Annotated in this window: 42 protein-coding genes and 1 pseudogene; 19 read left to right on the top strand and 24 right to left on the bottom strand. The window is 73.1% G+C overall.

Going from position 1 to position 43,090, the window contains the following annotated elements:
- The 5 genes and pseudogenes from EAD89_RS23660 to nadA all read right to left on the bottom strand — a co-directional run.
- Positions 1-1,690 (bottom strand): annotated as a pseudogene (locus tag EAD89_RS23660) (hypothetical protein); the annotation flags it as partial.
- 360 nt (positions 1,691-2,050) lie between these two features.
- On the bottom strand, positions 2,051-2,611 hold the full coding sequence (locus EAD89_RS23665) for a helix-turn-helix domain-containing protein (RefSeq protein ID WP_121655056.1): 561 nt from the start codon (positions 2,609-2,611) through the stop codon (positions 2,051-2,053).
- Positions 2,612-2,789: 178 nt separating this feature from the next.
- Positions 2,790-3,383 (bottom strand): DUF3043 domain-containing protein, encoded by a 594-nt coding sequence (locus EAD89_RS23670; protein ID WP_121677259.1) that lies wholly within the window; start codon positions 3,381-3,383, stop codon positions 2,790-2,792.
- Between the two features lie 114 nt (positions 3,384-3,497).
- Positions 3,498-4,853, bottom strand: a complete 1,356-nt coding sequence (murA, locus tag EAD89_RS23675) for a UDP-N-acetylglucosamine 1-carboxyvinyltransferase (protein WP_030337972.1) — start codon at positions 4,851-4,853, stop codon at positions 3,498-3,500.
- A gap of 212 nt (positions 4,854-5,065) precedes the next feature.
- A complete protein-coding gene (gene nadA, locus EAD89_RS23680; protein WP_121655059.1) occupies positions 5,066-6,265 on the bottom strand; it encodes a quinolinate synthase NadA in 1,200 nt (399 codons plus the stop codon).
- 68 nt (positions 6,266-6,333) lie between these two features.
- On the opposite strand from nadA, the gene EAD89_RS23685 reads away from it, so the two are divergent.
- The 4 genes from EAD89_RS23685 to EAD89_RS23700 all read left to right on the top strand — a co-directional run bounded on the left by EAD89_RS23685 (position 6,334) and on the right by EAD89_RS23700 (position 10,021).
- Positions 6,334-7,473 (top strand): glycerate kinase, encoded by a 1,140-nt coding sequence (locus tag EAD89_RS23685; RefSeq protein WP_121655060.1) that lies wholly within the window; start codon positions 6,334-6,336, stop codon positions 7,471-7,473.
- A gap of 181 nt (positions 7,474-7,654) precedes the next feature.
- Positions 7,655-8,023 (top strand): iron-sulfur cluster insertion protein ErpA, encoded by a 369-nt coding sequence (gene erpA / locus EAD89_RS23690; protein WP_074313193.1) that lies wholly within the window; start codon positions 7,655-7,657, stop codon positions 8,021-8,023.
- Between the two features lie 202 nt (positions 8,024-8,225).
- Positions 8,226-9,203, top strand: a complete 978-nt coding sequence (locus EAD89_RS23695; RefSeq protein ID WP_121655054.1) for a carbohydrate kinase family protein — start codon at positions 8,226-8,228, stop codon at positions 9,201-9,203.
- Positions 9,200-10,021, top strand: coding sequence for an inositol monophosphatase (locus tag EAD89_RS23700; RefSeq protein ID WP_121677260.1), 822 nt, complete (start codon positions 9,200-9,202; stop codon positions 10,019-10,021). The genes EAD89_RS23695 and EAD89_RS23700 overlap by 4 nt, the downstream gene beginning before the upstream one ends.
- Before the next feature lie 118 nt (positions 10,022-10,139).
- Here the strand turns inward: EAD89_RS23700 and EAD89_RS23705 are convergent, their stop codons facing one another.
- Positions 10,140-10,373, bottom strand: coding sequence for a sulfurtransferase TusA family protein (locus tag EAD89_RS23705; RefSeq protein WP_109820182.1), 234 nt, complete (start codon positions 10,371-10,373; stop codon positions 10,140-10,142).
- Positions 10,370-11,521 carry a cysteine desulfurase family protein gene (locus EAD89_RS23710; protein WP_121677261.1) on the bottom strand — a complete coding sequence of 384 codons (1,152 nt, stop codon included), beginning with the start codon at positions 11,519-11,521 and terminating at the stop codon, positions 10,370-10,372. The genes EAD89_RS23705 and EAD89_RS23710 overlap by 4 nt, the downstream gene beginning before the upstream one ends.
- 290 nt (positions 11,522-11,811) lie before the next feature.
- On the opposite strand from EAD89_RS23710, the gene coxB reads away from it, so the two are divergent.
- Positions 11,812-12,783: a cytochrome c oxidase subunit II gene (gene coxB, locus EAD89_RS23715; RefSeq protein WP_121655051.1), complete on the top strand. Its 972-nt coding sequence runs from the start codon at positions 11,812-11,814 to the stop codon at positions 12,781-12,783.
- Between the two features lie 9 nt (positions 12,784-12,792).
- Positions 12,793-13,218, top strand: coding sequence for a cytochrome c oxidase subunit 4 (locus EAD89_RS23720; RefSeq protein ID WP_121655050.1), 426 nt, complete (start codon positions 12,793-12,795; stop codon positions 13,216-13,218).
- Positions 13,219-13,429: 211 nt separating this feature from the next.
- Here EAD89_RS23720 and EAD89_RS23725 read toward each other — a convergent pair whose 3' ends face one another.
- The 4 genes from EAD89_RS23725 to EAD89_RS23740 form a co-directional block, all read right to left on the bottom strand.
- Entirely contained in the window at positions 13,430-13,633 is a 204-nt protein-coding gene (locus EAD89_RS23725) for a hypothetical protein (RefSeq protein ID WP_121677262.1), read from the bottom strand.
- A 245-nt stretch (positions 13,634-13,878) separates the two neighbouring features.
- A complete protein-coding gene (gene trpD / locus EAD89_RS23730; protein ID WP_121677263.1) occupies positions 13,879-14,925 on the bottom strand; it encodes an anthranilate phosphoribosyltransferase in 1,047 nt (348 codons plus the stop codon).
- Positions 14,926-15,013: 88 nt separating this feature from the next.
- Complete coding sequence (locus EAD89_RS23735; protein ID WP_121677264.1) at positions 15,014-15,409, bottom strand: hypothetical protein; 396 nt, start codon at positions 15,407-15,409, stop codon at positions 15,014-15,016.
- A 106-nt stretch (positions 15,410-15,515) separates the two neighbouring features.
- Complete coding sequence (locus EAD89_RS23740) at positions 15,516-16,469, bottom strand: cytochrome c oxidase assembly protein (protein ID WP_121677265.1); 954 nt, start codon at positions 16,467-16,469, stop codon at positions 15,516-15,518.
- Between the two features lie 108 nt (positions 16,470-16,577).
- Between EAD89_RS23740 and EAD89_RS23745 the strand changes: the two genes are divergently transcribed.
- From EAD89_RS23745 to EAD89_RS23765, 5 genes are all read left to right on the top strand, one after another.
- Positions 16,578-17,177: a heme-copper oxidase subunit III gene (locus EAD89_RS23745; protein ID WP_121655045.1), complete on the top strand. Its 600-nt coding sequence runs from the start codon at positions 16,578-16,580 to the stop codon at positions 17,175-17,177.
- A 72-nt stretch (positions 17,178-17,249) separates the two neighbouring features.
- Positions 17,250-18,086, top strand: coding sequence for a cytochrome c (locus tag EAD89_RS23750; RefSeq protein WP_121655044.1), 837 nt, complete (start codon positions 17,250-17,252; stop codon positions 18,084-18,086).
- A gap of 64 nt (positions 18,087-18,150) precedes the next feature.
- A complete protein-coding gene (locus tag EAD89_RS23755) occupies positions 18,151-19,239 on the top strand; it encodes a ubiquinol-cytochrome c reductase iron-sulfur subunit (protein WP_121655043.1) in 1,089 nt (362 codons plus the stop codon).
- A complete protein-coding gene (locus EAD89_RS23760) occupies positions 19,236-20,867 on the top strand; it encodes a ubiquinol-cytochrome c reductase cytochrome b subunit (protein ID WP_121655042.1) in 1,632 nt (543 codons plus the stop codon). The genes EAD89_RS23755 and EAD89_RS23760 overlap by 4 nt, the downstream gene beginning before the upstream one ends.
- A gap of 193 nt (positions 20,868-21,060) precedes the next feature.
- Positions 21,061-21,750 (top strand): DUF4142 domain-containing protein, encoded by a 690-nt coding sequence (locus EAD89_RS23765; RefSeq protein ID WP_121655041.1) that lies wholly within the window; start codon positions 21,061-21,063, stop codon positions 21,748-21,750.
- A gap of 73 nt (positions 21,751-21,823) precedes the next feature.
- On the opposite strand, the gene EAD89_RS23770 is transcribed toward EAD89_RS23765, so the two are convergent.
- From EAD89_RS23770 to EAD89_RS23790, 5 genes are all read right to left on the bottom strand, one after another.
- Positions 21,824-22,111 carry an Lrp/AsnC family transcriptional regulator gene (locus EAD89_RS23770; protein ID WP_074313163.1) on the bottom strand — a complete coding sequence of 96 codons (288 nt, stop codon included), beginning with the start codon at positions 22,109-22,111 and terminating at the stop codon, positions 21,824-21,826.
- Positions 22,112-22,189: 78 nt separating this feature from the next.
- The gene (locus EAD89_RS23775; RefSeq protein ID WP_233579029.1) at positions 22,190-23,089 is read right to left on the bottom strand and encodes a sugar phosphate nucleotidyltransferase; all 900 of its coding nucleotides are present in this window, start codon (positions 23,087-23,089) and stop codon (positions 22,190-22,192) included.
- Positions 23,086-23,628: an NUDIX hydrolase gene (locus EAD89_RS23780; protein ID WP_121677266.1), complete on the bottom strand. Its 543-nt coding sequence runs from the start codon at positions 23,626-23,628 to the stop codon at positions 23,086-23,088. Before EAD89_RS23780 ends, EAD89_RS23775 begins: the two co-directional genes overlap by 4 nt.
- Before the next feature lie 53 nt (positions 23,629-23,681).
- Positions 23,682-25,475, bottom strand: coding sequence for a bifunctional (p)ppGpp synthetase/guanosine-3',5'-bis(diphosphate) 3'-pyrophosphohydrolase (locus EAD89_RS23785; protein ID WP_121677267.1), 1,794 nt, complete (start codon positions 25,473-25,475; stop codon positions 23,682-23,684).
- A gap of 129 nt (positions 25,476-25,604) precedes the next feature.
- Positions 25,605-27,359, bottom strand: a complete 1,755-nt coding sequence (locus EAD89_RS23790) for a DEDD exonuclease domain-containing protein (protein ID WP_121677268.1) — start codon at positions 27,357-27,359, stop codon at positions 25,605-25,607.
- Between the two features lie 127 nt (positions 27,360-27,486).
- Here EAD89_RS23790 and EAD89_RS23795 point away from each other — a divergent pair, with 127 nt between their 5' ends.
- Both EAD89_RS23795 and EAD89_RS23800 read left to right on the top strand, forming a co-directional pair.
- On the top strand, positions 27,487-28,938 hold the full coding sequence (locus tag EAD89_RS23795; protein WP_121677269.1) for an NYN domain-containing protein: 1,452 nt from the start codon (positions 27,487-27,489) through the stop codon (positions 28,936-28,938).
- Positions 28,939-29,007: 69 nt separating this feature from the next.
- On the top strand, positions 29,008-29,727 hold the full coding sequence (locus tag EAD89_RS23800; protein ID WP_121677270.1) for a DinB family protein: 720 nt from the start codon (positions 29,008-29,010) through the stop codon (positions 29,725-29,727).
- A 44-nt stretch (positions 29,728-29,771) separates the two neighbouring features.
- On the opposite strand, the gene EAD89_RS23805 is transcribed toward EAD89_RS23800, so the two are convergent.
- Entirely contained in the window at positions 29,772-30,272 is a 501-nt protein-coding gene (locus tag EAD89_RS23805) for a hypothetical protein (RefSeq protein WP_121677271.1), read from the bottom strand.
- Between the two features lie 252 nt (positions 30,273-30,524).
- Here EAD89_RS23805 and EAD89_RS23810 point away from each other — a divergent pair, with 252 nt between their 5' ends.
- The 4 genes from EAD89_RS23810 (at position 30,525) to EAD89_RS23820 (ending at position 33,361) form a co-directional block, all read left to right on the top strand.
- Positions 30,525-30,743: a hypothetical protein gene (locus EAD89_RS23810; protein ID WP_121655034.1), complete on the top strand. Its 219-nt coding sequence runs from the start codon at positions 30,525-30,527 to the stop codon at positions 30,741-30,743.
- 73 nt (positions 30,744-30,816) lie between these two features.
- Positions 30,817-30,984 (top strand): hypothetical protein, encoded by a 168-nt coding sequence (locus EAD89_RS30545; RefSeq protein ID WP_158610770.1) that lies wholly within the window; start codon positions 30,817-30,819, stop codon positions 30,982-30,984.
- A complete protein-coding gene (locus tag EAD89_RS23815) occupies positions 30,981-32,240 on the top strand; it encodes a M48 family metallopeptidase (protein ID WP_121655033.1) in 1,260 nt (419 codons plus the stop codon). The genes EAD89_RS30545 and EAD89_RS23815 overlap by 4 nt, the downstream gene beginning before the upstream one ends.
- On the top strand, positions 32,237-33,361 hold the full coding sequence (locus tag EAD89_RS23820) for a glycosyltransferase family 4 protein (RefSeq protein WP_121655032.1): 1,125 nt from the start codon (positions 32,237-32,239) through the stop codon (positions 33,359-33,361). The genes EAD89_RS23815 and EAD89_RS23820 overlap by 4 nt, the downstream gene beginning before the upstream one ends.
- Before the next feature lie 10 nt (positions 33,362-33,371).
- On the opposite strand, the gene EAD89_RS23825 is transcribed toward EAD89_RS23820, so the two are convergent.
- From EAD89_RS23825 to EAD89_RS23855, 7 genes are all read right to left on the bottom strand, one after another.
- On the bottom strand, positions 33,372-34,040 hold the full coding sequence (locus tag EAD89_RS23825) for a 1-acyl-sn-glycerol-3-phosphate acyltransferase (protein WP_121677272.1): 669 nt from the start codon (positions 34,038-34,040) through the stop codon (positions 33,372-33,374).
- Positions 34,041-34,066: 26 nt separating this feature from the next.
- Positions 34,067-34,648, bottom strand: coding sequence for a TetR/AcrR family transcriptional regulator (locus tag EAD89_RS23830; RefSeq protein ID WP_121677273.1), 582 nt, complete (start codon positions 34,646-34,648; stop codon positions 34,067-34,069).
- A gap of 282 nt (positions 34,649-34,930) precedes the next feature.
- On the bottom strand, positions 34,931-36,589 hold the full coding sequence (locus EAD89_RS23835; protein ID WP_199733610.1) for a bifunctional diguanylate cyclase/phosphodiesterase: 1,659 nt from the start codon (positions 36,587-36,589) through the stop codon (positions 34,931-34,933).
- A 79-nt stretch (positions 36,590-36,668) separates the two neighbouring features.
- Positions 36,669-37,478 (bottom strand): SAM-dependent methyltransferase, encoded by an 810-nt coding sequence (locus EAD89_RS23840; protein ID WP_121677276.1) that lies wholly within the window; start codon positions 37,476-37,478, stop codon positions 36,669-36,671.
- Between the two features lie 187 nt (positions 37,479-37,665).
- The gene (locus EAD89_RS23845; RefSeq protein ID WP_007072219.1) at positions 37,666-38,334 is read right to left on the bottom strand and encodes a response regulator transcription factor; all 669 of its coding nucleotides are present in this window, start codon (positions 38,332-38,334) and stop codon (positions 37,666-37,668) included.
- A 7-nt stretch (positions 38,335-38,341) separates the two neighbouring features.
- On the bottom strand, positions 38,342-40,033 hold the full coding sequence (locus EAD89_RS23850) for a GAF domain-containing sensor histidine kinase (protein ID WP_121655027.1): 1,692 nt from the start codon (positions 40,031-40,033) through the stop codon (positions 38,342-38,344).
- A gap of 14 nt (positions 40,034-40,047) precedes the next feature.
- The gene (locus EAD89_RS23855) at positions 40,048-41,847 is read right to left on the bottom strand and encodes a long-chain fatty acid--CoA ligase (protein ID WP_121677277.1); all 1,800 of its coding nucleotides are present in this window, start codon (positions 41,845-41,847) and stop codon (positions 40,048-40,050) included.
- 217 nt (positions 41,848-42,064) lie between these two features.
- Here EAD89_RS23855 and EAD89_RS23860 point away from each other — a divergent pair, with 217 nt between their 5' ends.
- Positions 42,065-42,520, top strand: coding sequence for an SRPBCC family protein (locus EAD89_RS23860; RefSeq protein WP_074313136.1), 456 nt, complete (start codon positions 42,065-42,067; stop codon positions 42,518-42,520).
- Between the two features lie 31 nt (positions 42,521-42,551).
- Positions 42,552-43,090 (top strand): hypothetical protein (locus EAD89_RS23865; protein ID WP_121677278.1); only part of this gene is annotated, 539 nt, incomplete at its 3' end.

Consider the following 43,090-nt stretch of genomic DNA (forward strand, 5'->3'; position numbering starts at 1 on the left):
AGGTCGGGGCGGCCGGGATCGGCCGTTCCCGGGCGGGCGTGGCGGGGGAGACGGATGTCGGTGACACCGGTCGTTCCGGAGCGACGGGTGGGACCGGCGCCGGGCGGCCGGCGTCCGGCGTGGCCGGGGAGACGGGTGCCGGCGGTACCGGGGTGGCCCGGCCGGAGGTGGCCGGGGCCTGCGGAGCCGTCGCGGCGGGACGTGCCGGTCGTTCGTCGTACCGGGACGGCGCGGCCGGTGGCCGTTCGGGCCGGGTGGCCGGCCGCGACGGAACGCCCGGCTCGGTGACGGGTCGGTGCGGGTCGGCGGTCCGGTGCGCCTCGCCCTGGCGGCCCGGCTCCCGCGTCCGGTCCGGACGCACCGGACCCGGCGGTGGCCAGGGCAGGCCGCCGTCCGGGCGTTGCCCGGGCTGCGGCCGAGTCTCGCGGTACGGCTCCTCGCGGTACGCCTCCGGCCGGGCCTCCTCGCGGGGCCGCCGGTCGGGGTACGTGTCGGCGCGGGCCGCAGCCTCGTGGGGCTGCTGCCAGTGCGGGTCGGTTGGCCGGCGTCGCTCGTCGTCCCGGTGGGGCTGTCCCGGCAGCTCCGGTTCGGGCCGCTGCCGTCGTCCACCGTCCGGTGTCCGCGGTGCGCCGACCGCCTCGTCCGGGCGGTACCGCCGCTCCGGGGGCGCGCCGCCGGCGTCGACACGGGCCCGTGCCGCCGGGCGCGCGTCGTCGACGACCCGCTCCGGGTGGCGGGCGTCGTCGGCCGACCGGTCGGGGCGGCGGGTGTCGGCAACCCGGTCCGGGTGCCGTGCGTCGGTCATCCGGTCGGGGCGACGGGTGTCGTCGGCGACCCGATCCGGGTACCCGTCGACCGGGTACCGCGAGCGGCCCTCCGCGGGTGCCCACTGGCCGGCCCCGCCGGCGGCCCGGTTGTCGGCCGGGCGGCCCTCGTGGCCCCTGCCGGGTCGCGCCGCGTACCCGTCGCCGGGGTGCCGGTCGTATCCGGCGGTTGGACGCTCCGGTGCGCTCCGCCGGCGCGGTGCCTCCTCCGGCTCCGGCACCCAGCCGTTGTCGGACCGGGGCGCGGGGGACACCGGTGGCGCGCTCGGGTGCCCCCGCTCCCGGTCGGCGGGATCGTGTCGGGGCCGGCGGGTGTCGTACCGCTCGGCGGGCTGGTCCCGGTGCCAGGCTGCCTCACGGGCCGGCGCCCGCTCGTCGCTCGGACGTCGGTCGGACCAGGCGGTCCGCCGGTCCGACTCCGGGGAACGGCGTTCTTCGCGCCGGGGCGGCTCGGGCAGCGGCCGGCGGTACGGCTCATGGTCGTACGGGCGGGCGTCGTCGTCGGGCCGGCCGTAGGCGGACGTCTCGAACGGGCGTTCGTCGCCCCGGGATCCGCCGTGGACCGGCGCCCCGGCCGGCTCCTCGTCGGCCCAGGACCGGCCGTAGGGGGCCGCCTCGGCGGGCTCCTCGTCGGCCCAGGACCGGCCGAGGTAGGTGCCGTCCGGGCGGGTGGGCGCGAGCGGCGGCACCTCGGTGCGGCCGACCACGGTTGCCCGGCCGCGCGGCGGCGGGGGCGGCTGGTGGGACATGCCGATGTCGCCGGGATAGCGCTGGCCGGGGAACTGGGGCTGCCACTCGCTGGTCGGTTCGACCACCCAGGACGGCTCGTTCGGGTCCCGCCACCGGTCGGTGTAGCGCCCGTTCATCCGCCGAGCCCGTCGCCGCACCCGGCCAGGTGGCCGATCAGCTCAAGAGGGTGGCGGTCCGCGTTCGCGCCCCGGTGACCGCCGGGCGTCCGGTCGCCGCCTGCCACGCTCCGGTGGCCGGCTCGCGTCCGCTCGCTCACGGCGTTGTCACCTCGTTGCAGATTGTCGCGCTGGGCCTCGCGTGCCGGTCGGGTCGCCCATTTCGGCAGGGCGTGGCTGCGGATGGAGGGTAACGGCGTGGGCTCGCTCACCGCCACTGTGGCACTGCCCACGGGCGCAAACGTTATCCTATGGTTTCGGACATTTGGGTCGATAACCGAATCTGGCTTCCGACGATACCCCACACTCCGGGCGTGCGGGTCAGGGGTGTTCCATGACGAGCACGGCGAAGGTGCCGGGGACCAGCGCCTCGTAGCGGTGCGGGGCGTCGCCGGGGAACGTCGCGTAGTCGCCGGGGCCGAGGTCGACCGGCCCGGACTCGGGCCCCACCCGCAGCCGGCCGGCGGCGACCACCACGTGCTCGACGCTGCGGGGGGTGTGCCCGTTCGCGGCCCGGATCGCGCCCGGCTCCAGCTCGATCAGGTAGATGTCCCGTCGCAGGTGGGCCGGTCCGGCGCTGAGCAGCGTCCCGGCGAAGTCGGCCTGCTCGGAGCGGACCTGTGGCCCCTCTCCGGCGCGGATCACCCGTACGCCGTCATCCGGGGGCTCCACCAGGCGGCTGAAGGGCACGCCGAGCGCCACGCCCAGCGCCCACAGCGTCTCCACGCTCGGGTTTCCGGTCCCCGACTCCAGTTGGGAGAGGGTGGACTTGGCGACGCCCGCCCGCCGGGCGAGTTCGGTCAGCGAGATGCCGACCCGCTCCCGCTCGCGGCGCAGGGCGGCGGCGATGGTGGCGAGCGGGGCGGCCGGCTCGGGAGACATGCGTTCGCTCCATCGGATCAACGTTCGTTGCGACGTACACCGATGCCGTGTTCAGCATGGTGAACCATGCGTACGGTACAACGAACAACCGACGCCCGGAGGCTTCGCGACGAGCTTGTTCCCGGTGCGGCGGGCGCGACGGCGGTGCTGCGCCTGCCCGGCGTGGTGAGAGCCGGGATCAGACCTTGTCGCCGAGCTTGACCTGGGGAGCCGGGGCGCGCATCCGCCGGAAGGTGATCGACCGCATGACCGCGTACAGGTAGAGCGAGCCCATCCGCTGGTCGGTCTTCGGGAAGCGCTGCCGGACCAGCTTGCCGATCTTGCGGCAGATCAGCACCGAGTCGACGACCACACCCAGCGCCAGCGCGCCCCAGAGCAGGTTGGAGATCAGCCGGACCACCGGCGGCATCGCCGCGTTCGACCCGATCAGCACGATCAGCGCGCCGCCGAAGAACCAGGTGCCGACCGTACGCCGGGAGTCGACAACGTTGCGGGCCAGCAGCCGCTCCGGGCCGCGGTCGCGGGGGCCACCCTCGCGGCGGAACTCCGACGCGGCCTCGGCGCGCAGCTGGCGGCGACGCTCCCGCTCCTCCACCTTCGTGAGGGGGCGGGTGGGGCCGGCCGGGCGGCGGCCGACGGTCGGCCGCTTGGGCGTCTCCCGACCCTTGGCCGGGGTGTAGCCCCGGGCCCGCTCGGCGGTCTCCTCGGGCGTCACGGAGGAGGCGGCCTCGTCGACGAGGTCGGTGGACTTGCGGCGAAAGAGCGACGGCACGCGGCAAGGGTAGCCAACGGCCCGCGCACGGTGCACATCGCGGTGCGCCGAACCGACGGCTCCAGGTCGCAGCGTGACCTGGAGCCGTGGTAGCGAACGAAGGGCTGACCGAGGTTACGGACGCTCGGCGTGCGCGCCCAGGTCGGCGAGCTTCGCCTCGAAGTCCTCGTAGCCCCGGTTGATCAGGTCGACGCCGTACACCCGGGAGGTGCCCTCGGCGGCGAGCGCCGCGATCAGGTGGCTGAAACCGGCCCGCAGGTCCGGGATGACCAGGTCGGCGGCGTGCAGCTTGCTCGGCCCGGCGATCACCGCCGAGTGCTTGAAGTTGCGCCGGCCGAAGCGGCACGGGGTGCCGCCGAGGCAGTCCCGGTAGACCTGGATGTTGGCGCCCATCGAGTTCAGCGCCTCGGTGTAGCCCAGCCGCTGCTCGTAGACCGTCTCGTGGACGATCGACAGCCCGCGGGCCTGGGTCAGAGCCACGACCAGCGGCTGCTGCCAGTCGGTCATGAAGCCCGGGTGCACGTCGGTCTCCAGCGCCACGGCGTTCAGCTCGCCGCCCGGGTGCCAGAACCGGATGCCACCCTCCTGGCCCGGGTCGCCCAGCTTCGGCGCGCGGGCGTCGGTGACCTCGTACTCGCCGCCGACCGAGCGGAAGATGTTCAGGAAGGTCATCATGTCGGCCTGCTGCGCGCCGAGCACCTCGACGTGGCCACGGGTGGCCAGCGCGGCGGCGGCCCAGCTCGCCGCCTCGATCCGGTCCGGGATCGGCCGGTGGGTGTAGCCGTGCAGCTTCGGCACGCCCTGGATCTCGATCACCCGGTCGGTGTGCACCTTGATGATCGCGCCCATCTTCTGCAGGATGCAGATCAGGTCGATGATCTCCGGCTCCACCGCGGCGTTGCGCAGCTCGGTGACACCCTCGGCCATCACCGCGGTCAGCAGCACCTGCTCGGTGGCGCCGACGCTCGGGTACGGCAGGGCGAACTTGGTCCCGTGCAGGCCGTTCGGCGCGGACAGGTGCAGACCCTCGGGGCGCTTGTCGACCGTGGCGCCGAACTCCCGCAGCGCCTGAAGGTGGAAGTCGATCGGGCGGGGGCCGATGTGGCAGCCGCCCAGGTCCGGGATGAACGCGTGCCCGAGCCGGTGCAGCAGCGGGCCGCAGAACAGGATCGGGATCCGGCTGGAGCCGGCGTGCACGTTGATCTGGTCGGTGCTGGCGCTCTCCACGTTGGCGGGGTCGAAGACGAGCTCGCCGTCCTCGGTGCCGTCGGTGACCTTGACGCCGTGCAGACCGAGCAGACCCCGGACCACCTCGACGTCGCGGATCTTCGGCACGTCGAACAGCCGGCTGGGGCTGTCGCCGAGCAGCGCGGCGACCATCGCCTTCGAAACCAGGTTCTTCGCGCCGCGCACTCGGATCCGCCCTTCAAGCGGAGTGCCTCCGTGCACGACCAGGACGTCGTCGGTCAACGCAACCTCCAGCGCGTCGGTGCTGCCGTGTTGATGGTGGGGAGCGTGAACCCCTTCGCTACCCCGGATGCGGCCATATCGAAACGGCCCGCTTGCGTCGTCGCTCCGGCAGCATAGCCCTCGGTGACGAAAAAGGACTCGGTCACATCGGCGTGTGTGGCATTAATCGGTGATCCGGCACTTTTGCGTACCAAGGGCGCTACAGATCGTGATCAGGCCGTGGCCGGCGGCGGGGTGTCCGCGCCGGGCAGGGCGAGCATCTGATCCAGCGCCACCCGGGCGTGGTGCGCGGTGTCGGCGTCCACCGTGATCTGGTTGACCACCCGGCCGGCGACCAGCTCTTCGAGCGCCCAGACCAGGTGCGGCAGATCGATCCGGTTCATCGTCGAGCAGTAGCAGACCGCCTTGTCCAGGAACATGACCTGCTTGTCCGGGTGCGCCAGCGCCAGCCGGCGGACCAGGTTCAGCTCGGTGCCGAGCGCCCACGCCGAGCCGGCCGGGGCCGCCTCGATGGTCTTGATGATGTACTCCGTCGAGCCCACGTAATCGGCGGCTGTGACCACCTCGTGCCGGCACTCCGGGTGGACCAGCACGTTGACCCCGGGCACCCGCTCGCGCACGTCGTTGACGCTGTCCAGGGTGAACCGGCCGTGCACCGAGCAGTGCCCGCGCCAGAGGATCATCTTGGCGTCCCGCAGCTGCTCCGGGGTGAGCCCGCCGCCCGGCTTGTGCGGGTCGTACAGCACACACTCGTCCAGCGACAGGCCCATCTCCAGCACCGCCGTGTTGCGGCCCAGGTGCTGGTCGGGCAGGAAGAGCACCTTCGACCCCTGCTCGAACGCCCAGTCCAGGGCGCGCCTGGCGTTGGAGGAGGTGCAGACCACGCCACCGTTGCGGCCGACGAAACCCTTGATGTCGGCCGAGGAGTTCATGTACGTCACCGGCACCGTCTCGCCGGCGATGCCCAGCTCGGTCAGCGTGTCCCAGGCGGCCTCGACCTGACCCAGCACGGCCATGTCGGCCATCGAGCACCCGGCCGCCAGGTCGGGCAGGATCACCCGCTGGGCGTCGGAGGTGAGGATGTCGGCGCTCTCGGCCATGAAGTGCACGCCGCAGAAGAGGATGTACTCCGCGTCCGGGCGGGCCGCGGCCTCCCGGGCGAGCTTGAACGAGTCGCCGGTCACGTCCGCGAACTGGATCACCTCGTCGCGCTGGTAGTGGTGCCCCAGCACGAAGACCTTGCTGCCCAGCTTGGCCTTCGCCGCCGCCGCGCGGGCCACCAGATCCGGATCGCTGGGCGCCGGAAGGTCGCCCGGACACTCGACGCCGCGCTCGGTGTCGGGGTCGCTGCCCCGGCCGAGCAGCAGCAGAGCCGTCGCCGTGTTGGAGGGTTCCACCCAGGTCGAAGTCACGTGACCCATGGTCCCACAGCGCGAGCGCGGCGCGGCTTCCGTCGGTGTGGGCTGCCACACTGCTGGGCATGCGAGTGCTGCTCTGCCCGGACAAGTTCGCCGGCACCCTGCCCGCACCGGAGGTGGCCGCCGCGGTGGCCGCCGGTTGGCGCACCGTCGCCGAGGGCGACGACCTGCTGATCCGGCCACTCGCCGACGGTGGGCCGGGCTTCGTGGAGGTGCTCGCCGAGGCCCTCGGCGGCCGGCGGGTGCCGGTGCGCACCGTCGACCCGCTGGGCCGGCCGGCGGCCGGTGAGATCCTGCTCACCGCCGACGGCGCGACGGCGTACCTGGAGAGCGCCCAGGCGTGCGGGCTGCACCTGCTCGCCACCGCCGAACGTGACCCGAAGACCACCACCTCGTACGGGCTGGGCCTGCTGGTGGCCGCCGCGGTGGAGAGCGGGGCCCGGACGGTGGTCATCGGGCTGGGTGGCTCGGGCACCAACGACGCGGGCGCCGGAATGCTGGCGGCGCTGGGTGTGACCCCGCTCGACGCCGCCGGCGCCGCGCTCGGGTACGGCGGGGCCGCGCTGGCCGCGGCCGTCGCGCTGGACGGCGTGCCCCGGTTGCGCGGGGTCCGGCTGGTCGCCGCCACCGACGTGGACAACCCGCTGCTCGGCCTGCACGGCGCGAGCAACGTGTTCGGCCCGCAGAAGGGCGCCGACCGGGCCGACGTGCTGCTGCTCGACGCCGCGCTGGAGCACTTCGCGGCGGTGCTGGAGCGGGATCTGCCCGGCTGCCCGGCGGGGCTCGGCACGCTGCCCGGCGGCGGGGCCGCCGGCGGCATCGGCGCGGCCATCCTCGCCCTGGGTGGCGGCTGCGAGTCGGGCATCGGCCTGGTCACCCGGGCCACCGGGCTGGACGCCGCGCTGGACAACGCCGACCTGGTGATCACTGGGGAGGGGTCCTTCGACCACCAGTCGCTGCGCGGCAAGGTGGTCGCCGGGGTGGCCGGGGCCGCGCGCGACCGCGGGGTCCCCTGCGTGGTGGTGGCCGGCCAGGTGAGCACCGGCCGGCGGGAGGCCGCCGCGGCGGGGGTGACCGACGCGTACAGCCTGGTCGAGCACTTCGGCGGGGAGGAGGGCGGCGGGCTCGCCGCCGCGCTCAGCCGACCGGCGGACGGGCTGCGCGAGCTGGGCGCCCGGCTGGCCCGGCAGTGGAGCCGCTGAGCGCTCGGCCGGTGGGCCTTCCGCGGCCACGACCGGGGCCGACCTGCGTCGGGGGTCACGCCACGCGGGTGAGCCCGGCCGCGGCGGCGTACGATCGGAAAAGGACCACACCGGGAATCACTGGACGGCGCGCGGCGTTGGCCAGTGCGTCCGGACCCATACCGCGCAGGGAGACTTCCACGTGACCACGCCAGCGCAGACCGAGTCGACCGAGGCCAAGGCCCCTACTTCCGTCGTCCTCACCGACGTCGCGGCGCAGAAGGTCAAGGCTCTGATCGAGCAGGAGGGCCGCGACGACCTGCGGCTCCGCGTCGCGGTGCAGCCGGGTGGCTGCTCCGGCCTGCGGTACCAGCTCTTCTTCGACGAGCGTTCGCTCGACGGTGACGTCGTCACCGATTTCGGTGGTGTCGAGGTCGTCGTCGACCGCATGAGCGCTCCGTACCTTTCCGGTGCGACGATCGACTTCGCTGACCGGATCGACGCCCAGGGCTTCACCATCGACAACCCCAACGCGGGCAACTCCTGCGCCTGCGGCGACTCGTTCAACTGAGTCGCAACTCGCACCACCACGCACCATCGCGACGGGGCCGTCCTGCGGGACGGCCCCGTCGTCGTGTGGGGTGAAAGTGGTCCGCGAGGCGGCCCTGACCGGCCAGGTTGCCGGCCGGTTGCCGTTGTCCGACCGACCGGACACCACCGGTTGGCCGGGCCGGTAGTCTGACCGCGCCCTGCTCCCGACCCCGAGGGTTGACATGAAGATCGCCGTGACCGGCTCGATCGCCACCGATCACCTGATGAGCTTCCCCGGTCGCTTCGCCGACCAGCTGATCGCCGATCAGCTGCACAAGGTTTCCCTCTCCTTCCTGGTGGACGACCTGGTGCTCCGCCGGGGCGGGGTGGCGGCGAACATCGCCTTCGGCATGGGCCAGCTCGGGCTGCGCCCGGTGCTGCTCGGCGCGGTGGGCGCCGACTTCGCCGACTACCGCTCGTGGCTGGAGCGGCACGGCGTGGACTGCGACTCGGTGCACACCAGCGAGGTGGCGCACACCGCCCGCTTCGTCTGCACCACCGACACCGACATGTGCCAGATCGCGTCCTTCTACGCCGGCGCGATGAGTGAGGCGCGCAACATCGAACTCTCCCCGGTCGCCGACCGGCTCGGCGGGCTCGATTTGGTGCTGGTCAGCGCCAACGACCCGGAGGCCATGCTGCGCCACTCCGCCGAGTGCCGCACCCGCGGGTACGCGTTCGCCGCCGACCCCTCCCAGCAGCTCGCCCGCATGCCCGGCGAGGACGTGGTGGCGCTGATCGAGGGCGCCGAGTACCTGATGACCAACGACTACGAGAAGTCGCTGCTGCAGAGCAAGGCGCAGCTGAGCGACGACCAGCTCCTGGAGCTGGTCAAGGTGCGGGTCACCACGCTGGGCAAGCACGGCGTGGAGATCGCCGGGCGCGGCATGGACCCGATCCACGTGCCGATCGCGCGGGAGATCCGGGCGGTTGACCCCACCGGCGTGGGCGACGGCTTCCGGGCCGGCTTCTTCACCGCGCTCTCCTGGGGGCTCGGTCTGGAGCGGGCCGCCCAGGTCGGCTCGCTGCTGGCCACGCTGGTCCTGGAGACCGTCGGCACCCAGGAGTACGACGTCCGCCGCGACCTGTTCGTCAAGCGCCTCGCCGAGTCCTACGGCGACACCGCCGCCGACGAGATCCGCCCGCACCTCCTCCCGTGAGTGACCTCCTGCTCGCTCGCCGCGCTGCGCTCGCCGGCGCTACGGTCGGCCTCCGCCACTTCGCGGCCCTCGCTGAGCTGCCCCGGGAGCTCAAGTCGGACGGCAGTGTCGTTACCGAGGCCGACCGTGCGGTTGAGGCCGCCATCCGGCAGGTGTTGGGCGACGCCCGACCAGACGACGCCGTTCTCGGCGAGGAAGCCGGACAGACCGGCGGAGGCAGCCGCCGCTGGATCGTCGACCCGATCGACGGCACCGCGCTCTTCGTCGACGGTGATGACCGGTGGTTGGTCCTCGTCGCGCTCGAGGAGGCGGGCGAGATCGTTGTCGGGGTGGCCGTCGTTCCCGCTCAGCGGAAGGTGTGGTGGGCGCAGCGAGGCTGCGGCGCCTTCGAGGCGGAGATTTCCGGCGCAGGCCTGACCGGCGGCCGGCGAATCTCCGCCTCCCGTCCGGATCGCAACGGCCTGGCGGGGAGCCGGCTCGGTGTCATTCCCACCGACGCGGAGCTCTCTCCGGCCGAACGTGACCTGATCGCACCGCTGAGTGCGGTGGCCGCGACCGCCCCGTGGAGCATCCACGCCGCGCTACTCGTCGCCCGTGGGGAACTGGATCTCACCGTTCAGGTGCGCGGGCAGGTCTGGGACTACGCGGCAACGTCACTGATCGTCGAGGAGGCTGGCGGCTGCTTCAGCGGCCTCGACGGCCAGCCGCGGCCCACGCCCGGCCCGGCGCTCTTCGCCCGTGACACGGACCTGCATGCCTCCGCACTGCAGATCCTCAAGGCCCCCACCACTCCGCCCCGCCTGCCCCGCGCTTCGTGATCGTTGGACGCTCAGCAGCACGACACGCCGTGACGAAGACCGCTGAGCCGCCAACGATCAAGAGCAGGGTGGAAGCGGCGCCACCGCGTGCTCGGCTTCGCCGGCACGGAGCACCACGTCAGTGGGCGCGGCGGATGTCGTAGGCGGGGCCGTCCGGGCCGGTTATGGCGGCCACGAACTCCTGGCCGCGCATTCGGCACCAGGCGGGGATGTCGACCGCCGCGGCCGGATCGTCGGCGAGGACCCGCACCACCGTGCCGACCGGCACCTCGGGCATCCGTCGGGCCGCCGCGATCACCGGCAGCGGGCAGCGCTGACCACGGCAGTCGAGCACCTCGTCCGGCATCGTCACAGCCCCACCACCCCGGCCTCGGCGCGCAGCCCGGCGACGATCCCGGGCAACTCGGCGAGGAACCGCTCGACGTCCGCCTCGGTCGTCTCCCGGTGCAGGCTGACGCGGACGTTGCCGTGTGAGAGCACCCCCATCGCCTCCAGCACGTGCGACGGGCGCAACGTGGACGAGGTGCAGGACGAGCCGGACGACACCGCGAAGCCGCGCCGGTCCAGCGCGTGCAGCAGCGCCTCGCCGTCGACGTACAGGCAGGAGAAGGTGACCAGGTGGGGAAGCCGGAGCACCGGATCGCCGACCACCTCCACGTCGGGCACCTCCGCCGCGACCCGCGCCCGGATCCGGTCCACCAGCGGCGCCAACCGGGTCTCCTCGGCCGCCGCGTCGGCGGCCGCCGCGCGCAGGCTCGCCGCCGCCGCCACCACCGCGGGCAGGTTCACCGAGCCGGGGGTACGCCCACCCTCCCGATCGTCGGCCGGCCACGGCGACTCCCAGCGGGTGCCCTTGCGGACCGCCAGCAGCCCCACCCCGGACGGGCCACCCCACTTGTGCGCGCTGGCCGTGAGCACCGACCAGCCCGCCGGCAGCGGCACCCGGCCGACCGACTGCGCCGCGTCGACGTACAGCGGCACCCCGGCGCCGGCGCAGGCGGCGGCCGCCTCGGCGACCGGTTGCACCGTGCCCACCTCGTGACTGGCGCTGATCAGCGCGGCCAGCGCGACCCCGGGAGCCCGGACCGCGTCCGACCAGGCGCTCAGGTCCAGCCGGCCCAGCCGGTCGACCGGCACCGGGTCGGCGACGCCGCCCGCCGCGACGTGCCGCTCGGCGGCGTGCAGCACCGCGGAATGCTCGATCGCCGAATGCACCAGCGTCGGCCCGACCCGGCGCCGTCCGGCCAGGCCACCGAGCACCGCGCCGTGCGCGGCCGTCGTACCGCTGGAGGTGAAGGACAGCTCGTCGGCGCGGACGCCGAGCGTCTGCGCGGTGGCCTCGCGGGCGGCGTCGAGCAGTTGCCGGGCCCGCCGGGCCTGGCCGTAGAGCTTGCCCGGGTCCGCCCAGCCGTCGTCGAGGGCCGCCAGCAGCGCCTGCCGGGCGACCGGATGCGTCGGCGCGGCGGTCGCCGCGTCCAGGTAGACCGGGGATGCGTTCACGGTGCCACCTTCTGTTCGCGACTGCGGGGCTCGCAACCCCGGCTCGCTCCTCGCGCTCACGGTGCCGCCTTTGTTCGCGACTGCGGGGCTCGCAACCCCGGCTCGCTCCTCGCGCTCACAGATCAATAGGCTATCGCGGCGGTATGCCTAGTATCCCCCCGATGGGGGGCGGACAGTGACCCCACCACGGTCGAGTCCGTCATGGTCGAGTAATCTGCGACCGTCGGTGACGCCTTTGCCGTCGGTGCTGAGGAAAGACGCACCGCGGCGCGCTAGGGAGGCAGGACCAGGTGGTCGCAAGGAGTTCGGAGGTACGGCCGTCGGCCGTACGGCACAGCGCTTCCCCAGGGATCGGCGGACGCCGGCGGCGCGGTGCTGGTCGGCTGGCCGGGCTCGGTCTCGGTGGCGTGGCGCTGCTGGTCCTGCTCACGGGCTGTGACGTAGGCCAGGCGTTCGACGGCTTCGGCTGGCCGCAGGGCGGTATCTCGGCCGAGTCCCGGCGGATGTACGACCTGTGGATCGCCTCCTGCATCGCCGCCCTCGCGGTCGGCGTTTTCGTGTGGGGTCTGATCTTCTGGTGCGTCGTGCGTTACCGCAAGCGTGGCAACGCCCTGCCGGTGCAGACCCGCTACAACCTGCCGATGGAGTTCCTGTACACCATCGCGCCGATTCTGATCGTCTCCGTGCTCTTCTACTACACGGCGATCGTGCAGACCGACGTGGACAAGCTGTCGAAGAACCCCGACGTCACGGTCGAGGTCGTCGCCTTCAAGTGGAACTGGCAGTTCAACTACCGCGACGGGCAGGGCGTCGACGCCCGCACCACCGCGTCGACGCTCGGCACCAGCGAGGTCATCCCGGTGCTCGTGCTGCCGACCAACCGGTCGATCCGGTTCGAGGAGACCAGCCGCGACGTCATCCACTCCTTCTGGGTGCCGGAGCTGCTGTTCAAGCGGGACGTCATGCCCGGCAAGATCCGCAACGTGTTCGAGGTCTCCAGCCTGGAGACCGAGGGTGCCTACGTCGGCCGCTGCGCCGAGCTGTGCGGCAGCTACCACGCGTTCATGAACTTCGAGCTGCGCGTGGTCTCGCCGGAGAAGTACGACCAGTTCCTGGCTGCCAAGCAGAGCGGCAAGTCCACCCAGGACGCGCTCACCGCCATCGGTGAGAAGCCGTACGCGGAGACCACGGTGCCGTTCGAGACCAGGCGGACGCAGAGCAACTTCAACCCGGACAACGCTCCGGCTGGCGCGGGAAGCTGAGGCGGCGGCATGAAGACCGAATGGCGTATCTTCCTGATCATCGCCACGTTCCTGCTCGGCGCCACGATCCTCTACGGCGCCTGGACGGCCGGTGAGTCCGGCGGCGTCGAGTGGGTGGGCACGGTGGCACTGCTGCTGTCCTTCCTGCTCTGCACGATGTGCGGCGGCTTCTTCTGGTTCGTCTCCCGCCGTATCGACCTGCGCCCCGAGGACCGGCCGGACGCCGAGATCGCCGACGGCGCCGGTGAGGTCGGCTTCTTCAGCCCCGGCAGCTACTGGCCGTTCGGGCTGGCACTGGCCGCCGCGATCGCCGGCATGGGCCTGGTGTTCTGGCAGCTCTGGCTGGTCGGCCTCGGTATGGTGGCGGTCGTCTTCGCCGCCTGCGGGCTGCTGTTCGAGTACTACAGCGGCACCCGGCGCACCGCCGAGCACTGACCCACCCCGGTCGCCGTCGCGGCCAGGTCATGGCAGCACGAAGGCCCGTTTCCCTTCAGGGGGAGCGGGCCTTCGTCGTGCCCGGGCCACTGACAGGTGATCGACCCACCTCGCCGGTGTGGGGGTGTCAGCGCGGCGGGATACCGCACCATCGGCGACACCGAGTTGATCGAGCGGCGGCGTGGCCCGGCGGGGTCGGGTGGCCGGGTCGTCAGGCGGCGTGGCGGGTGGGCTGGCGGTGTCGGCGGTCGGCCAGCCGGGTGACGGGGCTGGTGAAGGTGGCGATGACCACGGCGGCGCCACAGCCGGTGCAGATCAGCTCGGGACAGTCGGTGCCGTGGCCGTCGACACAGGGCGGCACCTCGAACGGCGCCACGCCCTCGCAGACGGCGCAGTAGAGCTCGCGGTCTGACACGGGGCGTCTCCTCTCACTCCGGGCGGCCCGCCCCCGACGCGACAGCAACGCACAACGGGAGCGGAGAACTACTCGCCTGTAGTTTCCCACCCGGGTCCGACAATTCCCCGCGCACCGTCGCTCCCGGGCACGCGCGAGCGGGCGGAGCGGGCGGGGCGCAGCGGGTGCAGGGCACAGCGGGTGCGGGGCGCTGCGGGTGCAGGGCGCTGCGGGTGCAGGGCGCAGCGGGTGCAGGGCGCAGCGGGTCAGGCGGTGGTGGCGGTCTCGATCCAGCGGTCGAGGGTGGCGGCCGCCGCGCCGGAGTCGATCGACTCGGCGGCGCGGTCCAGGCCGGCGCGCAGCGCCTCGGTCAGGTCGCCGTCCAGCGGACCCTGGGTGGCCAGTGCCGCCGCCGCGTTGACCAGCACCGCGTCCCGGACCGGGCCGGTCTCACCGGTCAGCAGGCGGCGGGCCACGCCGGCGTTGTACGCGGCGTCACCACCGCGCAGGTCCGCGAGGGTGGACCGGGGTACCCCGAGGTCCGTCGCGTCCAGCACGGCCTCGCGTACGGTGCCGCCCTGGGCCGCCCAGACCCGCGTCGGCGCGGCGGTGGTGAACTCGTCCAGCCCGTCCTCGCCGCGCATCACCAGCACCGAGTCGCCGCGGGCGGCGAACACGCCGGCCATCACCGGGGCCATGCGGGAGTCGAAGCAGCCGACGGCGCCGGCGCGCGGCCGGGCGGGGTTGGTCAGCGGGCCGAGGAAGTTGAAGACGGTGGGCACGCCCAGCTCCCGCCGGATCGGGCCGGTGTGCCGCATGCCCGGGTGGAACCGGGCGGCGAAGCAGAACCCGATGCCGGCCTCGGTGACACAGCGCACGATCGCGTCCGGGTCGAGGTCGAGCGGGACGCCGAGGAACTCCAGCAGGTCGGCCGTGCCGCAGGAGGACGACGCGGCCCGGTTGCCGTGCTTGACCACCCGGACACCGGCGCCGGCCACCACCAGCGCGGCCATGGTGGAGATGTTGACCGTGTGCGCGAGGTCACCCCCGGTGCCCACCACGTCCAGCGCCGTGGAGCGCAGCTCGTCGGGGAGCTCGACCGGGACGGCCCGACTGAGCATCGTCTCCACCAGCCCCGCCAGCTCGGCCGACGTCTCGCCCTTGGCCCGGAGCGCCACGGCGAAGCCGGCGACCTGCGCGGCGCCCGCCGAGCCGGCCATGATCTCGCCCATCGCCCAGGCGGTGTCGGCGGTGGAGAGCTCGTCGCCGCGCAGCAGCGCGTTGAGCAGGTGCGGCCAGGTCCGATCGCCCATGGCGGGCCTCCCGAGCGTGCGAAGTGCGGGTGGGCTGGAATCGGCGCCGGCCAGTCCGGCGCCGAGGCGGTGCCGGAGCGGGGGGACGTCAGGCGGGTGCGTGCGTCCGCAGCAGCTCGGCCACCGTGCTGCCGGTGGTCACCGGGTCGAGCGGGTGCACCAGCGTCGCGTCGACCTCGGCGTACGCGGCGAGCCATCGGTCGGCGGCGCGAGCGATCACCACACAGGTCGGGGGAGCGTCTTCCCGGTCGTCCTTGATCTGCCGGGCGATGCCGATGCCGCCGCCCGGGCTGGCCTCGCCGTCGAGCAGCAGCAGGTCGATCTCGTAGTCGTCGACCAGCCGGACGGTCTCGGCGTAGGTCGACGCGTCGACGAACTCGATCTGCAGCCCGGGCGCGGGCCGGGTGCCGACGGCCAGCCGCATCCGGTCACGGACCTGCGGGTCGTCGCTGTAGAGCAGGACGGTGCACTGACGATCGCTCATGGCTGGACTGGCTCCCACCTCGTAGCTGCCCGCCGATCGTACCGGTCCACGTGACGTAGTCGACATCCCGCCCGTCGCCGGCGGTCCGGCGTACCGTCCGCGCAGCTCAGGCCGGGGTGCCGGCGGCGCGTTCGCGGGCCTCCTGGCGGTCCAGCTCGCGGTCGACCCGGCGGGCCTCCCGCTCGGACTGCTTGATCCACTGCACCACCAGCACCGCGAGCATCGTCACGCTGACGAACTCGCCGCCGGCCCACAGGATGCCGCCGGCGACGACCTGGTCGTTCCACGGGTCGGACCAGCTCAGGTTGAGCGACGGGTACCAGTCGCCGCCGAAGAGCGTGCTGCTCTGCATGATGGTGAGCCCGAGCACGGTGTGGAACGGCACGGAGAGCAGCATCAGCAGCGCCCGCGCCGGGTACGGCCAGCGGCCCGGCAGCGGGTCGAGGCCGAGCAGTGGCCAGAAGAACACGCAGCCGGTCATGATGAAGTGCGCGTGCACCAGCTCGTGCGCCCAGGCGTGCTCCAGGGTGAAGCGGTACAGGTCACTGAAGTACAGCGCGAACGGGTTGACCACGAAGATGGCGAACGCCACCAGCGGGAAGCTGTAGACCCGGGCGACGCGGCTGTGCACGATCGCCAGCAGGCGCTTGCGCGCCCGGACCGGCAGGGTCCGCAGGGCCAGCGTCATGGGCGCGCCGAGCGCCAGGAAGATCGGCGCCACCATCGACAGCACCATGTGCTGGACCATGTGCACCGACAGGAGCGCGGTGTCGTACGCGTGCAGCCCGCTGACCGTGACCAGCGCGATGCCGCCCAGGCCGGGGCCCAGGAAGAAGACGGTACGGGAGATGGGCCAGCGGTCGCCGCGGATGCGCAGCCGGTGCACCCCGTAGAGGTAGAGGCCGGCGGCGAGCACCAGGCCGACGGCCAGCCAGCTGTCCAGCCGGGTCTCGGTCAGCACCGCGCCGACGGTGAACGGGGGCGGGGTCGCCGGAGTGGCCGCGAGCACCTCGGCCGGGACGGCCGAGGTGGCGGTGAAGATCGGATCGACGTGCAGCACGCTTTTCAGGCTAGGCCAGGCGAAGCGGACCCGGACGCTCGGGCCACGGAAGGCGCAGGTTTGCCACCCCGCTGATCGCCGGCCCCGGTCAGGGGCAATAATGACGGCGTGACTGCGGCCCCAGCCATTGACAAGAGCCGGATCCACTCTCTGACCCGACCGAACATGGTCAGCGTCGGGACGATCGTGTGGCTCTCCAGCGAACTCATGTTCTTCGCGGCGCTGTTCGCGATGTACTTCTCGATCCGCGCGGCTGCGCCGGAGCAGTGGGAGAAGCACACCGAGCACCTGAACATCCCGTACGCGACCACCTTCACCGTGATCCTGGTGCTCTCGTCGGTGACGTGCCAGCTCGGTGTCTTCGCGGCGGAGAAGGGTGACGTGCACGCGCTGCGGCGCTGGTTCACCATCACCTTCGTGATGGGCCTGATCTTCGTGCTCGGCCAGCTGAACGAGTACCGCACGCTGGTGCACGAAGGCGTCAAGATCAACGAAGACGGCTACGGCTCGATGTTCTACCTGACCACCGGCTTCCACGGCCTGCACGTGACCGGCGGTCTGGTCGCCTTCATCATCTTCATGGTCCGTACCACCATGGGCCGGTTCACCCCGGCGCAGGCGACCTCGGCGATCGTCGTGTCGTACTACTGGCACTTCGTCGACGTCGTGTGGATCGGGCTGTACGCCATGATCTACTGGCTTCAGTGATCTTGGCGCGTCACGAACCGCGCCGCTGCTCCGTCCCCTGAGACAAGGTCCAACCGGTTAAGGACACAGCTCATGACTTCTGACAACGACCGCCGACGCGGTCTGCTCGCGCGGTTGCGCGAGCGGCCGGCCGCGCGCAGCAGGGGCCGCCGCCGGCTGGGCGCCGCGGTCCGGCTGTTCGCCGCGCTGATGCTCGCCGGCGGCGCCTACACCGTCTTCGCCCCCGGCGCGCAGGCGCAGGACAACCCGCCGCTGACCGGCGCCGCCGCTGAGGGCAAGGCGCTGTTCGACGTGAGCTGTGTGACCTGCCACGGACGCAACGCCCAGGGCGTCGAGGGCCGCGGACCGAGCCTGATCGGTGTCGGAGCGGCCTCGGTCGAGTTCCAGGTCAGCAGCGGCCGCATGCCGCTGGCCCGCCAGGAGGCCCAGGCGCACCGCAAGCCCCCGCTCTTCAACGACGAGCAGACCCGCCAGCTGGCCCAGTACATCCAGGAGCTCGGCGGCGGCCCGATCGTTCCGGAGGGCGACAACCTCCGTGAGGACGGCAACATCGCCTCCGGCGGTGAGCTGTTCCGGATCAACTGCTCGCAGTGCCACGCCTTCGGCGGCGGTGGCGGCGCGCTCTCCTCGGGCAAGTTCGCCCCGAGCCTGCGCCCGGCGACCGACCGGCAGATCTACGCGGCGATGCTGAGCGGCCCGCAGAACATGCCGGTGTTCGGTGACAACCAGCTCCGGCCGGAGCAGAAGGCCGACATCATCGCGTACATCCAGGAGACCCTGAAGCACGACCAGGACCCGGGCGGGTTCAACCTCGGCCGGTACGGGCCGTCCACCGAGGGCCTGGCGATCTTCCTGGTTGGCATCGTGGCGCTCGTCTTCGCTAGCCTGTGGATTGCGGGTAAGTCGTGACCGAGCGGAGCATCCGATTCAGTGCCGTGGTGCCGCTCGGCGCCACCCGTAGCGAGGTGACGGCATGAGCACCCACACCGAGCACCAGGCCCAGCAGGGCCGGGAGCCGCTCGACGTGAACACCCCCGGGCTGACCCGGTTCGACATCGTGCGCGAAGGCGCACGCCGGGACGACATCGAGATCGTCCACTACGAGCCGCAGGTGCAGCCCGGCACCAAGGCCGAGCGCCGCCTGACCCGCGTGGTGGCCGGGTTCTTCCTGATCACCGGCCTGGCGGCGACCGCCTTCCTGGCCATCTACATCTGGTGGCCGTGGCAGTACGAGCCGGGCCGCGGCGGTGACAAGTTCTACACTCCGCTGCTCGGCGCCACCCTCGGCGTGGCCCTGCTCGCCGTCGGTTTCGGCATCCTGACCTGGGGCAAGAAGCTGCTGCCCAAGGAGGTCTCGATCCAGGACCGGCACGAGGGCGCGGTGGACGCGGACGGCCGCACCATCACCGGTCAGACCATGCTCTACATGGCCGACGAGCTGGGTGTGAAGCGTCGCCCGTTGCTCGGCATCTCGCTGCTGGCCGGTCTCGCGCCGGTCGCCGCGGTCGTCGCCGCGCCGCTGGTCGGCGGTCTGATCTCCCAGCCGCACAAGAACAACCAGATGTTCACCACCGGCTTCGCCCCGGCCGAGGGCGGCGAGCGGATCCGCCTGGTGCGCGAGGACGGCCGACCGGTACGTCCGGCGGACATCAGCAGCGGTGGCCAGCTGACCGTCTTCCCGGGCATCGAGCACGGCGTGAGCAACCGGCACGCCGACTCGCCGACGCTGCTGATCCACCTGCGGGACTCCGACGCGCAGGACTCGCGCCGGGCCAACGAGAAAATCGGCCACGGCGACTACATGTGGGGCAACTACGCGGCGTTCTCCAAGATCTGCACGCACGCCGGTTGCCCGGCCAGCCTGTTCGAGCAGCAGACCAACCGGCTGCTCTGCCCGTGCCACCAGTCCCAGTTCCTGATCACCGACAACGCCCGGCCCGTCTTCGGCCCCGCCAGCCGGCGGCTGCCGCAGCTGCCGATCGAGGTGGACTCCGAGGGCTTCTTCGTGGCGAAGTCCGACTACACCGAGACCGTCGGGCCTGATTTCTGGGAGCGGCCATGAAGCGTCGAAAGTTTGACCTGGCAGCGACGCCGGGCAAGGCCGCGGTGGGAGTGGATGACCGCTTCCAGGTGGCCACCCCGCTGCGCCGGCTGCTGAACAAGGTCTTCCCGGACCACTGGTCCTTCCTGCTGGGCGAGATCGCGCTGTTCTCGTTCATCGTCCTGCTGTTGACCGGTGTGTTCCTGACCTTCTTCTTCGAGCCGGCGATGACCGAGGTGGTCTACGACGGCAGCTACGCCCCGTTGCAGGGCACGCCGATGTCCGCCGCGTACGCCTCCAGCCTGGACATCTCGTTCGACGTCCGCGGCGGCCTGGTGATGCGGCAGATGCACCACTGGTCGGCGCTGCTGTTCATGGCCGCGATCGTCGTGCACATGCTGCGGGTCTTCTTCACCGGTGCCTTCCGCAAGCCGCGCGAGACCAACTGGATCATCGGCTCGCTGCTGTTCTGGGTCGGCTTCCTGGCCGGCTTCACCGGCTACTCGCTGCCGGACGACGGCCTGTCCGGCACCGGCCTGCGGATCGCCTCGGCGATCATGCTGTCCATTCCGGTGATCGGCTCCTGGCTCACGTCGTCGATCTTCGGCGGCGAGTTCCCCGGCACGATCATCATCAGCCGGTTCTTCATCGCCCACGTGCTGCTCATCCCGGGTCTGCTCGTCGCGCTGATCAGCGTCCACCTGGGCCTGGTCTTCAAGCAGAAGCACACCCAGTGGCCCGGCCCCGGCCGGACCAACGGCAACGTGGTCGGCGAGCGGATGTTCCCGCGGTACGCGCTCAAGCAGGGCGGCTTCTTCATGGTCGTCTTCGGCGTCATCGCGCTGATGGGCGGTCTGTTCCAGATCAACCCGATCTGGCTGTTCGGCCCGTACGAGGCGTGGGTGGTCTCGGCCGCCAGCCAGCCGGACTGGTACGTCATGTTCCTCGACGGTTCGACCCGACTCATGCCGGCCTGGGAGATTCCCATTCCGATCGGCGACGGGTACGTCATCCCGCCGCTGTTCTGGCCGACGGTCGTGCTGCCCGGCATCCTGGTGGGCCTGTCGACGATGTACCCGTTCCTGGAGGCCCGGCACCTCAAGGACCGCAAGAGCCACAACCTGCTCCAGCGGCCCCGGGACGTTCCGGCCCGGACCGCGGTCGGCGCCATGGCGGTGTCGTTCTACGTCGTGCTGACGCTGTCCGGCGCCAACGACGTCATCGCCGACAAGTTCCAGATCAGCTTGAACGCGATGACCTGGGCCGGCCGGATCGGCCTGCTGGTGGTCCCGCCGCTGGCGTACTACATCACCTACCGGCTCTGCCTCGGTCTGCAGCAGCACGACCGGGAGGTGCTGGCGCACGGCGTGGAGACCGGCATCATCCGGCGGCTTCCGGACGGCCGGTTCGTCGAGGTGCACCAGCCGCTCAGCTCGGCGAACGGGCACGCGGACGGCCACGGCGAGCTGGAGTACGTCGGCTGGGTGGTCCCCAAGAAGATGAACCGGCTCGGGGCTCTCGGCCCGGCGGTCCGGGGCTTCTTCTACCCGATCGAGAAGCCGGTCGAGGCGCCGGTCTCGCCGGGACACCCGCCGGTCGAGGCCCGGCCCGAGCGCGAGGAGATCGGCAGCGGCGAGAGCCGCCGCTGATCCCCCGACCGCACCGTCACGTGGCGCCCGCCGGAATTCCGGCGGGCGCCACGTCGCATCCGCGTCCACCGCCCATCCGGCCAGGAGTGGGACGGCCACGGCGCGACCGGTAGACCCCGCGCGACGGGCGATCGCAGGAATAACCCCGGTGAGCCGGGTATCCGTGCGGTCCAACGTCTCAAGGGGGGGAAGCATGTTGGGTATCAAACGCCTCGGCCTGTTGGCCGCGCTGGTACTGGTCGGCGTCGCGCCGGCTGCGGCCGCGCAGGCCGCGGCACAGCCGTCAACGCAGGACACCCAGTATCTGCAGGCGGTGCACCAGGTCAACCTGTTCGAAATCACCGCCGGTGACCTGGCCCAGCAGAAGGGCCAGAACCAGGGGGTCAAGGACCTGGGCGCGATGTTGAAGACCGACCACACCCAGCTGGACCAGACGGTGCAGCAGACCGCATCCCAGCTCGGGGTGGAGCTGCCGAACGAGCCCAGCGCCGATCAGCAGGCCGTCATCGACCAGCTGAACAACGCCAGCGGCGCGGAGTTCGACCGGCTGTGGGTGACCAGCGAACTGGCCGGACACGTCCAGTCCATCCAGGCCACCCAGACGGAGATCTCGCAGGGCTCCGAGCAGTCCGTGGTCCAGTTGGCCCAGACCGCTCTGCCGATTCTGCAGACGCACTACGACGAACTGGTCCAGCTCGCCAACCAGCTGGGCATCCCGGTTCCGCAGACCAGCGCCAGCGGTACGCCCAGCCCGGGCGGCACCGGCACCGAGTCGCCGGCTCCGGGTGGCACCGGCACCGAGTCGCCGGCTCCGGGCGGTGGCACCGAGTCGCCGGCTCCGGGCGGCGGCACCACCGAGTCGCCGGCTCCCAGCGAGAGCTGACGTAGCGACAGCAGACGGCCGGTCCACCCGCGTGGTGGGCCGGCCGCCGTGCGCCCGGCACCCGTTCGGCGCGTCAGTCGGCGCTGGCCAGGCCGATCGCGAACGCCTCCTCCAGGTCGTGCTGGGAGTACGCCCGGAACGCGATGTGCGACTCGGTGTTCAGCACACCCGGCACCTTGGAGATGCTGCCCGCGATGACCTGGGCGATCTGGTCGAACTCGCGGACCCGGACAATGGCGATGAGGTCGACGTGCCCGGCCACCGAGTAGACCTCGCTGACGCCGGGGAGGTTGGCCAGGTTCTCCGCCACCTCGGGGATCGCATCGGTGGCGCAGTCGATCAGCACGATCGCGGTGATCACGGGACATTTCTCCGTTCGTCGGCGTCGTCGCCCATGCTAGATGTTTCCGCCCGGCCCGGAGGCGGGAGGCGTCCCGGCTCAGCCGCGCGCGGTGGCCGGCACGGTCCGGCCGTCCTCGGCGCGGATCGCGTCGCGCAGCCGCTCGCCGTCGCGCACCGTCGCGCCCGGCCAGACCACCGTGCGCCGCACGTCGCCGTCCACCCGCGCACCGGCGCCGACCACCGACTCCACGCAGCGACCGGTCACCGTGGCGGACGGGTCGATCAGGGTGCCGCCGGCGGCGGCGTGCAGGTTGGCCGCCAGGTAGTCGGCCGGGGTGCCGGTGTCGTAGAAGGTGCCCGGGTACGCCACCACCTCCAGCGCGCCGGCCGCCTCGGCCGGCCGCCACACCGCGCGCACCAGGTCGGAGAAGACCACCGGCAGGTCGCGGACCAGCCGCCAGGGCAGCAGCGAGAAGCCGGTGAAACAGTGCCCGGCGAAGGTGCCCGGCGCCGCCAGGTCCGCGGCGGGCTGACCGAGCAGGCGTACCCCGTGCCCGTCCCAGCCGTCCAGCAGCGCGGCCACGTCCGGGCCCGGCGGAGCACCGGCGTCGGCCAGGTACGCGTCGGCGTTGCCGACCAGCACCGGCCGCCCGTCGATCCAGTCCCGCAGGTTGGCCACGCCGCCCGCGGTGCCGAGCGGATCGCCGGGCTCCACCGACAGGTGGGCGCGGTCACCGACGTGCGTGACCACCTGGTCGGCGAGGTAGCAGGCGTTCACCGCGACCCGTTCGGGCCCGGCCAGGCCGAGCCCGGCCAGCCGGGTCAGCGCCCGGTCCAGCAGCGGCACGTTGCCCACCGGGCAGAGCGCCTTGGGTACCCGTTCGGTGAGCGGGCGCAGCCGGGTGCCCTCGCCGGCGGCCAGCACCACCGCGCAGACCTCCGCGCGTCGGTCGCCCGCCCGGTCGCCCGTCGCCGGCGCGCCGGCCACCCCGGTCACGGCGTGGTGTCGGGCACCGGTGGCGGAAACTGCCCGGCCAGCGGCCCGATGTCGTAGTAGGCGAGCAGCCGGGCGGTCGGCCAGGTCAGCTTGGGCAGGTCGTCCAGCGGGTGCCAGGCGGCCTCGAAGACCTCCGCGCCGTCGACCACCAGCTCGGTGTCGGAAGCCGGCACCTCCGCCTCGAAGACCACATCCACCCAACCCTTGGCATGCACGACGGCGTTCGGCACCGCGGGACGCAGTCGGGACGGGGGGAGCCGGATGCCGGACTCCTCGAACAGCTCGCGAGCCGCGCCCACCACCGGGGCCTCACCCCGATCCAGCAGGCCGGCGGGGAGCGACCAACCCTTGCCGGGCGGCTGGCGCAGCAGCAGCAACCGACCCGCACCCGTCGCCTCGGCATCGCGGACCAGGGTGACCGCGCCGACGATGTACTTGGGCACGGCCAGCCGGACCAGGCGACGGCGCACCGGCAGCGGCAGCCGGTAGAAGGCCTGGTAGAAGATGGCCCGACCGGTGGCGCGGGAACGGGGGATCATGACCCCAGGCTAGTGGTCACGAATGTCCTTCGGACGCGCTGGGGCCCGGCCGGTCACTGTCGATGGTCGACCAGGTCGATGAGCTGGCGTACCACCGTGTCCGGTTCGATCACGCGGTCGAAGACCGCGACCAGCAGGGTCTCCAGGTCGGGGTAGCCCAGCTCCTCGGAGAGGCGCAGCAGCGGCAGGTCACTGGCGAGGCCGCGGTTGTGCTGGCGCAGGGCGAGCCCGATGGTGGCCCGGCCGAGTCGGACCTTGTCGCTGATCGTGATGCCCGGCTCGGTGTGCTCGGCGAACCACCGGTTGATCTGCATCTGCGCGTGCGGCGACTTGACGAAGTCGAGCCACTCCCGACGCGGCCCGCGCGGCGCCTCACCGGCCTCGAAGCCGTTGTCCCCGTCGTTCTCGGTGAAGATCTCCACCACGTCGCCCTCGTCCAGCTCCGAGCTCAGCGGCGCCAGCCGGCCGTTGATCCGGGCGGCGAGGCAGTGGTCGCCCCGCTCGCTGCCCAGCTCGTAGGCGAGGTCGACCGGGGTGGCGCCGGCCGGCAGCACGACCTGCCGCCCGTCGGCGAAGACCTGGATCTGCCCCTCGGCGAGGTCGCAGCGCAGCGACTCGAGGAACTGCGCCGGGTCGGCGGCGTCCGGTTCCCAGTCCAGGACCCGGCGCAGCCAGTCCAGCTGCTCGGCGCGGGCCGCCGCGCTGCTGCTTCCCGAGCGCGGGAAGCGGAAGTCGGCGGCGATGCCGTACTCGGCCGAGCGGTGCATCTCCTCGGTGCGGATCAGCACCTCGACGGTGCGGTCCTGCGGGCCGCAGACGCTCGTGTGCAGCGAGCGGTAGAGGTTGTTCTTCGGTGAGGCGATGAAGTCCTTGAAACGGCCGGGAATTGGACGCCAGGTGCCGTGGATCGCACCCAGTGCGGCGTAGCAGTCGGTGGGCGGGCCGTCGACCACCACCGCGATGCGCGGCAGGTCGTACGGCGCGGTGTGGCCGCCGGCGATGGTGTCCTTCCAGATCGAGTAGAGGTGCCGCGGCCGGGGACTCACCTCGGCGTCCACCCGGCTGCGGCGCAGCGCCACCCGGGCCCGGTTGACCACCGCGTCGAGGTACGCGTCCCAGCCCGGCCGGTCGTGCACGTGCCGGGCCAGCCGGGCGTGCTCGTCGGGCTCCAGGTGCAGCAGCACCACGTCGTCCAGCTCCCGTTTGAGGGTCTGGATGCCGAGCCGGTCGCAGAGCGGGACCAGCACCTCCTGGGTCTTGCGGGCGATCCGTTCCCGCGAGGCCGCGGAGCGGACACCGAGGGTGCGCATGTTGTGCAGCCGGTCGGCCAGCTTGATGATCAGCACCCGGACGTCCTTGGCGGCCGCGACGATCATCTTGCGGATCGTCTCCGCCTCGGCGGCCTTGCCGTAGAACGCCTTGTCGAACTTGGTCACCCCGTCGACCAGGTGGGCCACCTCGCCGCCGAAGTCCTCCGAGAGCGCCTGGAGCGTGTAGCGGGTGTCCTCCACCGTGTCGTGCAGCAGCGCCGCCACCAGGGTGGTGGTGTCCATTCCCAGCTCGGCGCAGATCTGCGCCACCGCGAGGGGATGGGTGATGTACGGCTCGCCGCTCTTGCGGAACTGCCCGCGGTGCATGTTCTCCGCGATGGTGTACGCCCGGCGCAGCACCGCCGGGTCGGTGCCGGCGTGGATGCCGCGATGGGTCCGGACCAGCTGGGTGACCGGGTCGGAGTCGGTGGTCGGCCAGGTGAGCAACGACCGCAGCCGGCGGGCCAGCGGCAGCTCACCCGACTGGGTCGGCAGGGCGCCCCCCAGGGCGGCGCCGTGTCCGGCGTCGACGTCCACGAGGGACACCTCCTCACCCCGGCCCCTCGGCCGCCGAAACCCGGCGACCGGGAGCAGGCCCACGAATCGGGCAGGACTGCACTTCTCTAACAGCCTAAGCGAGTCGACGTAGTCCGATCGGTCACTTGGTCATGAGCGTTCGGTCGAGAGTTGGTGGGACGCGCCGCTCTCGGCCTTCGCCAGCAGGTCACGGAAACGCCCCGCGCCACCCGCCGGGGAGGACCAACCGGAGGACATCTCCACCAGTCGGGTCTCCGGTCGCTCCAACCAGGACAGGATGCGCTCGGACTCCTCCGCCGTGGCCGCCGGCACCGGACCGTGCCCACCCGACACCGTCTCGGCGGTGACCCGGATGGAGTTCAGCGTGGGTCGCGGGTGGACGCCGGGCGGGGACACCCCCGCGCCCGCCAACCGCCCGTGCCGGACCAGGGCCAGCTCCCAGCCGCCCCGGGCGGCCGGCCGGGCCGCGGCCAGCTCGACGATCCCGGTCAGCGCGGCCAGCCGCTGCATCCGCACGGTGGCGCGCAGCACCGCCGCCAGCCGGGACCGCACCACGGCAGCCTCCTCGTAGCGCTGGTCGCGGGAGAGCACGTCGATCCGGGCCAGCAGCGCGTCCACCACCGGCTGCGGGTCGCTGGCGGTGGCGTCGCGGAACGGCGTCGCGGCGCGGTGGTCGTACTCCTCGGGGGTGATCTTGTGCTCGCAGGGCGCCGGGCAGCGACCCAGCTCGGCCAGCGCGCAGGCCGGCGTGACGGTGCGCAGGGAGAGCCGGTGCGTGCACTGGCGCAGCGGCACGGCGTCGTGGAAGCCGGCGGCGGCCAGCTCCGCGGCCCGCCGGGAGGTGAAGGGGCCGAGGTAGGCGGTGTCGGTGGGGGAGAGGTCGCGGACCACCGACAAGCGGGGGTACGGCCCGTCGGTCAGCTTGAGCCAGACCATCCGCTCCGGGTATTTCGACCGCCGGTTGTACGGCGGGGCGTGCGCGGCGATCAACCGCAGCTCGCGGACCTCCGCCTCCAGCGAGTGCGCGCACTCCACCGCCTCGACCCGCTCGGCCGCGGCCAGCATCTCGGAGATCCGGGCGCGCTTCTCCCCGGCGGTGAAGTAGCTGCGCACCCGGGTGGCGATGTCGCCGGAGGTGCCGACGTAGAGCGGCCGGTCGTCGGCGGCCCGGAAGATGTAGACACCCGGCACCTTGGGCAGGCCCTCGGCCAGGTGTCGCTTGCGGCGTTGGGTCGGCGTGACCGCCCGGGCGAACTCGATGGCGTCGCCGATCGTGTCGACCCGGTGCCCGCCGAGCCGGCCGATCAGGCCGTGCAGCACGTCGACGGTGGCCTTCGCGTCGTCCAGGGCGCGGTGGGTGGGCTGGGTGGCGGTGCGGAAGTAGGCGGCCAGGGTGCCCAGCTTGCGGTTGGGCACCTCGTCGCGGGTCAGCACCCGGCGGGCCAGCGCCGCCGTGTCCAGCACCCGGGGGTTGGGCCAGCGGTAGCCGTGCTTCGCGCAGGCCGCCTTGAGGAAGCCCACGTCGTAGGGGGCGTTGTGGGCCACCAGGACCGCGTCGGCGATGAACTCCAGGAAGCTCGGCAGCACCTGCTCGATCGGCGGCGCCGGCAGCAGCATGGCCTGGGTGATGCCGGTCAGCACGGTGATGAACGGGGGGATCGGCTGCCCCGGATTGACCAGGGTGGCCAGCACGCCCAACTGCTCGCCGCCGCGCACCTTGACCGCGCCGATCTCGGTGATGCCGCCGCCGTCGGGCGCGCCGCCGGTGGTCTCCAGGTCGACCACCACGAAGGTGGTCGCGTAGAGCGGCAGCGCCGGGTCCACCCCGCCCACCGCCGGGTCGAGACCGGCGAGGGACTCCTGGACGTACTCCGCCTGTGCCATCGGCGGCACGCTAGCGCGCCGGTCCGACACTCCCGTCACAGCGGCCCCACCAGTCGGCATGGGGCTAGGATGAGAGATCGGCTCACTCACCGGGCGGTGGGCCCGGTCGCGGTGGGAGACTTGCCACATGCCCCTCACCGAGCCGTACGACGACCACCTCCCGCAGGAGGATCCGGTCGCGCGCGACGGTGCGGGCAACCCGGACGACAACGTAGTCACCGACCCATCGGACGCATCAGCCCCGACGGCGCCGGACGACGGCCCGGGTGTCGAGCCGGAACCGACACTGCCCGAGCCGGTCCGCCAGCGGATCGTGGCGCTGACCGCCGCGGTGCTGCCCACCCTCCCGGCCGACGAGGTCCCGGTGCCGTTGCGCCGGGTGGCCAAGTTCGCCCCGAACCGGCGGGCCCGGCTCGGTGCCCCGGCCATCGCCGCCCAGCTCACCGCCGACCCACTCTTCCGGCAGCGGGTCACCGCCCGCGTCCTGGCCGACGCCGGTGACCTTGGCGCGGCCGTCGTCGAGGGCACCGCGCCCGCCGCCGCCGACCCGGTCGAGGTGGCCGCGCTGGCCTACCTGGCCCGTCCACGTGGCTGGCGGGAGCTGATCGACGCCAGCGGCGCGGCCGTGCGCGCCGAGGCGGACAGCGCGGTCGTCGCCGAGCTGGTCCGCGAGGCCGAGCAGCGCGCCACCCGCGCCGAGCACGACCGGGCGGTGGCCCGGGTCGAGGCGGAGAAGCTCCGCGACGAGCTGGCCCGCGTCCGTGAGGAGCTGGGTCAGCTCCGCGAGGAGTCCCGGCAGCTGGCCCGCACCCTGCGGGAAACCCAGGCCCGCGAGCGCAAGGCCACCGAGCTGCTGGCCACCGAACGCGGCCGGGCTGCCCGCGCCAGCGCCGACGTGGACGCCGAGCTGCGCCGCGCCCGCGCCCGACTGGCCGAGGCGGAGGCGGCCGCCGGGGTGGCCCGGGCCAGCGCCAAGGAGGCCCGCTCGGTCGACGACGCCCGGCTCTGGCTGCTGCTGGAGACCATCGGTCAGGCCGCCGTCGGGCTGCGCCGCGAGCTGGCGCTCGACCCGGTCGACAAGCTCCCTGCGGACTTCGTCGCCGACGCGTTCGCCGAGCAGCCGGGCACCGCCCCGGCCAGCCCCGCCGCCCGCGCCCGGGACACCGACGACCCGGCCCGGCTCGACCAGCTGCTCGCCCTGCCCCGGGCGCACCTGGTGGTGGACGGCTACAACGTCACCAAGCGCGGCTTCGGCGAGATGTCCCTGGAACAGCAGCGCAAACGCCTGATCACCGGCCTGGGCGGGATCGCCGCGCAGACCGGCGACGAGGTCACCGTGGTCTTCGACGGGGCGGAACGGATGCACGGGCTGCCGCCGGCGCCGCGCGGCGTACGGGTGCTCTTCTCCCGCAAGGGCGAGACCGCCGACGAGCTGATCCGGCGCCTGGTCCGCGCCGAGCCGGCGGGCCGGCCGGTGGTCGTGGTCTCCTCCGACCGCGAGGTCGCCGACGGGGTACGCCGGCACGGGGCGTACCCGCTGGGCGCCGACTCGCTGCTGCGGCGGCTCGCCCGCTCCTGACCGCGCCGGCCCGTGCCTGTCGGACGCGCGCGCTAGCATCGCCGCGACCGCCGGGGGAGGGGAGTCGCGATGATTCAGGACGACGTCACGGTCTTCGTCGACCGAAACCTGCGCGGTGCGCGGTTCACCAGGTCGACGCTGGCGGGCGCGGTGATGCGCGGCGTCGACGTGGCCGGTCTGGACATCGACGCGCCGTGGCTGGCCGACGGCGCGCTCCTGGTCAACGGTGTCGATGTCGTGCCGCTCGTCGAGGCCGAGCTCAACCGCCGGTTCCCCGGCCGCGACCTGAGGCACGCCACCGACCCGGCCGACCTGCGCGCGGCGTGGGCGGCGCTCGAACGGGCCTGGGCGGCGGCGGTCGACCGGGTCCAATCCATGCCCGACGGCGCGGTCGACGTCCCGGTCGGCGGCGAGTGGTCGTTCGCGCAGACGTTGCGGCATCTCGCGTTCGCCGCCGACGCGTGGCTGGGCAAGGCGGTCCTGCGCCTACCGCAGCCGTTCCACCCGCTCGGTCAGTCACACGTCGAGTACGAGACCGACGGCTTCGACATGTCGGTCTTCGCCACGGAGCAGCCGACCTTCGAGGCGGTCCTTGCGGTGCGCGCCGAACGGCAGGCCATGGTGCGCGACTTCCTCGCGACCGCCACGCCGGACCTGCTCGCCGAGTCCCGGCCGAGCGCGTGGTGGCCCGAGCACATCGTGTCCGTCCTGCACTGCCTTCACGTGATCTTCGACGAGGAGTGGGAGCACCTCCGCTACGCACTGCGTGACCTCGACGCGCAGGGCTGACGGCGCGGGTTGGCGGCGGCGCGGGCGCTCGGGGTCGATGCCGGTCACGTGGTCGACAGCCGCCGCGCCAGCTCGCGGCGCAGGACGTCGCGGTCCGGCGTCATCCAGGTGAGCTGGACGACCAGCTCGTATTGCCCGCGTCCGGGTGTCGACCAGTGGCCGGGCTGCATCGGGGGCCGGGTCTGCCGGGGGTCGAGTGGCCTGACCACCAGTCGAGGATCCAGCGCGCCGCGGACCTGGGCGCTTGCCACGTTGGCCCAGTCGATGGTGAGTGTGGTGCCGCCCGGTCCGGTCAGGTGCAGCGCCTCCTCGGTCAACCGCAGGGGCAGGCGAGGTTGACGGCGCATTGACCAGCGGAGCGTCAACGAGGCGGCGACGGCGATGAAGCCGAACCGCAGCAGCACCTGCCACCACGGCTCATCGAACACCACCGCGTAGGCGGTGACGAGGGCCGCGGCGGCGAGCGCGACGAGGACCATGGCGGTGCGGTGTCGGCGCGGCGAGTAGTGGAAGTCCGCGACGGAGGACGCATCGGCGTTGACCACTGTCGTCCGGTGCCCGTGCGGCCGGTGGTCCAAACAGAACGCCGCTCGGCGTGATCGACACGAGATCGGTGACGTCGGGGTGTCCGGCTGGCCGGGATACCCCGATATCGCGGATCTGGAGTGGATCTAGCCCGCAACGGCCGGTGCGGGCGGTTCTGTCGTACCCGGTGGATAACGTCGATGTGACCGACGGTGCTCGGGTGGCGACCACAAGGTGCGCCGGCCGTGCGTCGCGAGCGATCAGGAGGCGTGATGCTCATCGACTGCGACGGGTGCGCGAGGCGGGGTGACGGCTGTTCCGGCTGCCTGCTGGCCGCCCTGTTCGACGAGACGTCGCCGGCGGCCGGTCTGGTCGCCGCCGAGGTCCAGGCGATCGAGGTGCTCGCCCGGGCTGGTTTCGACGTCGAGGTGCTGGCCACGCCCGAGCGTCCCGGCGAGGCCGGCCGTCGCGACACCCGCCGGGTCGCCTGAGCGCGAGACCGCGCCCGAATGCGACCTTTTCGCGGGCCATAGGATGGGCGGTCACGGCGGGAGGAGCGGCGGCATGAGCGGGGTACGACGCGACGACGGCAGGCCGGTCGACGACACGCTCGTCGGCGCTGCGGCGGGCGGCGTGCCCGTCTTTGGCGGCGTGCTCGTTTCCGGCGGTGCGTCCGTTCCCGGCGGCGGTGCCACGGCTGGTCGCGCGACCGGCGCGGCGGTGTCCGCGTGACCCCGCGCGCCTGGGCGCTGCTGACCCTCGCCGGGCTGACCGTCGCGCTGGTGGTGACCGCCGCGCTGCTGATCCCGTGGCACCGGCCGCCCGCGCCCCGGGCCGACCAGCTCGCCGCGCTGGGCGACCTGCCCGCCGAGCAGGTGGCCAAGGGGCGGGAGTTCCGCGCCGCGCTGCGCCCCGGCGGCTACACCGCGCTCGTCGTCGGCCTGCTGGTCGCTCTCGCGCTCGGGCTGACCCCGCTGGGCAGCCGCCTGGTCGAGCTGGTGGGCCGGCCGTTCGGCGGGCACTGGGCCGCGCAGGCCGTGCTCGGCGGGCTGGCCGTGGTGCTCGTCGCCGACCTGCTCACCCTCCCGTTCGCTGCCTGGCGGCAGAGCGTGCTCACCCGCTACGGGTTGAGCACCAACGGCTGGAGCGGCTGGGCGGTCGACCTGCTCAAGTCGTACGCGGTCAGCGCGGTGATCGGCGCGGTGGCGCTGTTCGGCTTCTACGCGGTCATCCGGCTCGCGCCGCGCTGGTGGTGGGCGTTCGGCGCGGGCGGCGCGGCCCTGCTGGTGGTGCTGCTGTCGTTCGTGCTGCCGGTGCTGGTGGAGCCGGTGTTCAACCGGTTCACACCGATGGAGCAGGGCCCGCTGCGCACCGAGCTGATGAGCATGGCCGCCCGCGACGGGGTGCCGGTGCGCGACGTGCTGGTCGCCGACGCCTCCCGGCGCACCAGGGCGGTCAACGCGTACGTCTCGGGTCTGGGGCCGACCAGGCGGGTGGTGGTCTACGACACGCTGCTGCGCGAGGCCACCCCGGCGGAGGTGACCGCCGTGGTGGCGCACGAGCTGGGGCACGCGAAGGACCGGGACGTGGCGGCCGGCACGCTGACCGGGGCGCTCGGTGCCGCCGCCGCGGTGGTGGCGCTCTACCTGCTCGGCTCCTGGGGGCCGCTGCTACGGCTGGCCGGCGTCGACTCGGTCGCCCACCCGCGCGCGTTTCCGTTGCTGGTCGCCCTGGTCACGGTGGCCGGGCTGGTCGCCGCGCCGGTGCAGGCGCTGATGTCCCGGCGGGTGGAGGCACGGGCCGACGCGCACGCGCTCGCGCTCACCCGTGACCCGGTCGCCTTCGAGTCGATGCAGCGCCGGCTCGGCTCGGTCAACCTCGGCGACCCGGACCCGCCGCGCTGGGAATACCTCTACTCGGCCTCACACCCGTCCACAGTGGAGCGGATGGCCGCCGCCCGCGCGTACGCCCGGGAGGCCGGCCGATGAACCGCACGCTGCTGATCACCAACGACTTCCCGCCTCGCCCGGGCGGGATCCAGTCCTTCGTGCACAACCTCGCGGTGCGTCAGCCGGCCGGCTCGGTGGTCGTGTACGCGTCGAGCTGGCGCGGGGCGGCGAAGTTCGACGCCGACCAGCCGTTCGAGGTGATCCGGGAACGCACCCGGGTGCTGCTGCCCACTCCGCTGATCGCCCGTCGGGCGGCGCGGCTGGCCCGCGCGTACGACTGCGACACCGTGTGGTTCGGCGCGGCGGCCCCGCTCGGGCTGCTCGCCGCCGGCCTGCGTCGGCGGGCCGGGGTGCGCCGCGTCGTGGCGCAGACCCACGGCCACGAGGTCGGTTGGGCGGCGTTGCCCGCCGCCCGGCCGGCGCTGCGCCGGATCGGTCGTGGCGTCGACGTCACCACCTACCTCGGCGAATACACCCGCAGCCGGCTCGCCCGTGTGCTGGACGGGCTGACCGAGCTGCGCCGGCTGGCGCCCGGCGTCGACGTGGACACCTACCACCCGACCGTGGACGGCGAGCCCGTCCGGGCCCGGCTGGGGCTGACCGACCGGCCGGTGGTGGTCTGTGTGTCCCGGTTGGTGCCGCGCAAGGGGCAGGACATGCTGATCCGGGCGCTGCCGGAGATCCGCCGCCGGGTGCCCGACGCGGCGCTGCTGATCGTCGGCGGCGGGCCGTACCGGGCGACCCTGGAGAAGCTGGCCCGGCAGGCCGGGGTGGAACGGGACGTGGTCTTCACCGGTTCGGTGCCGGCGGCCGAGTTGCCGGCGCACTACGCGGCCGGCGACGTGTACGCGATGCCCTGCCGCACCCGCAACCGTGGGCTGGACGTGGAGGGGCTGGGCATCGTCTATCTGGAGGCGTCCGCGACGGGCCTGCCGGTGGTGGCCGGTGACTCCGGAGGCGCGCCGGATGCGGTGCGCGAGGGGGAGACCGGCTACGTGGTCCGTGGCCGCGACGTCGCCCAGCTCGCGGACCGGGTGGCCCGGCTGCTCGCCGACCGGGACCTGGCGCGCCAACTGGGCGCGGCGGGTCGCGCCTGGGTGGAGCGGGAGTGGCGCTGGGAGGCGCAGGCGCAGCGGATGGCGGCCCTGCTCGCCGGCTGACCCCCGCGCTTCAGGTGGCAGTCGACCGGGGCGGGGCGTAGCGCGGCACGTACTCCTGGCCGGTGAGCCGCTGGATCGCCGCCATCACCTCGTCGGTGATCGTCCGGATGTCGCGTGGGCCGTTGATCCGGCCGGCGACCGGGATCGGCGGGCCGAAGCGCAGGCTGACCGGGTGCCGGCGCGGCAGCCGCGCGTCGACGGGCAGCACCTCGGCGGTGCCGAGCACGCCGACCGGGATGATCGGCACCTCGGCGTCGCGCGCCAGTCGGGTCATGCCGACGCGGCCCCGGTAGAGACGCCCGTCCGGGGAGCGGGTGCCCTCGGGATAGACGGCGACCAGGCCGCCGGCGCGCAGCACCGGCACGGCGGCGTCGAGGGCGCTGAGGGCGGCCCGGCCGCCGGCGCGCTCGACCCGGATCGCGCCCATGCCGGCGACGATCCGCCGGTTGAGCCAGCCGCCGGGACCGCGGCCACTGAAGTACTCGGACTTGGCCCAGAAGGTGACGTGCCGTGGCGTCACGCTGACGAGGAACAGCTCGTCGGCGACGGAGAGGTGGTTGCCGGCGAGGATCGCGCCGCCGCGCCGGGGCAGGTGTTCGAGCCCTTCCACGCGCGGCCGCCAGCCCAGCCGCAGCGTGGTGCCGACGGTCAGCTTGGTGAGGTCGTACAGCAGGGGCACGTGTCCTCCGGTGCGGATCGGATGGGTCAGTCGGGGGCCGGGCCCAGGTGGGCGTCCAGCGCGGCGTGCAGCAGGGCGTCGTCCTCGGTGGTGCCCGTGGCCAGCGGCAGGCTGCCCCAGGCCCAGAGCTGGGCTATGCCGTGCAGGTTGGCCCAGAGCGCGCCGGCGAGCACCGGGGCCGGTGCGTCGGTCGGCCGGCGTACCTGAGCCACCAGGTCGGCCAGGACGGCGAACAGGGGCAGGCTCGTCTCGCGCAGCTGTAGCCGACCGCTGTCCAGGAGGTCGTGCCGGAACATCAGCTCGAACATCCCGCGGTGCGCCGCCGCGAAGTCGAGGTACATCCGGCCGAGCGCGACCAGCCGGGCGCGCGGGTCGGAGCCGGCCGCGCGCATCGTCTCCTGGACGCGGGCGGAGAGGTCGGCGAAACCCTCCCGCGCGATGGCGGAGAGCAGGTCGACGTGGGTGGGGAAGTAGCGCCGGGGTGCGCCGTGCGAGACACCGGCCCGGCGGGCGATCTCCCGCAGTGACACCGCCGACTGGCCCTCGCGCAGCACCAGGTCCACCCCGGCGGCCACCAGTCGGGCCCGGACGCCCGCGTCCTCACTCATAGACAGTGTCTACCACCCTGGCGTAGACACTGTCTACTCTGCTCCGGCCCGCCGATGCCCGACGGCACGGGACGCGGCCGTCGGTGTCTGGGCGCTCGCCCTCTCAAGCGGTATACCTCAGTCATAAATATGCCTGTGAGGTATGGCGGTTGTCCGACCGCACGGCCCTGAGGGGCTGCACTCGACCGGCGGCAGCGGGAGGTCAGTGGACCGGCGGCAGCGGCAGGTCACGGCAGTGCCGGGCGGCAGTGACGGGGCGGCAGTGCTGGGGCGGTGCGGTGGTCAGCGGATGCGGGCCAGGATCCGATCGGCGGGGGCGGGCCGGCCGAAGTGCCAGCCCTGGGCGGCGTCGCAGCCGATCGCCCGCAGCCGCTCGGCCTGCCCGGCGGTCTCCACCCCCTCGGCGGTCACCGTCAGGTCCAGTGCGTGCGCCAGCGAAACCAGCGAGGCGAGGATCCGCTCGTCGGTGCGTCCGACCGACGGCGACCGCAGCCCGGCCACGAACTCCCCGGCCACCTTCAGCTCGGTCACCGGCAGGTCCCGCAGGTACGCCAGATTGCTGTAGCCCGTGCCGAAGTCGTCGATGGCGATCCGTACGCCGAGGTCCGCCAGGACCCGCAGGGCGCGCACCGGCTCCTTGGCCGTGCTCATCATCGTGCTCTCGGTGATCTCCAACTGGAGTCGCTCCGGCGGCAGCCCGGTCTGTCGCAGCAGGGCGCGCACCTCCTGCACCAGTCCGGGCCGGTGCACCTGCCGGACCGCCAGGTTCACGCTCACGAACGGCGCGGCCGTCCCGCCGGCCGACCAGGCCTCCGCCTCCCGGCACGCCTCGGCCAGCACCCACCCGCCCAGCTGCACGATCAGCCCGGTCTCCTCGGCCAGCCCGATGAAGCTGTCCGGCCGCAGCACACCCAGCTCCGGGTGGCGCCAGCGAACCAGCGCCTCCACGCCGATCAGCCGGCCGTCGCGAAGCGAGGTCAGCGGCTGGTAGTCGAGGTAGAACTCGCCTCGCTCCAACGCGGCCGGGATGGCCGCGGAGAGCGCGTACCGGGCCAGCTCACGTCGGTTGCGCTCGGCGTCGTAGAGCGCCCAGCTCGCGCCGCCGGCCGACTTCGCCCAGTGCAGGGTGCTGTCGGCGGCCCGCATGAGGTCACTGGGGTTGGCGCCGGCGACCTGGCGCTCGACGATGCCGATGCTCGCCGAGACCTGGAGCTCGTGCCCGTCCACCAGTGCCGGTGTCCGGACGGCGGCCAGCGCGGCTTCGGCCACCGCCACCATGTCGTCGGTGCCGCCGCTGCGCTCCACCAGGATGACGAACTCGTCCCCACCGAGTCGGGCCACCAGGTGCTCGCCCACGGTCTGGCACAGCCGCTCGGCCACGGTGATCAACAGTCGATCGCCGGCCTGGTGCCCCAGCGTGTCGTTCACGACCTTGAACCGGTCCAGGTCGAGGAAGCACACGCCGACCCGCTGCGCGCCCCGGCCCGGCTCGTTGAGCGCGGCGGTGAGCCGCTCGGTGAATAGCGTCCGGTTGGGCAGGCCGGTGAGGGGGTCGTGGGTGGCCTGGTGCCGGAACCGCGCCTCGCTGGCCCGTAGCGCCCGCTCGGCCTGCGTCCGGGCCATCATGGCGGCCCTGCGGATCGACTCCTGCTCGTCGAGCGTCCGGTCCCGCAGGGCCCGCGCGTAGCCGGTCGCCACGGCGGCGAGCAGCCGCGCCAGCCGGTCCTCGACCTCCTCGGCCACCAGCCCCAGGTCGCGGATCAGCCGGAGTTGGATGACCTCGACGGTACGGCCCAGCCCCTCCGCGGAGGCGATGTGCGCGGCGACCAGTTCGGCACCCACCCGATGACCGGCGCGGAGGTCGAACGGCTCGGCGAGCAGCGCGCCGGCCAGCTGCCCGGTGAGCCGGTGCAGCAGGGTCTCCAACTGGGCCTGGGTCATCGGCAGGTAGCTGGTGCCGGAGACGGCCTTGGCCCAGGCCCTGGCGAACGTGCCCGGGCAGGTGGTCGCCCCGGGCGACTCAGCCACCGAGGCGCCCGACGCCGCCCATGAAGACAGCGCGCTCGGCGTCCTCCGCGCTCTCCGGAGTGTCCGGCCGCCACTGCGGCACCCAGACCACGCCCGGGTCCAGCAGTTCGAACCCGTCGAAGAGCGCGGTCAACTCGGCCCGGCTGCGGACCCAGAGCGGGTTGTCGGTACGCCGGTAGACCCGCTCCGCCTCGGCCCGCTCGTCCTGGCTGCGCCCGTCGTCGCTGGCCTGCGACAGCACCAGGTAGCTGCCCGGGGCCAGCGCCTCGCGCAGGGTGCGCAGCAGCTCCGACGGACGGTCCTCGTCGGAGACGAAGTGCAGCACGGCCACGATCATCACGGCCACCGGCTGGTCCAGGTCGAGCAGCTTGCGGACGTCGGGGTGGGTCAGGATCTTCTCCGGGTGCCGCAGGTCCTCCTGCACCACCACCGCGCGGTCGTTGCCGGCCAGGATCTCGCGGCTGTGCGCCACGGCCACGGGGTCGACGTCCACATAGACGACCCGGGACTCCGGGTCGAGCCGCTGGGCGATCTCGTGCACGTTCCCGACCGTGGGAATGCCCGAGCCGATGTCCAGGAACTGCCGGATCCCCGCCTCGGCGAGATGGTGCACCGCCCGGCGCAGGAACGCCCGGTTGGCCTGGGCCATCAGGGGCGCCTCCGGCACCGCGGCCACCATCGCCTGCGCCGCGGCCCGGTCGGCCGCGAAGTTGTGGGAGCCGCCGAGGTAGTAGTCGTACATCCGCGCGACGCTCGGGCGCTCGATGTCGATGGTCTCGGGTGCCCAGTCCGGCCGCTGCATGCGATCACCCTTCGAGTCCGCGACGCGGGCGTCGTCGCCCGCGCGGGTATTGTGCCCCGCACGTTCCCGCCAGACCATAGCGCGCCGCGAGGTTCCCGCCGACGTCGGTCGATACGCGAAGGTCCGCGCCGGCCGGAGCTGGCGCGGACCTTCGGTCCCGGCGTCCCGCTCGACGAGCGGGGGCGGGTCAGAACTTCGGGGCGTCCGGCGCCTCGAGCAGGCCGAGCCGGAGCGCGGTCATCAGCGCCTGCGCCCGGTTGGCCGCACCGAGCTTCTCGTACAGCTTGGAGATGTGCGTCTTGGCCGTGGACTCGCTGACGAACAGCTGCTTGGCGATGCCGGCCACGCTCATCCCGTCGGCGAGCAGCCGCAGGACCTGCCCCTCCCGCGGGGAGAGCTGCGGACCGGACGGGGCGAGCCGGCGCTTCATCGCCTCGGCCAGGTCGGCCGCGGTGAACGCGCTCGGCGAGGAGGCGGCGTGCCGCGCGGCGGCCACCACCTCGTCGGCCGGGGCGGTCTTCGGCACGAAGGCGCTCGCGCCGGCCTCCAGGGCGCCGAAGAGCTGGTCGTCGCCGGCGTACATGGTCAGCACCACGATGCCCATCGAGGCGCTGGACTTGCGCAGCGCCCGGGTGGCCTCGAGGCCGCTGCCGTCGGGCAGCCGGAGATCCATGATCACCACGTCCGGCTGAAGCGCACCGGCCTGGCGTACCCCCTCTGCCGCCGTGGCGGCCTCACCGACGACCTCGAACTGACGGTCGCGCTCGAAGGCGTGCCGCAGGCCCTTGCGAATCAGGTCGTGGTCGTCGACAAGGAGGACCTTGGTGCGGGTGGCCGGTGTCGGACTGGTGGTCATCCTCGGGTTACTCCCCTTCTGCTGCTGCGCTACCGCGCAGGTTATCGCGCCGGGGCGAGGTGCCGAGAACCACCGCCACGGTTGTGCCGCTCGGTTGCCGGGGCCTGATCTCCAACCGGCCCCGGATACGTTCCGCCCTCTCGGCCATGATCGCAAGACCGTACCGCCCGTCGGGCCGCTGGTCAGCCATCCCCTGACCGTCATCCGACACTTCAATTTGCGCGTACGGCGGGTCCACCTCGCACGTGACCCAGAGATTGGAGGCCCCGGCGTGCTTGCGCGCGTTGGTGACCGCCTCCTGCGCGATGCGCAGCAACTCGGCCTCGGTGGCCGCCGGCAGCCGCGCGGTGGACTCGTCCAGCGACAGGTGCACCCGCAGCCCGCCGGAGGCGCCCACGGTGCGCGCGTACTCGGCGATCGCAGCGGCCAGCCCGCCCTGCCGGTCCACCTCGCTGCGCAGCTCGAACAGGCTCAGCCGCAGCTCGGTGATCACCCGGGTCACCTCGCCGCGCAGCGTACGCAGCGCCTCGGCGGTCTCGTCGGCGTCGTCGAAGACGGTGGCCAGGGCATTGTCGATGCCGTAGCCGACCATCACCAGCTCCTGCGCCACCCCGTCGTGGATCTCCCGTGCCAGGCGCTGCCGCTCCTCGTTGGTGGCCAGCGAGCGGACCTCGTCGAAGAGCAGCGCCGCCTCCAGGCGCAGCGCGGCCGGCCGGGTCAGCGCGGTCACCCGGGACACCACCGGCGGCGGGTACGCCTGCGCGGCGTCCGCCTCCAGCACCACCAGCCCCACCGTGCGCACCCCGGCGACCAGCGGAACGATCAACGCGGAGACGTCGCCGCCCCGGTGCGAGCGGGACTGCGACCGCGCGGCCGTCGTGGCCTGCTGGCTGGCCCAGGCGTCGGCGATCGCCGAGTCCGCGTCCAGCGTCGTCTCCCAGTCCACCCGGTCCAGCCCGGCCTGGGCGAGCACCACGAGCCGGCCGCCGCCACTGGCCGACAGCACCGCCCCCCGGTCCGCCCGCGCCACCGTGCGCAGCTCCTCCAGCAGGTGCTCGGAGATGCCGCCCGGGTCCAGGGTCGCCCCGGGAAGCTGCCGGGCCACCGTGCGGAGCTGGGTCAGCAGCCGGGTCGCCTCGGCGTACGGCTGGGGTTTGCCCTCACCGCGTACCGCCATCACCCGGTGCAGCGTGCCGGCGGCGTAGAGGCCCAGCGCGGCGAGGATCAGCCACTGCGCGCAGACCGCGAGGTAGCCGAGCTGGCCGAGCTGACGCTCCCCGCCGACCTCGGTGAGCGCCCCGCTGACCAGCAGGGTGGCGGCGGTGACCGCGAGCAGCGCGGCGCCCTCGGAGAAGCGGCGGCGCAGCGCGGTGACGGTCACCGGCACCGCCAGGTAGGGCAGCACCGCCGAGGCGCCGAGCCCGTCGACCGTGCCGCCGATCGACGCGACCGCGGCCACCTGGCTCGCGGCCAGCCCCAGCACGATCACCTCGGCCACCCGGCTCAGCGGCCCGATCAGCCGGTGCTGAGGGGCCAGCAGCGAGGGCAGCCCGGCGATCGCCAGCAGCGCGATCCACCACAGCTGGGTGACGTCGCGGGTGGCGAACAGGGTCAGGATGGCGACCAGCGCCAGCATCACCAGGCGGGCGGCCGCGGCGAGGGGATGCGGGTGTGGTGCGGCGGATGTCGATGCGGGCACGTGACGGATGGTAGTCAGCCCCGGTAGATATCGGCGATCTCCGCCGCGTACGTCTTGTGGACAACCTGCCGCTTGACCTTGAGCGACGGGGTCAGCTCGCCGGTGGCCTCGGCGAAGTCGCGGGGCAGGACGCGGAACACCTTGATCGCCTCGGCCTTGGAGACGGCCCGGTTCGCGCTGTCGATCGCGGACTGGATCTCCGAGCGCAGGCCCTCGTGCTCGCGCAGCTCCTCGACCCGGGTGTCGGCGGGCAGCCCGGCCGACTCCAACCAGGCGGGCAACGCCTCCTCGTCGATGGTGACCAGGGCCGCGATGAACGGCTGCCGGTCGCCGACCACGACGCACTGGCTGATCAGGGGGTGGGCGCGGACCTGGTCCTCCAGCACCGCCGGGGCGACGTTCTTGCCGCCCGCGGTCACGATCAGCTCCTTCTTCCGGCCGGTGATGCTGAGGTAGCCGTCGGTGTCGAGCTGGCCCAGGTCGCCGGTGCGGAACCAGCCGTCGGCGGTGAGCGCCTCGGCGGTCGCCGCCTCGTTGTGCCAGTAGCCCTGGAAGATCAGGTCGCCGGAGATCAGGATCTCGCCGTCGTCGTCGATCCGGATGGTCACGCCGGGCAGCGGCCGGCCGACGGTGCCGATCCGGGTGCCGGTGGGCAGGTTCGCCGCCGCGGCGGGCGAGGTCTCGGTCAGCCCGTAGCCTTCGAGGACCGTCACGCCGATGCCGCGGAAGAAGTGGCCGAGTCGGGCGCCGAGCGGCGCGCCGCCGGAGATGGCGTCCCGGCACCGGCCGCCGAGCGCGGCACGCAGCTTGCCGTAGACCAGCCGGTCGAAGACCGCGTGCTGGGCGCGCAGGGCCAGGCCGGGCCCGCGGGAGGTCTCCAGCGCCTCGCTGTACGCGATGGCGACCTGCTCGGCGCGCGCGAAGATACCGCCCTTGCCGTCGGCCTCGGCCTTCTGCTTGGCCGCGTTGTAGACCTTCTCGAACACCCGGGGGACGGACAGCACGAAGGTCGGCCGGAACTCCTGCAGCTCGGCGACCAGGTTCCTGGTGTCGGCGCTGTGCGCCATGGTGGCGCGGGCCTGCACCACGCCGATCTGGATCAGCCGGGCGAAGGCGTGCGCCAGCGGCAGGAAGAGCAGGGTGGAAGCGCCGGGGTGGAACAGGTTGGGCAGCACCGGCACCGCGTTGGCGATGTCGGCGTACATGTTGCGGTGGGTGAGCACGCAGCCCTTGGGTCGGCCGGTGGTGCCGCTGGTGTAGATGATCGTGGCCAGGTCGTCGGCGCGGGCCGCCTTGCGGCGCTGCTCCACCTCGGCCACGTCGACCGCGACGCCGGCCGTGACCAGCTCGTCGACCCCGCCGCGGTCGAACTGCCAGACGCGCTCCAGCTCGGGCAGCCGGTCCCGGACGTCGGCGATCAGGCCGGCGTGCGCGTCGGTCTCCACCACCACGGCGACCGCGCCGGAGTCGGCGAGGATCCAGGCGGCCTGCTCGGAACTGGAGGTCTCGTAGATCGGTACGGTGACCGCTCCGGCCGCCCAGATGGCGTAGTCCAGCAGCGTCCACTCGTAGCGGGTGCGGCTCATCAGCGCGACCCGGACGCCCGGCTGGATGCCGGCGGCGATCAGCCCGCGGGCCACCGCCACCACCTCGTCACGGAACTGCCGGCAGGTCACGTCCGTCCAGGTCGTGCCGTCGGTACGGCGGACGAACTGCACGGCGTCCGGCGCGACCTCGGCGTTGTCCCAGACCGGATCGGTGAGGTTGGCCGCGTCGCCAACGGTGACGATCGGCGGAACGGAGAACTCGCGCACCTGCACTCCTTCGTGCTTCCACTGGTCGGGTCGGCCGCCGTGGGCGTCGGCTCTGTCGAAACCTACCGGGCGGTCGGGTCGCGTGGAGTAGGCAGGATGGTCGGTCGGGCATCTGGTGGTCGGTCCACGGCGCGCCGTCGGGTGTCGAGCCCGCGTCGCCCCGCGCGGTGAGGGGCGGCGTGGCGCGCTGGCGGTGCCCGCCGGGTAGCCTCCCCCCATGGCGGACTCCTCCACCCAGTCGATCATCATCGGCGCGTCACCGGACCGGGTGACGGCGGTCATCTGCGACTTCGCGCGCTACCCGGAGTGGACCGAGGCGGTGCGCCGGGCCGAGGTCATCGAGGAGTACGAGGACGGCTACGCCAGCCAGGTGCGGTTCACCATCGACGCCGGGGTGATGGCCGACGAGTACGTGCTCGCCTACGAGTACGCCGAGGACCTGTCCCGGATCGAGTGGCACCTGGTGGCGCCCTCGAAGATGCAGAAGAGCCAGCGCGGTTCGTACGACCTGGTGGGCAACCCGGACGGCGGCACCACGGTGACCTACACCCTGGAGGTCGAACTCTCCGTGGGCATGCTCGGCATGTTTCGGCGCAAGGCCGAGAAGATGATCATGGACACCGCGTTGAAGCAGCTCAAGCACCGGGTAGAAGCACCCGGTGCGGCGCAGTGACGCGGACGGCGGCACGGTAGAGGAGCCGACCATGGGCGGAACGGATCCGGGTTCGGCCCGGGAAGAGGCGGAGCGGCTGGTCGCCACCCTGCTCGCGGGGGCGCGGCTGGCCTCCGCCGGCTCGGCGGGCGGCGCCTGGAGCCCGCTGGGCGGGATGCTGGCCGGTGTCCTCGGTCACAGTGCCGCCCCCGGTGGTCAGTCCGGCGCCGGTGGCGGTTTCGCCACCGGATCCGCCGAATGCTGCGTCTGTCCGGTCTGTCGGGGCATCGCCGCGTTGCGCGACCCGAGTCCCGAATTCGCCGAACGACTGGCCACCGGCGCCGGTGACCTCGCGGCGGGCGTGGCCAGCCTGCTCCGGGCGTTCGCCCCGGCGGAGCCGCCCGCGACCAGCCCGCCGGGGCCACCCAGCCAGCCCCGGGACGCGCCCGCCCCGGCCACCGGCGCCGACGGCCCGGAGCCCGCGCCAGCCGACCCGTCCACCGGGTCCGGTGACGACCACGTGTGGCGCGATGCCACCCGTACCGGGCATGATTCTCAGCCGGCGCCGGAGCGGGACGTCTGGTCGGTCGC

The sequence above is a fragment of the Micromonospora sp. BL4 genome, assembly GCF_003667505.1.
GTDB lineage: Bacteria > Actinomycetota > Actinomycetes > Mycobacteriales > Micromonosporaceae > Micromonospora.

Excerpts from the sequence above, each read along its gene's own strand:
- EAD89_RS23665 (WP_121655056.1), bottom strand. The coding sequence starts at position 2,611 with ATGTCTCCCGAGCCGGCCGCCCCGCTCGCCACCATCGCCGCCGCCCTG.
- EAD89_RS23685 (WP_121655060.1), top strand. The coding sequence starts at position 6,334 with ATGCGAGTGCTGCTCTGCCCGGACAAGTTCGCCGGCACCCTGCCCGCA.
- EAD89_RS23695 (WP_121655054.1), top strand. The coding sequence starts at position 8,226 with ATGAAGATCGCCGTGACCGGCTCGATCGCCACCGATCACCTGATGAGC.
- EAD89_RS23720 (WP_121655050.1), top strand. The coding sequence starts at position 12,793 with ATGAAGACCGAATGGCGTATCTTCCTGATCATCGCCACGTTCCTGCTC.
- trpD (WP_121677263.1), bottom strand. The coding sequence starts at position 14,925 with ATGGGCGATCGGACCTGGCCGCACCTGCTCAACGCGCTGCTGCGCGGC.
- EAD89_RS23735 (WP_121677264.1), bottom strand. The coding sequence starts at position 15,409 with ATGAGCGATCGTCAGTGCACCGTCCTGCTCTACAGCGACGACCCGCAG.
- EAD89_RS23750 (WP_121655044.1), top strand. The coding sequence starts at position 17,250 with ATGACTTCTGACAACGACCGCCGACGCGGTCTGCTCGCGCGGTTGCGC.
- EAD89_RS23755 (WP_121655043.1), top strand. The coding sequence starts at position 18,151 with ATGAGCACCCACACCGAGCACCAGGCCCAGCAGGGCCGGGAGCCGCTC.
- EAD89_RS23760 (WP_121655042.1), top strand. The coding sequence starts at position 19,236 with ATGAAGCGTCGAAAGTTTGACCTGGCAGCGACGCCGGGCAAGGCCGCG.
- EAD89_RS23765 (WP_121655041.1), top strand. The coding sequence starts at position 21,061 with ATGTTGGGTATCAAACGCCTCGGCCTGTTGGCCGCGCTGGTACTGGTC.
- EAD89_RS23780 (WP_121677266.1), bottom strand. The coding sequence starts at position 23,628 with ATGATCCCCCGTTCCCGCGCCACCGGTCGGGCCATCTTCTACCAGGCC.
- EAD89_RS23790 (WP_121677268.1), bottom strand. The coding sequence starts at position 27,359 with ATGGCACAGGCGGAGTACGTCCAGGAGTCCCTCGCCGGTCTCGACCCG.
- EAD89_RS23795 (WP_121677269.1), top strand. The coding sequence starts at position 27,487 with ATGCCCCTCACCGAGCCGTACGACGACCACCTCCCGCAGGAGGATCCG.
- EAD89_RS23800 (WP_121677270.1), top strand. The coding sequence starts at position 29,008 with ATGATTCAGGACGACGTCACGGTCTTCGTCGACCGAAACCTGCGCGGT.
- EAD89_RS23810 (WP_121655034.1), top strand. The coding sequence starts at position 30,525 with ATGCTCATCGACTGCGACGGGTGCGCGAGGCGGGGTGACGGCTGTTCC.
- EAD89_RS30545 (WP_158610770.1), top strand. The coding sequence starts at position 30,817 with ATGAGCGGGGTACGACGCGACGACGGCAGGCCGGTCGACGACACGCTC.
- EAD89_RS23820 (WP_121655032.1), top strand. The coding sequence starts at position 32,237 with ATGAACCGCACGCTGCTGATCACCAACGACTTCCCGCCTCGCCCGGGC.
- EAD89_RS23830 (WP_121677273.1), bottom strand. The coding sequence starts at position 34,648 with ATGAGTGAGGACGCGGGCGTCCGGGCCCGACTGGTGGCCGCCGGGGTG.
- EAD89_RS23835 (WP_199733610.1), bottom strand. The coding sequence starts at position 36,589 with ATGACCCAGGCCCAGTTGGAGACCCTGCTGCACCGGCTCACCGGGCAG.
- EAD89_RS23840 (WP_121677276.1), bottom strand. The coding sequence starts at position 37,478 with ATGCAGCGGCCGGACTGGGCACCCGAGACCATCGACATCGAGCGCCCG.
- EAD89_RS23845 (WP_007072219.1), bottom strand. The coding sequence starts at position 38,334 with ATGACCACCAGTCCGACACCGGCCACCCGCACCAAGGTCCTCCTTGTC.
- EAD89_RS23860 (WP_074313136.1), top strand. The coding sequence starts at position 42,065 with ATGGCGGACTCCTCCACCCAGTCGATCATCATCGGCGCGTCACCGGAC.